General features: G+C 63.7%; 51 protein-coding genes, 1 tRNA gene and 1 pseudogene (2 of these 53 running past the window's edge). 28 read left to right on the top strand and 25 right to left on the bottom strand.

All coding sequences use genetic code 11. The features are described from left to right. A protein-coding gene (gene ppsR / locus HU760_RS17360; RefSeq protein WP_016714844.1) for a posphoenolpyruvate synthetase regulatory kinase/phosphorylase PpsR crosses the window boundary here: on the bottom strand, positions 1 to 313 show its start. It extends 506 nt beyond the left edge of the window; only the first 313 of its 819 coding nucleotides appear in the window; it begins with the start codon at positions 311 to 313; the stop codon falls past the left edge of the window. A 177-nt stretch (positions 314 to 490) separates the two neighbouring features. Here ppsR and ppsA point away from each other — a divergent pair, with 177 nt between their 5' ends. The 8 genes from ppsA (at position 491) to HU760_RS17320 (ending at position 8,736) form a co-directional block, all read left to right on the top strand. Continuing rightward, a complete protein-coding gene (gene ppsA, locus HU760_RS17355; RefSeq protein WP_186679372.1) occupies positions 491 to 2,866 on the top strand; it encodes a phosphoenolpyruvate synthase in 2,376 nt (791 codons plus the stop codon). A 101-nt stretch (positions 2,867 to 2,967) separates the two neighbouring features. Continuing rightward, positions 2,968 to 3,960: an alpha/beta fold hydrolase gene (locus HU760_RS17350; RefSeq protein WP_225932822.1), complete on the top strand. Its 993-nt coding sequence runs from the start codon at positions 2,968 to 2,970 to the stop codon at positions 3,958 to 3,960. A 131-nt stretch (positions 3,961 to 4,091) separates the two neighbouring features. Beyond that, entirely contained in the window at positions 4,092 to 4,583 is a 492-nt protein-coding gene (gene rraA / locus HU760_RS17345; RefSeq protein ID WP_186679367.1) for a ribonuclease E activity regulator RraA, read from the top strand. A 27-nt stretch (positions 4,584 to 4,610) separates the two neighbouring features. Then, on the top strand, positions 4,611 to 5,606 hold the full coding sequence (gene cmaX / locus HU760_RS17340) for a divalent cation transporter CmaX (protein WP_186679363.1): 996 nt from the start codon (positions 4,611 to 4,613) through the stop codon (positions 5,604 to 5,606). A 205-nt stretch (positions 5,607 to 5,811) separates the two neighbouring features. Next, a complete protein-coding gene (locus HU760_RS17335) occupies positions 5,812 to 6,084 on the top strand; it encodes a hypothetical protein (RefSeq protein WP_004376140.1) in 273 nt (90 codons plus the stop codon). Between the two features lie 2 nt (positions 6,085 to 6,086). Then, on the top strand, positions 6,087 to 6,911 hold the full coding sequence (locus HU760_RS17330) for a mechanosensitive ion channel family protein (RefSeq protein ID WP_170029048.1): 825 nt from the start codon (positions 6,087 to 6,089) through the stop codon (positions 6,909 to 6,911). A 112-nt stretch (positions 6,912 to 7,023) separates the two neighbouring features. After that, the gene (sigX, locus tag HU760_RS17325) at positions 7,024 to 7,590 is read left to right on the top strand and encodes an RNA polymerase sigma factor SigX (RefSeq protein WP_033696348.1); all 567 of its coding nucleotides are present in this window, start codon (positions 7,024 to 7,026) and stop codon (positions 7,588 to 7,590) included. Positions 7,591 to 7,701: 111 nt separating this feature from the next. Continuing rightward, positions 7,702 to 8,736: an OmpA family protein gene (locus tag HU760_RS17320; protein ID WP_170029049.1), complete on the top strand. Its 1,035-nt coding sequence runs from the start codon at positions 7,702 to 7,704 to the stop codon at positions 8,734 to 8,736. Positions 8,737 to 8,787: 51 nt separating this feature from the next. On the opposite strand, the gene cobA is transcribed toward HU760_RS17320, so the two are convergent. From cobA to HU760_RS17295, 5 genes are all read right to left on the bottom strand, one after another. Next, complete coding sequence (cobA, locus tag HU760_RS17315; RefSeq protein WP_186679359.1) at positions 8,788 to 9,528, bottom strand: uroporphyrinogen-III C-methyltransferase; 741 nt, start codon at positions 9,526 to 9,528, stop codon at positions 8,788 to 8,790. A gap of 27 nt (positions 9,529 to 9,555) precedes the next feature. Continuing rightward, entirely contained in the window at positions 9,556 to 11,226 is a 1,671-nt protein-coding gene (locus tag HU760_RS17310) for a bifunctional protein-serine/threonine kinase/phosphatase (RefSeq protein WP_186679356.1), read from the bottom strand. Between the two features lie 9 nt (positions 11,227 to 11,235). Beyond that, on the bottom strand, positions 11,236 to 12,447 hold the full coding sequence (locus HU760_RS17305; protein WP_186679353.1) for a nitrate/nitrite transporter: 1,212 nt from the start codon (positions 12,445 to 12,447) through the stop codon (positions 11,236 to 11,238). 204 nt (positions 12,448 to 12,651) lie between these two features. After that, positions 12,652 to 13,227, bottom strand: coding sequence for an ANTAR domain-containing response regulator (locus HU760_RS17300; protein ID WP_186679349.1), 576 nt, complete (start codon positions 13,225 to 13,227; stop codon positions 12,652 to 12,654). 11 nt (positions 13,228 to 13,238) lie between these two features. Next, on the bottom strand, positions 13,239 to 14,453 hold the full coding sequence (locus HU760_RS17295) for a CmpA/NrtA family ABC transporter substrate-binding protein (protein WP_186679345.1): 1,215 nt from the start codon (positions 14,451 to 14,453) through the stop codon (positions 13,239 to 13,241). A gap of 216 nt (positions 14,454 to 14,669) precedes the next feature. On the opposite strand from HU760_RS17295, the gene HU760_RS17290 reads away from it, so the two are divergent. Beyond that, on the top strand, positions 14,670 to 15,692 hold the full coding sequence (locus HU760_RS17290; protein WP_186679343.1) for a quinone-dependent dihydroorotate dehydrogenase: 1,023 nt from the start codon (positions 14,670 to 14,672) through the stop codon (positions 15,690 to 15,692). A gap of 150 nt (positions 15,693 to 15,842) precedes the next feature. On the opposite strand, the gene rmf is transcribed toward HU760_RS17290, so the two are convergent. Further along, a complete protein-coding gene (rmf, locus tag HU760_RS17285; RefSeq protein WP_003248687.1) occupies positions 15,843 to 16,058 on the bottom strand; it encodes a ribosome modulation factor in 216 nt (71 codons plus the stop codon). A 561-nt stretch (positions 16,059 to 16,619) separates the two neighbouring features. On the opposite strand from rmf, the gene rlmKL reads away from it, so the two are divergent. Next, on the top strand, positions 16,620 to 18,812 hold the full coding sequence (gene rlmKL, locus HU760_RS17280; protein ID WP_186679340.1) for a bifunctional 23S rRNA (guanine(2069)-N(7))-methyltransferase RlmK/23S rRNA (guanine(2445)-N(2))-methyltransferase RlmL: 2,193 nt from the start codon (positions 16,620 to 16,622) through the stop codon (positions 18,810 to 18,812). Positions 18,813 to 18,906: 94 nt separating this feature from the next. Then, a complete protein-coding gene (locus HU760_RS17275; protein ID WP_186679334.1) occupies positions 18,907 to 21,297 on the top strand; it encodes a sensor domain-containing diguanylate cyclase in 2,391 nt (796 codons plus the stop codon). 72 nt (positions 21,298 to 21,369) lie between these two features. On the opposite strand, the gene dacB is transcribed toward HU760_RS17275, so the two are convergent. The 8 genes from dacB to HU760_RS17235 form a co-directional block, all read right to left on the bottom strand. Continuing rightward, positions 21,370 to 22,827, bottom strand: coding sequence for a D-alanyl-D-alanine carboxypeptidase/D-alanyl-D-alanine endopeptidase (dacB, locus tag HU760_RS17270; RefSeq protein WP_186679324.1), 1,458 nt, complete (start codon positions 22,825 to 22,827; stop codon positions 21,370 to 21,372). A 198-nt stretch (positions 22,828 to 23,025) separates the two neighbouring features. Next, complete coding sequence (locus HU760_RS17265; protein WP_004376110.1) at positions 23,026 to 23,370, bottom strand: YggL family protein; 345 nt, start codon at positions 23,368 to 23,370, stop codon at positions 23,026 to 23,028. 41 nt (positions 23,371 to 23,411) lie between these two features. Next, a complete protein-coding gene (locus HU760_RS17260) occupies positions 23,412 to 27,038 on the bottom strand; it encodes an ATP-binding protein (RefSeq protein WP_186679314.1) in 3,627 nt (1,208 codons plus the stop codon). An 8-nt stretch (positions 27,039 to 27,046) separates the two neighbouring features. Continuing rightward, the gene (locus tag HU760_RS17255; protein ID WP_186679313.1) at positions 27,047 to 27,664 is read right to left on the bottom strand and encodes a response regulator transcription factor; all 618 of its coding nucleotides are present in this window, start codon (positions 27,662 to 27,664) and stop codon (positions 27,047 to 27,049) included. Positions 27,665 to 27,945: 281 nt separating this feature from the next. Continuing rightward, entirely contained in the window at positions 27,946 to 29,277 is a 1,332-nt protein-coding gene (locus HU760_RS17250; RefSeq protein ID WP_186679311.1) for a deoxyguanosinetriphosphate triphosphohydrolase, read from the bottom strand. 94 nt (positions 29,278 to 29,371) lie between these two features. Next, positions 29,372 to 29,701 carry a hypothetical protein gene (locus HU760_RS17245; protein WP_186679309.1) on the bottom strand — a complete coding sequence of 110 codons (330 nt, stop codon included), beginning with the start codon at positions 29,699 to 29,701 and terminating at the stop codon, positions 29,372 to 29,374. Continuing rightward, positions 29,698 to 30,072 carry a phage holin family protein gene (locus tag HU760_RS17240; protein WP_051098817.1) on the bottom strand — a complete coding sequence of 125 codons (375 nt, stop codon included), beginning with the start codon at positions 30,070 to 30,072 and terminating at the stop codon, positions 29,698 to 29,700. The genes HU760_RS17245 and HU760_RS17240 overlap by 4 nt, the downstream gene beginning before the upstream one ends. Positions 30,073 to 30,081: 9 nt before the next feature. Beyond that, positions 30,082 to 30,396, bottom strand: a complete 315-nt coding sequence (locus HU760_RS17235; RefSeq protein ID WP_170029062.1) for an ElaB/YgaM/YqjD family protein — start codon at positions 30,394 to 30,396, stop codon at positions 30,082 to 30,084. 309 nt (positions 30,397 to 30,705) lie between these two features. Between HU760_RS17235 and HU760_RS17230 the strand changes: the two genes are divergently transcribed. The 5 genes from HU760_RS17230 to HU760_RS17210 all read left to right on the top strand — a co-directional run bounded on the left by HU760_RS17230 (position 30,706) and on the right by HU760_RS17210 (position 34,076). After that, a complete protein-coding gene (locus HU760_RS17230; RefSeq protein WP_186679307.1) occupies positions 30,706 to 31,914 on the top strand; it encodes an ammonium transporter in 1,209 nt (402 codons plus the stop codon). 72 nt (positions 31,915 to 31,986) lie between these two features. Continuing rightward, positions 31,987 to 32,226, top strand: a complete 240-nt coding sequence (locus HU760_RS17225) for a glutaredoxin family protein (protein ID WP_186679305.1) — start codon at positions 31,987 to 31,989, stop codon at positions 32,224 to 32,226. A 108-nt stretch (positions 32,227 to 32,334) separates the two neighbouring features. After that, complete coding sequence (locus HU760_RS17220) at positions 32,335 to 32,766, top strand: D-Ala-D-Ala carboxypeptidase family metallohydrolase (RefSeq protein WP_186679303.1); 432 nt, start codon at positions 32,335 to 32,337, stop codon at positions 32,764 to 32,766. Positions 32,767 to 32,831: 65 nt separating this feature from the next. Further along, positions 32,832 to 33,140, top strand: coding sequence for a transcriptional regulator (locus tag HU760_RS17215; RefSeq protein WP_186679301.1), 309 nt, complete (start codon positions 32,832 to 32,834; stop codon positions 33,138 to 33,140). 51 nt (positions 33,141 to 33,191) lie between these two features. Then, complete coding sequence (locus HU760_RS17210; protein WP_186679546.1) at positions 33,192 to 34,076, top strand: pseudouridine synthase; 885 nt, start codon at positions 33,192 to 33,194, stop codon at positions 34,074 to 34,076. A gap of 162 nt (positions 34,077 to 34,238) precedes the next feature. Here HU760_RS17210 and HU760_RS17205 read toward each other — a convergent pair whose 3' ends face one another. From HU760_RS17205 to acnA, 3 genes are all read right to left on the bottom strand, one after another. Next, positions 34,239 to 35,804, bottom strand: a complete 1,566-nt coding sequence (locus HU760_RS17205; protein ID WP_186679299.1) for a methyl-accepting chemotaxis protein — start codon at positions 35,802 to 35,804, stop codon at positions 34,239 to 34,241. A gap of 198 nt (positions 35,805 to 36,002) precedes the next feature. Next, entirely contained in the window at positions 36,003 to 36,818 is an 816-nt protein-coding gene (locus HU760_RS17200; RefSeq protein ID WP_186679297.1) for a CPBP family intramembrane glutamic endopeptidase, read from the bottom strand. A gap of 23 nt (positions 36,819 to 36,841) precedes the next feature. Beyond that, a complete protein-coding gene (gene acnA / locus HU760_RS17195) occupies positions 36,842 to 39,583 on the bottom strand; it encodes an aconitate hydratase AcnA (protein ID WP_186679295.1) in 2,742 nt (913 codons plus the stop codon). A 218-nt stretch (positions 39,584 to 39,801) separates the two neighbouring features. On the opposite strand from acnA, the gene rlmM reads away from it, so the two are divergent. The 4 genes from rlmM to pdxB all read left to right on the top strand — a co-directional run bounded on the left by rlmM (position 39,802) and on the right by pdxB (position 43,348). Next, positions 39,802 to 40,866 (top strand): 23S rRNA (cytidine(2498)-2'-O)-methyltransferase RlmM, encoded by a 1,065-nt coding sequence (gene rlmM, locus HU760_RS17190; RefSeq protein ID WP_186679293.1) that lies wholly within the window; start codon positions 39,802 to 39,804, stop codon positions 40,864 to 40,866. Positions 40,867 to 41,484: 618 nt separating this feature from the next. Beyond that, positions 41,485 to 41,880 (top strand): hypothetical protein, encoded by a 396-nt coding sequence (locus tag HU760_RS17185; RefSeq protein ID WP_217858979.1) that lies wholly within the window; start codon positions 41,485 to 41,487, stop codon positions 41,878 to 41,880. Between the two features lie 22 nt (positions 41,881 to 41,902). Beyond that, a complete protein-coding gene (gene tusA, locus HU760_RS17180) occupies positions 41,903 to 42,145 on the top strand; it encodes a sulfurtransferase TusA (protein WP_186678788.1) in 243 nt (80 codons plus the stop codon). 60 nt (positions 42,146 to 42,205) lie between these two features. Beyond that, positions 42,206 to 43,348 carry a 4-phosphoerythronate dehydrogenase PdxB gene (gene pdxB / locus HU760_RS17175; protein ID WP_186678787.1) on the top strand — a complete coding sequence of 381 codons (1,143 nt, stop codon included), beginning with the start codon at positions 42,206 to 42,208 and terminating at the stop codon, positions 43,346 to 43,348. 103 nt (positions 43,349 to 43,451) lie between these two features. Here pdxB and HU760_RS17170 read toward each other — a convergent pair whose 3' ends face one another. After that, positions 43,452 to 43,625 (bottom strand): PA1571 family protein, encoded by a 174-nt coding sequence (locus tag HU760_RS17170; protein ID WP_186678786.1) that lies wholly within the window; start codon positions 43,623 to 43,625, stop codon positions 43,452 to 43,454. Between the two features lie 212 nt (positions 43,626 to 43,837). Here HU760_RS17170 and HU760_RS17165 point away from each other — a divergent pair, with 212 nt between their 5' ends. The 3 genes and pseudogenes from HU760_RS17165 (at position 43,838) to HU760_RS24765 (ending at position 47,387) form a co-directional block, all read left to right on the top strand. Beyond that, on the top strand, positions 43,838 to 45,601 hold the full coding sequence (locus tag HU760_RS17165; protein ID WP_186678785.1) for an ABC transporter transmembrane domain-containing protein: 1,764 nt from the start codon (positions 43,838 to 43,840) through the stop codon (positions 45,599 to 45,601). A gap of 169 nt (positions 45,602 to 45,770) precedes the next feature. Continuing rightward, positions 45,771 to 46,454: pseudogene (locus HU760_RS24770) on the top strand (methyl-accepting chemotaxis protein); the annotation flags it as partial. Positions 46,455 to 46,619: 165 nt separating this feature from the next. Continuing rightward, complete coding sequence (locus tag HU760_RS24765) at positions 46,620 to 47,387, top strand: methyl-accepting chemotaxis protein (RefSeq protein ID WP_437179860.1); 768 nt, start codon at positions 46,620 to 46,622, stop codon at positions 47,385 to 47,387. A 108-nt stretch (positions 47,388 to 47,495) separates the two neighbouring features. Here HU760_RS24765 and HU760_RS17155 read toward each other — a convergent pair. Both HU760_RS17155 and HU760_RS17150 read right to left on the bottom strand, forming a co-directional pair. Continuing rightward, a tRNA-Pro gene (locus tag HU760_RS17155) sits at positions 47,496 to 47,572 on the bottom strand. A gap of 81 nt (positions 47,573 to 47,653) precedes the next feature. Next, the gene (locus HU760_RS17150) at positions 47,654 to 47,875 is read right to left on the bottom strand and encodes a YgdI/YgdR family lipoprotein (RefSeq protein ID WP_013971697.1); all 222 of its coding nucleotides are present in this window, start codon (positions 47,873 to 47,875) and stop codon (positions 47,654 to 47,656) included. A 188-nt stretch (positions 47,876 to 48,063) separates the two neighbouring features. Here HU760_RS17150 and moaB point away from each other — a divergent pair, with 188 nt between their 5' ends. Further along, positions 48,064 to 48,603 carry a molybdenum cofactor biosynthesis protein B gene (gene moaB, locus HU760_RS17145; protein ID WP_170029077.1) on the top strand — a complete coding sequence of 180 codons (540 nt, stop codon included), beginning with the start codon at positions 48,064 to 48,066 and terminating at the stop codon, positions 48,601 to 48,603. Further along, positions 48,587 to 49,813: a molybdopterin molybdotransferase MoeA gene (locus tag HU760_RS17140; protein ID WP_186678772.1), complete on the top strand. Its 1,227-nt coding sequence runs from the start codon at positions 48,587 to 48,589 to the stop codon at positions 49,811 to 49,813. The genes moaB and HU760_RS17140 overlap by 17 nt, the downstream gene beginning before the upstream one ends. On the opposite strand, the gene HU760_RS17135 is transcribed toward HU760_RS17140, so the two are convergent. Next, positions 49,802 to 51,049 (bottom strand): glycosyltransferase family 4 protein, encoded by a 1,248-nt coding sequence (locus tag HU760_RS17135; protein WP_186678770.1) that lies wholly within the window; start codon positions 51,047 to 51,049, stop codon positions 49,802 to 49,804. The genes HU760_RS17140 and HU760_RS17135 overlap by 12 nt on opposite strands. Positions 51,050 to 51,361: 312 nt before the next feature. On the opposite strand from HU760_RS17135, the gene yegS reads away from it, so the two are divergent. Continuing rightward, positions 51,362 to 52,249, top strand: a complete 888-nt coding sequence (yegS, locus tag HU760_RS17130) for a lipid kinase YegS (protein WP_186678768.1) — start codon at positions 51,362 to 51,364, stop codon at positions 52,247 to 52,249. Here yegS and HU760_RS17125 read toward each other — a convergent pair. The 3 genes from HU760_RS17125 to HU760_RS17115 all read right to left on the bottom strand — a co-directional run bounded on the left by HU760_RS17125 (position 52,233) and on the right by HU760_RS17115 (position 54,637). Then, entirely contained in the window at positions 52,233 to 52,892 is a 660-nt protein-coding gene (locus HU760_RS17125) for a response regulator (protein WP_186678757.1), read from the bottom strand. The two genes, yegS and HU760_RS17125, sit on opposite strands and share 17 nt — an antisense overlap. Then, complete coding sequence (locus HU760_RS17120) at positions 52,882 to 53,778, bottom strand: sensor histidine kinase (protein ID WP_186678756.1); 897 nt, start codon at positions 53,776 to 53,778, stop codon at positions 52,882 to 52,884. The genes HU760_RS17125 and HU760_RS17120 overlap by 11 nt, the downstream gene beginning before the upstream one ends. A gap of 346 nt (positions 53,779 to 54,124) precedes the next feature. Beyond that, positions 54,125 to 54,637: a histidine kinase gene (locus HU760_RS17115; RefSeq protein ID WP_186678754.1), complete on the bottom strand. Its 513-nt coding sequence runs from the start codon at positions 54,635 to 54,637 to the stop codon at positions 54,125 to 54,127. 348 nt (positions 54,638 to 54,985) lie between these two features. Here HU760_RS17115 and HU760_RS17110 point away from each other — a divergent pair, with 348 nt between their 5' ends. Both HU760_RS17110 and HU760_RS17105 read left to right on the top strand, forming a co-directional pair. Beyond that, positions 54,986 to 55,921: a chemotaxis protein CheV gene (locus tag HU760_RS17110; protein WP_186678750.1), complete on the top strand. Its 936-nt coding sequence runs from the start codon at positions 54,986 to 54,988 to the stop codon at positions 55,919 to 55,921. 56 nt (positions 55,922 to 55,977) lie between these two features. Continuing rightward, positions 55,978 to 56,468 carry the 5' portion of an MOSC domain-containing protein gene (locus HU760_RS17105; protein ID WP_186678747.1) on the top strand. The gene runs 313 nt beyond the window's last position, so the window shows 491 of its 804 coding nt (coding positions 1-491); the start codon lies at positions 55,978 to 55,980; its stop codon lies beyond the right edge, outside the window.

The following is a 56,468-nucleotide window of genomic DNA, read 5'->3' as shown; positions in this document are numbered from 1 at the left end:
AATGGGCCGTCAATTCCTGTTCAAGCGGGGACAAAAATGAAGAAAAGATGTCGATCATGAAGCCGTTCGAGGTCGCCAGGATTTCACGGATGTCCTGATTGACGATGGTGTCGAAGATGATCGGGCGGACACCGTCGCGCTCGGCCGCGGCATTGATCTGCTGGACCATGGTCCGTGCCTTGTCCGGCGAATCGATGTAGGGACGAGTGAATTTATTGAAAGGAATGCTCTCGAATTGAGCGAGCAGACTCTGGCCCAGGGTTTCCGCAGTGATGCCGGTGCCGTCGGAGATGAAGAACGCGGTTCGTTTCATTTGCGATCTGGGCCTTAAGCTGATGACGTTTCTTGGATATGATAAGTTCGGTTTGCCGAATGCGGCTGTCGGCATTCTCACTTATTTTCCATGTACAGGCCACAAGCGTCCGGCCAAGTCAATGAAGGCAGGCGGGCGCCCTTGAGCTTTTCCAACACAGTTAGTGGAGAGATCACCTTGGTAGAGTACGTAGTTTCCCTCGATAAGCTCGGCGTCCATGATGTGGAGCATGTGGGGGGCAAGAACGCATCCCTGGGCGAGATGATCAGCAACCTCGCAGGTGCTGGTGTATCGGTGCCGGGCGGCTTTGCCACTACGGCGCAGGCGTACCGCGATTTTCTCGAACAGAGTGGTCTCAACGACCGTATCCATGCGGCGCTCGACGCACTGGACGTGGATGACATCAACGCCCTGACCAAGACCGGCGCGCAGATTCGCCAGTGGGTCATGGAAGCCGACTTCCCGCCGCGCCTGGATGCGGAAATCCGCAGCGCATTCGCCGCCATGGCTGCCGGCAACGACAACATGGCCGTGGCCGTGCGTTCCTCGGCCACCGCCGAAGACCTGCCGGACGCCTCGTTCGCCGGCCAGCAGGAAACCTTCCTCAACATCCGTGGCGTCGACAACGTGATCCGCGCCGCCAAGGAAGTGTTCGCCTCGCTGTTCAACGACCGTGCCATCGCCTACCGCGTGCACCAGGGCTTCGACCACAAGCTGGTCGCCCTGTCGGCTGGCGTGCAGCGCATGGTCCGCTCGGAAACCGGCACCGCCGGCGTCATGTTCACCCTCGACACCGAGTCGGGCTTCCGCGACGTGGTGTTCATCACCGGCGCCTACGGCCTGGGTGAAACCGTGGTGCAGGGTGCGGTCAACCCCGACGAATTCTACGTGCACAAGAGCACCTTGCAGGCAGGGCGCCCGGCCATCCTGCGCCGCAACCTGGGCAGCAAGGCGATCAAGATGGTCTACGGCGAAGAAGCCAAGGCCGGCCGTTCGGTCAAGACCGTGGAAGTGGACCGCGCCGAGCGCGCGCGCTTCTGCCTGACCGATGCCGAGGTCAGCGAGCTGGCCAAGCAGGCCATGATCATCGAGCAGCACTACCAGCGCCCGATGGACATCGAGTGGGCCAAGGACGGTGATGACGGCAAGCTGTACATCGTCCAGGCCCGCCCTGAAACGGTGAAGAGCCGCTCCAGCGCCAATGTCATGGAACGCTACCTGCTGAAGGAAAAGGGCACCGTCCTGGTCGAGGGCCGCGCGATCGGCCAGCGCATCGGCGCCGGCAAGGTCCGCGTGATCCACGATGTCTCGGAAATGGACAAGGTCCAGCCGGGCGACGTGCTGGTTTCCGACATGACCGACCCGGACTGGGAACCGGTCATGAAGCGCGCCAGCGCCATTGTCACCAACCGTGGCGGGCGCACCTGCCACGCGGCGATCATCGCCCGTGAACTGGGTATCCCGGCCGTGGTCGGTTGCGGCAACGCCACCCAAGTGCTGAAGGATGGCCAGGGCGTGACCGTATCCTGCGCCGAAGGCGACACCGGTTTCATCTTCGAGGGCGAGCTGGGCTTCGACGTCAAGCAGAACTCGGTCGATGCCATGCCCGACCTGCCGTTCAAGATCATGATGAACGTCGGCAACCCGGACCGTGCCTTCGACTTCGCCCAGCTGCCCAACGCCGGTGTCGGCCTGGCGCGCCTGGAATTCATCATCAACCGCATGATCGGCGTGCACCCCAAGGCACTGCTGAACTACGCCGGCCTGCCAGCCGACCTGAAGGACAGCGTCGACAAGCGCATCGCCGGCTACAACGACCCGGTCGGCTTCTACGTCGAGAAACTGGTCGAGGGCATCAGCACCCTGGCGGCGGCCTTCTACCCGAAAAAGGTCATCGTGCGCCTGTCGGACTTCAAGTCCAACGAGTACGCCAACCTGATCGGCGGCAAGCTATACGAGCCGGAAGAAGAGAACCCGATGCTGGGCTTCCGCGGTGCCTCGCGCTACATCAGCGAGTCGTTCCGCGACTGCTTCGAGCTCGAGTGCCGCGCGCTGAAGCGCGTGCGCAACGAGATGGGCCTGACCAACGTCGAGATCATGGTGCCGTTCGTGCGTACCCTGGGCGAAGCCAACCAGGTCGTCGACCTGCTCGCTGAAAACGGCCTGGCCCGCGGCGACAACGGCTTGCGCGTGATCATGATGTGCGAACTGCCGTCCAACGCCATCCTTGCCGAAGAGTTCCTCGAATACTTCGACGGCTTCTCGATCGGCTCCAACGACCTGACCCAGCTGACCCTGGGCCTGGACCGCGACTCGGGCATCATCGCTCACCTGTTCGACGAGCGTAACCCTGCGGTGAAGAAGCTGCTGGCCAATGCCATTGCCGCGTGCAACAAGGCCGGCAAGTACATCGGCATTTGCGGCCAGGGCCCGTCGGACCACCCGGACCTGGCCAAGTGGCTGATGGAACAGGGTATCGACAGCGTGTCGCTGAACCCGGATTCGGTACTCGAAACCTGGTTCTACCTGGCCGAAGGCCAGGGCGAAGCCTGACGCAGCAGAACGCGGGGGTACGTCTGGCGTACCCCCGCCTGGTTTTTCCAGGGCGAGCTCCAGCAATGGATCCCGCCCTTTTTTATGCACCAAGCAACCTTATGCAAAGCAGCAGCACTTTATTCCCCGTGGCCCTGCTCAGTGCCGAACGCCGCGGCGACCTCAGCGAAGACGTGTACCGGATCAAGGCCGGCAACGGCCCTGACCCTAGCGTCGAACTGGCGGTGACCCGCCTGGGTTTGGCCGACCAGGGGCAGGCCCAGGGTGCGCCGGTCATCCTTTTGCACGGCAGCTTTTCCAACCGCCGCTTCTGGTATTCGCCAAAAGGGGTCGGCCTGGGTGCCTTTCTCGCCCGTGCTGGCTTCGATGTGTGGATCCCGGAAATGCGCGGCCACGGGCTGTCGCCGCGCAACCGCGACTGGAAGCACAACAACGTTGCTGCCTATGCCCGTGATGACCTGCCGTTGATTGCCGCGTTCGTGCGTGAGCAGTCGGGCCAGGCGCCACACTGGGTCGGTCATTCGCTGGGCGGCACGACCCTGGCGGCAGCTCTGGGTGGTGGCTTTCTGGAGGCTGGGCAGGTAGCCAGCGTGGCGTTGTTCGGCACCCAGATCAGCCGCGTCTACTGGCCGTTGAAGGTGCCGCCGCTGGCCTGGGGAGCGAAGCTGCTGCTCAAGCGCTGGGGGCAGATCTCCGGGCCGCGCTTCAAGCGTGGGCCGGAGGACGAGCCGATTGGCCTGGCCTTGGAGAGTATGTGCTGGCATGGCCTGTTCGGGCGCTTTGGCGACAAGCACAACGACTGGTGGGCCGGGCTTGCCGGGGTGGATGTGCCGTTGCTGGCAGTGGCCGGCGCGGGCGACTTCCAGGACCCGGTATGGGCTTGCCACAAGCTGTTCGAGCAGATCGGCGGGGAGCGCAAGCAGTTTCTGCGGCTGGGCCGCGAAGAAGGCTTCGAAGCTTTCGGGCATGTCGACATGCTGGTGAGCAAGGCCGCGCAGCTGCAGGTGTGGCCATTGGTGGAGCGCTGGTTGCGTGACCCGTTGCTGCCGGTGCATGCGTCCACGGTGGCGGCGCAGCCTGTGCCCGCCAGCTGATTCTGCTGCGCCTGTACCGGCAATAGGACCGTACGGGCAAACATGACTGCTCAGTCCTGGATGACTGCAACAGCCTCCAGGGTGTAGCCTTGGCCGATAACCGCTTTCGTTGTGACTGACAGGAGTTTCCCATGCAGCATTACGTAACGCCCGACCTGTGTGACGCCTACCCGGACCTGGTGCAGGTGCTGGAACCGATGTTCAGCAATTTCGGTGGCCGCGATTCCTTCGGCGGCCAGATCGTCACCATCAAGTGCTTCGAGGACAACTCGCTGGTCAAGGAACAGGTCGAGCTCGATGGCAGGGGCAAGGTCCTGGTGGTCGATGGCGGTGGCTCGCTACGCCGTGCATTGCTTGGTGACATGCTCGCCGAGAAGGCCGCCAGGAACGGCTGGGAAGGCCTGGTGATCTATGGCTGCGTGCGTGACGTCGATGTGCTGATCCAGACCGATGTCGGCATACAGGCCCTGGCCAGTCACCCGATGAAGACCGACAAGCGTGGCATCGGCGACCTCAATGTGCCGGTGACCTTCGCCGGGGTGACTTTCCGCCCGGGTGAATATGTGTATGCCGACAACAATGGCGTGCTGGTCTCGCCAAGCCCGCTGGAAATGCCGGCGTAATGCGCCAGCCGCGCTGATGGAGCTTTGATGTTCGAGGAAGACAACGCGCAGTGGGGGCTGGTCCATGCCCTGGTGCTCGATGGCAAAGGCGGCGCGCGCTCGATTGCCCGTACCGAACTGGACGACCTGCAGCTGCAACCCGAGCAGAGCCTGTGGCTGCACTGGGACCGCAGCCATCCGCAAACCCGTACCTGGCTGCTGCACGACAGCGGGCTGAGCGAGTTCGCCTGTGAGCTGCTGCTGGAAGAAAACACCCGCCCGCGTTTGCTGCCCATGGCGCCGGAGCAACTGTTGCTGTTCCTGCGTGGGGTCAACCTCAACCCGGGTGCCGAGCCTGAAGACATGGTCTCGGTGCGCATCTTCGCCGAGGCGCAGCGGGTCATCTCGCTACGCCTGCGGCCATTGCGTGCCAGTGACGAGATTCTCCAGCAGCTCGAAGAGGGCCGGGGGCCAAAATCGGCCTCCGAACTGTTGCTGCTGATGGGCGAACTGCTGACGGAGAAGGTCCAGGGCCTGGTCAGCGACCTGTCCGAACAGGTCGACCTGGAGGAAGAAAAGGTCGAATCCGACGAACGGTACACACCTGAAAACGGTTGCCTGCAGCAGATCCGCCGGCGCGCTGCCAGCCTGCGCCGTTTTCTCGCCCCGCAGCGGGAAATCTACGCCCAGCTGTCACGCAGCAAATGGAGCTGGTTTGCCAATGCCGATGCCGATTACTGGAACGAACTGAACAACAGCCTGATCCGCTACCTCGAAGAGCTGGAACTGGCCCGTGAACGTGCCGCGCTGGTACTGGAAAGCCAGGACCGCCGGCGCAGCGAGCGGATGAACCGCACCATGTACCGTTTCGGCATCATCACCTGCATCTTCCTGCCCATGAGCTTCATCACCGGGCTGCTGGGCATCAATGTCGGTGGGATACCGGGCGCGGAAAACCCCTACGGCTTCCTGTTTGCCTGCATCGTGGTGCTGGGCCTGGCGGTGGGGCAGTGGTGGCTGTTCCGCCGGTTGCGGTGGGTGTAGATGTTGATTGACCTGCACCGGCCTCTTCGCGGGCATGCCCGCTCCCACAGGAACAGCACAGGTTTGAGGGCGAGTGGCACTCCGGTGGGAACGGGCCTGTCCGCTAATAAGCCAGCGCGCATGCATTTTGAAACATCCGTCCCAGTGCGATGTGTGACCCATCGCCCGGCCATCTCGTCTCTGACTGACACTGCGCGAGGTGCCCATGCACGATCCGTTTGAAGAATCCCTGCGTGACCTGCTCAAGGCGTCACCCTCCGGCAATGACCGGGACGACCGGGATGACGCCGCCTGCCTGGGTCGCGTGCTGAAAACCGCCAACCGCCAGGTTGGCGCCGGTGACCTGTTCAGCCTGCTTGGCCGCTGGAGCCAGGCGCTGCTGATCGCCGTGAACAATGGCGCGGCGCATGTTGCGCCGGTGCGCCGACATTCTTCCCGCAACGCTGCCAATGGCAGCAAAGCAGATAAGGCCGATTGAATATGGAACTCGATCTCTGGACCCAGAGCCTGGTCACTGCCATGACTGCCCTTTGGACCAAGGTAGCGAACTTCATCCCCAACCTGTTCGGCGCGCTGGTCGTGGTGCTGCTCGGTTTCGTGGTGGCCAAGCTGCTCGACACGCTGCTGTCCAAACTGCTCGCCAAGTTCGGCCTGGACCGCCTGATGGCCGGCACCGGGCTGACCAAGATGCTCGGCCGGGTCGGCATCCAGGTGCCGATTTCGACCTTGATCGGCAAGGTCGTCTACTGGTTCGTGCTGCTCATCTTCCTGGTCTCGGCGGCGGAGTCGCTGGGCCTGGAACGGGTCTCGGCGACCCTCGACATGCTCGCCCTGTACCTGCCGAAGGTATTCGGCGCGGCCCTGGTGCTGCTCGCCGGCGTGCTCCTGGCCCAGGTCGCCAACGGCCTGGTGCGTGGCGCTGCCGAAGGCATTGGCCTGGAATACTCGGCCGGCCTGGGGCGTATCACCCAGGGCCTGGTGATCATCATCAGCATCTCGGTGGCCATCAGTCAGCTGGAGGTGAAAACCGACCTGCTGAACCACGTGATCGTGATCGGGCTGATTACCGTTGGTCTGGCCGTTGCGCTGGCGATGGGCCTCGGTAGCCGCGAAATTGCCGGGCAGATCCTGGCTGGCATCTACGTGCGCGAGCTGTACCAGGTAGGCCAGCAGGTGCGGATTGGCGAGGTCGAAGGGCAGATCGAGGAGATCGGTACGGTGAAGACTACACTGCTGACCGATGATGGCGAACTGGTGTCGCTGTCCAACCGCGAGCTGCTGGAACAGCGAGTCAATAGCCGCTAACCGCACAAAGCTGTTAATGTATGCCGCCGCGAAAATCGACCCACGGGGTCACGCGGCGACATTGACCTGACTGTCGGCCAGATCCGTTTTGAATAAAGTTCATTCGCCGCCCATGCGCTATGACCCCCGCGAGCTCACCGACGAAGAGTTGGTGGCGCGTTCGCATGAGGAGCTGTACCACGTTACCCGCGCCTATGAGGAGCTCATGCGGCGCTATCAACGGACCCTGTTCAACGTCTGTGCGCGTTACCTGGGGAACGACCGTGACGCGGACGATGTCTGTCAGGAGGTCATGCTGAAAGTGCTCTACGGGTTGAAGAACTTCGAAGGCAAGTCCAAGTTCAAGACCTGGCTCTACAGCATCACCTACAACGAATGCATTACCCAGTACCGCAAGGAGCGCCGCAAGCGCCGTTTGATGGATGCCTTGAGCCTGGACCCGGTGGAAGAGGCGTCCGAGGAAAAGGCGCCGAAACCGGAAGAAAAAGGCGGGCTGGACAAGTGGCTGGTGCATGTGAACCCGATTGACCGGGAAATTCTGGTGCTACGTTTTGTCGCAGAGCTGGAATTTCAGGAAATTGCCGACATCATGCACATGGGCCTGAGCGCGACGAAAATGCGCTACAAGCGCGCGCTAGACAAGCTTCGGGAGAAATTTGCCGGCCTTGATGAAACTTAGGGGCGTGCAAATATCTCTAACGAACCGGCGAGTTCTGCTAGACTTGCCGTCGAGTTGTCCCCCTTGTTTGTGGTGGGACTGCTTAACTATCACCAGATGGGGATTTAACGGATGAAATTGAAAAACACCTTGGGCTTGGCCATTGGTTCGCTTGTAGCCGCCACTTCGATTGGCGCTATGGCGCAAGGCCAAGGCGCCGTCGAAACTGAAGTCTTCTACAAGAAAGAGTTCTTCGACAGCCAGCGCGACTTCAAGAACGACGGCAACCTGTTCGGCGGTTCGATCGGTTACTTCCTGACCGACGACGTTGAGCTGCGTCTGGGCTACGACGAAGTTCACAACGCTCGTGGCGAAGACGGCAAGAACATCAAGGGCTCGAACACCGCCCTGGACGCCGTTTACCACTTCAACAACCCGTACGACGCTATCCGTCCGTACGTTTCCGCTGGTTTCTCGCACCAGTCGCTGGGCCAGACCGGCCGTGGCGGTCGTGACCACTCCACCTTCGCCAACGTTGGCGCTGGCGCCAAGTGGTACATCACCGACATGTTCTACGCCCGTGCCGGCGTAGAAGCTCAATACAACATCGACCAGGGCGACACCGAGTGGGCCCCGAGCGTTGGCGTTGGCCTGAACTTCGGCGGTAGCCCGAAGCAAGCTGAAGCTGCTCCGGCTCCTGTTGCTGAAGTCTGCTCCGACTCCGACAACGACGGCGTTTGCGACAACGTTGACAAGTGCCCGGACACCCCGGCCAACGTCACCGTTGACGCTGATGGCTGCCCGGCTGTTGCCGAAGTCGTTCGCGTTGAGCTGGACGTCAAGTTCGACTTCGACAAGTCGGTCGTCAAGCCAAACAGCTACGGCGACATCAAGAACCTGGCTGACTTCATGAAGCAGTACCCACAGACCACCACCACCGTGGAAGGTCACACTGACTCCGTCGGCCCAGACGCTTACAACCAGAAGCTGTCCGAGCGTCGTGCCAACGCTGTCAAGCAGGTCCTGACCCAGCAGTACGGCGTAGAAGCTAGCCGTGTTGACTCGGTTGGCTACGGCGAAACCCGTCCGGTTGCCGACAACGCCACCGAAGAAGGCCGCGCTATCAACCGTCGCGTTGAAGCTCAGGTAGAAGCCCAGGCCAAGTAATTGGTTTGAAGCTTCACGAAAAACCCGGCCTCGGCCGGGTTTTTCTTTGCCTCATCCGCCTACCGCCACCAGTGCCTGAACCGCCTGGCCCCCAGCCACCTCGCCGATTACCAGTATCGCCGGGCTACGCAAGCCGAACCCCCGCGCAGCCTCCACCATCCTCCGCACATCGCTCCAGCATGCCCGCTGCTGCGGTAACGAGGCATTTTCGATCATCGCCACCGGCATCCCCGGAGCCATGCCACCGTCCAGCAGCCCTTGGCGCACCTGCTCCAGCCGGGCTACCCCCATATACACCACCAGCGTCGTTCCACCCTGGGCCAAGGCCGTCCAGTTCAGTTCGCTGTCGTCCTGGGTATGCGCCGTTACCAGCGTCACGCCCCGGCTCACACCCCGTGAGGTCAGGGAAATGCCGCATTGCGTGGCCCCGGCCAGGCCGGCAGTGATGCCGTTGACCACTTCCACCTCGATGCCATGTTCCTGCAGCCACAGCGCCTCTTCGCCACCACGGCCAAAAATGCACGGGTCGCCGCCTTTGAGCCGCACCACGCAACGCCCTTGCCGGGCATGGCGCAACATCAGGCGCTGGATGAACGCTTGCGGCGTGGAGCGGCAGCCACCGCGCTTGCCCACGGCAATCACCCGCGCCTGGGGGCAATGCTCCAGCACTGCCGGGTTAACCAGATCGTCGATCATCACCACGGCGGCCTGCTGCAGGGCGCGCACGGCCTTGAGGGTGAGCAGCTCGGGGTCACCAGGGCCGGCACCGACCAGCCAGACTTTTGCATTCATCAGCATTTCCTCATCGGCAGAGTGCGTTCAGCCCTTGAGCAGGGTGAGCAGCAAGATCAGGTTGAACAGCAGGGACAGCAGGGCCAGGCTGCGCCACACTTTCAGTGGCTCGCGTTCCAGCAATGGCCGTGGCCGATCGGGCAGTTCCTGGCGGTCGCCACGCTCGAGCAGCAGCAACCAGTGTTCGGCGGTTTCGAAACGCTGCGCCGGGTCGGCCGCCAGCGCCTGCTGCAGGTTGTGCTGCAGCCATTCCGGCAGGTCGGGGCGATAGCGCGCAGCGCTGACCGGCTGGCCGAAGCGCGGGCGCTGGAAAGCCTCGACCTCGCCGTACGGGTAATGCCCGGTCAGCAGGTGGTACAGCGTAACGCCGACGGCATACAGGTCCTGACGCGGGCTGGGCGGGTAACCATCGAAGGCTTCCGGGGCAATGTACGAAGGCGTGCCCGGCAGCTCGTGCAGCATGCCTTCGGACAGGCCCGGGCAGTAGGCCAGGCCGAAGTCCAGAAGGCGCAACTGGCCGTCGCTGCCCAGGTGCAGGTTCTCCGGCTTGATGTCGCGGTGCAGCAGGTTGCGCCGGTGCAGCACGCCGACCGCCTGCAGCAGTTGCCGGGCCAGCTCCAGCCACTGTGGCAGGGGTAGTGGGCCGTGTTCGGCCAGCAGCGCCGCCAGGCTCTGGCCGGGGTATTCGCGCATCACGTAGTACAGGTGCTGGCGCTGGCTGGCCGCGTGCAGCTCGGGGAAGTGGCGACCGGCGACCCGGCGCAGGAACCATTCCTCCAGCAACAGGCCTTGCGCCGCGCCGGGCTCCTGCTCGCGCGCGGCGGGCAGGGTCTTGAGCAGCCAGGGTTGGCCGTGGCCATCGCGTACCCGGTACAGCAGTGACTGGCGGCTGTGTGCGAGCAGCTTTTCGGCTTGCCAGCCATCGATTACCTGGCCCTCGCGCAGCGGGCCAGGTAACGGCCATTGCTGCAATTGCGCCAGGGTATCGCCGAGGTTGGCCGTACCCAGCTGCTCGACCTGCACCAGCAGGGCGCTGGCGTTGTCCTGGCTGCCGTTGAGATGTGCGCTGGCGACCAGGGTATCGACGGCCAGTTGCAGGTCGGGTTGCTCGCGCAGCACGGCCTGGATGTGCTGGTCGCCCAGGCTGGCCCAGACCCCGTCGCTGAGCAGAAGGAAGCATTCACCCGCCTGCAGTTCGCCTTCCAGATAATCCACCAGCAGATGCTGGTCCAGGCCCAGCGCGCGCTTCAGTACATGCTGCATGCCGGGCTGGTCCCACACGTGGTCTTCGCTCAGGCATTGCAGGCGCCCGGCATGCCAGCGGTATATCCGGCAGTCGCCGACATGGGCCAGGGTAAAGCGCCGGCCACGCAGCACCAGTGCGCTGAGGGTGGTCAGCAACGGCTGGCCGCTGCCTTGGGCGCGCAGCCAGCGGTTCTGCGCCAGCAGCAGGCGGTCGAGGGCCTGGGCCACGCTCCAGGTCGCGGGCGTGGCGTAGTAGTCCAGGGCCAGCGCCTGCAGGCTGGCACGTGCCGCCAGGCCACCATCGGCGCATTGGCTGACGCCGTCGGCGAGGGCGAACAGGTAGCCCTTGCTGGCGGCCAGCTCCGGCGCCGGGGTGACCAGGCGCACGGCGTCCTGGTTTTCCTCGCGCGGTCCGGTGGCGCTGGCTTGGGCAAAACTCAGTTGCAGGCTCATCGGCGTGCCTCAGACCCGCGCCGCGGTAACGGCTGCCGAGCCCCAGGTGGTACGCCAGCGCTGTTTCACGCCATGCAGGCCGAACCAGGCCAGCAGGCCCAGGCTGGCGAACAGCCACAACCCCAGCTGGTAGTCACCGGTGTGCTGCTTGATGGTGCCGAGGCCGGCCGCCAGCAGGAAACCACCGATGCCGCCGGCCATGCCGATCAGCCCGGTCATTACGCCGATCTCCTGGCGGAAGCGTTGCGGTACCAACTGGAACACTGCGCCATTGCCGGCGCCAAGGCCCAGCATGGCACTGACGAACAGCGCCAGGGCGGCGGCTGCGCTGGGCAGATTGAAACCGACCGCAGCGATGCAGATGGCCGCCACGCTGTACATGCCCAGCAGGGTGCGGATGCCGCCGAAGCGGTCGGCAAGCGCGCCGCCGAGCGGACGCATCAGGCTGCCGGCGAATACGCAGGCGGCGGTGTAGTAGCCGGCGATGACCGGGCTCAGGCCGTACTGGTCGCTGAAGTAGCCGGGCAGGGCGCTGGCCAGGCCGATGAAGCCACCGAAGGTGACGCTGTAGAAGAACATGAACCACCAGCTATCACGGTCGCCCAGGGCCTTGAGGTAGTCGGCCATGGCTTTCGGCTTGGGCCGCTGCGGGGCATTGCGTGCCAGCAGGGCGAACACCAGCAGTGCCAGCGACAGCGGTATCAGCGCGAAGCCGAACACGTTGTTCCAGCCAAAGCCTGCGGCCAGCGCCGGTGCCAACAGGGCGGCGAACACCGTGCCGGAGTTGCCGGCACCGGCAATGCCCATGGCCTTGCCCTGATGCTGCGGTGGGTACCACTGCGAGGCCAGCGGCAGCGACACGGCGAACGAGGCACCGGCAAAGCCGAGGAACACCCCCAGCAGCAGAGCCTGTTCATAGCTGCGCACGCCCAGGTGCCAGGCTGCCGCAAGCGCGACGATGACTACCACCTGGCCGATCAAGCCAGCGGTTTTGGGCGACAGGCGGTCGACCAGCACGCCCATGGCAAAGCGCAGGATCGCCCCGGCCAGGATCGGTGTCGCCACCATCAGGCCCCGTTGTTGTGCGCTCAGTTGCAGGTCGGCGGCAATCTGCACTGCCAGCGGGCCGAGCAGGTACCAGACCATGAAGCTGAGGTCGAAGTACAGGAACGCGGCGAACAGGGTGGGCACATGCCCGGATTTCCAGAAGCTGGTACTCATCGAACACCTCACTTGGCAACGCAGCGGAACGAAAAAGACGCCGCTTCCCGCCCCACGGGTGTGGAGGGGAGAGCGACGTCTTTGTCGGGATCAAGTGGGCAACCGCCGTTGGTTACCGGTGCAATTCGTTTAGCAAGAGATGGGCCAACTGCTGGTGGGGCGACGCTCGATCGCACAGGCACCAAAAACCTCAAACCAACCCCATCACCCGAGCATCTCGTGCATGGCAATGATCTGCTCGGCCACCTGGATCAGCTTCTGCTGGCGGCTCATGGCTTGCCGGCGCATCAGGGTGTAGGCCTGTTCCTCGTTGCAGTCCTTCATCTTCATCAGCAAGCCCTTGGCCTGCTCGACCCGCTTGCGTTCTGCCAGTTGCTGGTCGCGCGCCAGCAGTTGCGCCTTCAGCGCCTGGTCACTTTCGAAGCGGGCCATGGCCACATCCAGGATCGGCTGCAGCCGCGCAGCATGGATGCCTTCGACGATGTAGGCGCTGACGCCCGCCTGGATCGCCTGGCGCATCACCGCGGGATCGTGTTCGTCGGTAAACAGTACGATGGGCCGCGGCTGGTCGCGGCTGACCAGCACCACCTGCTCCATCACATCACGGTCGGGTGAATCGGTATCGATCAGCACCACGTCCGGGCGCACTGTTTCGACGCAGGCAGGCAGGTCGATGGTCAGGCCTGGGGCTTCGGTGACCTCGAAACCGGCCTCGCTCAGTGCCGCCTTGAGACGGCCGAGTTTGTTCTGGGTATCGTCGATCAGCAGGATACGCAACATGGTCGTCCCCCTTACGCGCCGACACGGGTATCGGGCAGCTCGCCCAGGGCATGCAGGCTGAAACTGCGGGCGTAGGCGTAGGGGTCGCTGCCATCCCAGCGGGTGCCGTCGATCAGCAGGCTGCTGCGCATTGCCTGTTCGGGGCAGGCCACGCCCAGGCTTTGCGCGGCTTCACGGTACAGCGCCAGTTGCTGGACCTGGGTGGCCACGCCGAGGTAGTCGGGGTCTTCGCGCAGCAGGCCCCAGCGGCGAAACTGGGTCATGAACCACATGCCATCTGACAGGTAAGGCAGGTTGGCCCTGCCATGATCGTGCAGACGCAAGGCGTGCGGGTCTTGCCAGTGGTTGCCCAGGCCGTCCTGGTAATGGCCGAGCAGGCGCGGTTCGATGCGCTCCAGCGGGGTGTCCAGGTAGGCGCTGCCACTGAGCAGCTGTGCGGTGCTGCGGCGGTTCTCCGGGCTTTGCTCGATGAAGCGGCTGGCGGCGAGGATCGCCTTGATCAGTGCGCGGGCGCTGTTGGGGTATTGTTCGGCGAAGGCGCGGGCACAGGCCAGGACCTTTTCCGGGTGGTCCGGCCAGATCGACTGGCTGGTGGCCAGGGTGAAGCCCTGGCCCCTGGCCACGGCATCGGCAGCCCAGGGTTCGCCTACGCAGAAGCCGTCGATGCGCCCGGCCTGGATGTGCGCGGCCATCTGCGCTGGCGGCACCACCACGCTGTCGACGTCGCGCAACGGGTGGATGCCCTGGCTGGCCAGCCAGTAATACAACCACATGGCATGGGTGCCGGTGGGGAAGGTCTGGGCGAAGGTCAGGCGTGCGCCATGCTGGTGCACCAGGCGTGCCAGTGCTTCGGGGTTGGTCACGCCCTTGCGCTGCAGGGCTGGGGACAAGTTGATTGCCTGGGCATTCTGGTTCAGCCCCATGAGCACGGCCATGGCGCTGGCCGGTACGCCGCCGATGCCCAGGTGCACGGCGTAGGCCAGGCCATACAGGCAATGCGCCGCATCCAGTTCGCCGCTGACCAGTTTGTCGCGCAGCCCGGCCCAGGAACCCTGGCGCTTGAGGTTCAGGGTAAGGCCATGTTGCTGGGCGAAGCCCTGGGTGGCGGCGACCACCACCGAGGCGCAGTCGGTCAGGGCCATGTAACCGATATTCAGGCTGGGCTTTTCCGGCGCGTCGCTGCCGTTGACCCAGGCCAGGGGCGTTGCTCGGGGTACAGTGTTCACAAGGTTCCTCGCCCGTACTGATAAGGCTGTAGGTTTACTGGTGCAACGCATGTGCCACCTGGCAGGGCCCTGCGCCAGCAATTGTCTTGTGCTGCCTGTTCCGGCCTCATCGCCGGCAAGCCGGCGATGGGCTGCACAGCGGCCCCATGATTTGCTGTCATGCCAGCCCCACGCTGGCTATAATCGCCCGCTCATTCACCCCGAGCCTTGCCGCCCATGTATACCCTGGCCCGCCAGCTGCTGTTCAAGCTTTCTCCGGAAACCTCCCACGACCTTTCCCTGGACCTGATCGGTGCCGGTGGCCGGCTCGGCCTCAACGGCATGCTGTGCAAGCAGCCGGCGGCATTGCCGGTTACGGTCATGGGCTTGAACTTCGCCAACCCGGTAGGGCTGGCGGCCGGCCTGGACAAGAACGGCGCGGCCATCGACGGTTTCGCCCAGCTGGGCTTCGGCTTTGTCGAGATCGGTACGGTCACCCCACGTCCGCAACCGGGCAACCCCAAGCCACGCCTGTTCCGCCTGCCGGAGGCCACGGCGATCATCAACCGCATGGGCTTCAACAACCTGGGCGTCGATCACCTGCTCGGTCGAGTGCGCGCGGCACGTTACAAAGGCGTGCTGGGCATCAACATCGGCAAGAACTTCGACACCCCGGTCGAGCGCGCCGTCGATGACTACCTGATCTGCCTGGACAAGGTCTACACCGACGCCAGCTACATCACCGTCAATGTCAGTTCACCGAACACTCCGGGCCTGCGCAGCCTGCAGTTCGGCGATTCGCTCAAGCAACTGCTCGATGCCCTGGCCGAGCGCCGCGAGCAACTGGCAGGCGCGCACGGCAAGCGCGTGCCGCTGGCGATCAAGATTGCCCCGGACATGAGCGACGAAGAAACCGCACTGGTGGCCGCCGCGCTGATGGAGTCGGGCATGGATGCGGTGATCGCCACCAACACCACGCTGGGCCGTGAAGGTGTCGAAGGGCTGCCGTACGGTGGCGAGGCCGGCGGCCTGTCGGGCGCGCCGGTGCTGGAGAAGAGCACCCACATCGTCAAGGTGCTGGCGGGCGAGCTGGGCGGCAAATTGCCGATCATTGCGGCCGGGGGCATTACCGAAGGCCGCCATGCTGCAGAAAAGATCGCTGCCGGTGCGAGCCTGGTGCAGATCTACTCGGGCTTCATCTACAAGGGGCCGGCGCTGATTCGCGAGGCGGTGGACGCGATCGCTGCGATGCCGCGTTGACCTGACGGGCCCATTTGCCGGGGAACCTGCGAAAAAGCCAGCGTGGATGCCGAATCGAAGCCATAAAAAAGGGCCCCATCAAGGGGCCCCTGGGCCTTCGCCCGCCGCCCGGATAGGGCGTGCATGGTAAATCGAATTCAGTGTCCTCGTTCAGCCAACGGCGTGATTTTCGTTGAGTCTATGGATGCCAGCGGTGCCAGTCATTCCGTCCCAGTTATCACCGCGACCTTCACGCCAGCCGTTGATCCAGGCTTGGCGAACAGAAGGAAGATTGAAGGGGCAAAGTTCGCGGGATTTGCCGGTGACCCCGTATTGGTAGCCACGTGAATATGCTCTTTCCAACGGATCACGCTTAAGTCTTCTCATAGGGTGTTGCCCTCACTTGTTGACTGTAATGTCCCGTCGGCCTCTCCGAGGCCGGGCAGAGTCTTTCTGCCGGTGTGCGCTCGCTGCCGGCGTGGCGAGCTGAAAGTGCCGCCTCGTTGCGAAGCGGCCTGAGACCAGTTCTATCGAATGCAGGTCACGGTGTGAATGATCGATTTGTCATAAGGACGTAACCTTTCCAAGGGTGAGGGGATAAGTAAATAAATGCGACTCAACCTTGTTTACCGTTGAGCCCGCTATGATCAGGGTTTGCTGAACATTGACGCCATTTCGCCAGCGCGGCTTGCGGATGACGGAAATAATTTGAAATGCGACGAAGGGTCACATTGGCCCCGCTGTCGCCAGAATTTTACGTACTGCCTGATGATCTAAGCTGTCCTTGCCACTGGGCCAGGCGCAGATTGGTCAGGCGGCCCGGCCGTTCACCGCACGCTCGCGTGCCGGGGAAGGCCACCCGCATGCCTGCTGGAAAGGGGTGCGGGCAAACATCGCGGGGCGATGCGTCGCTCCGTCAGTCAAATAGCCCAAGGCGCTGGATTACTCATGTCGGACCGTTTCGAACTCTACCTCACCTGCCCCAAAGGCCTGGAAGGCCTGCTTGCCGAAGAAGCCCGGGGCCTCGGCCTGGATGACGTGCGCGAGCACACCTCGGCCATCCGCGGCGCCGCCGACATGGAAACCGCCTACCGCCTGTGCCTGTGGTCACGTCTGGCCAACCGGGTACTGCTGGTGCTCAAGCGCTTCTCCATGAAGAACGCCGACGACCTTTATCACGGCGTGCATGCTGTCGACTGGGCCGACCACCTGGCTGCCGACGGCACCCTGGCGGTGGAATTCAGTGGCCACGGTTCCGGCATCGACAACACCCACTTCGGTGCGCTGAAGGTCAAGGATGCGATCGTCGACAAGCTGCGCAACCGCGAAGGCCAGCGCCCGTCAGTGGAAAAGATCGACCCTGACGTACGTGTGCACCTGCGCCTGGACCGTGGTGAAGCCATCCTCTCCCTCGACCTGTCCGGGCACAGCCTGCACCAGCGTGGCTACCGCTTGCAGCAAGGCGCTGCACCGCTGAAGGAAAACCTGGCGGCGGCGGTGCTGATCCGTGCCGGTTGGCCGCGCATTGCCGCCGAAGGTGGCGCGCTGGCCGACCCGATGTGCGGTGTCGGTACCTTCCTGGTCGAAGCTGCGATGATCGCCGCCGACATCGCCCCCAACCTCAAGCGTGAACGTTGGGGCTTCAGTGCCTGGCTCGGCCACGTGCCGGCGTTGTGGCGCAAGGTGCATGAAGAGGCGCAGGCGCGGGCCGAAGCCGGCCTGGCCAGGCCGCCGCTGTGGATTCGTGGCTACGAGGCCGACCCACGGTTGATCCAGCCAGGGCGCAATAACGTCGAGCGTGCCGGCCTGGGCGACTGGGTGAAGATCTACCAGGGCGAGGTCAGCACCTTCGAGCCGCGTCCGGACCAGAACCAGAAAGGCCTGGTCATCAGTAACCCGCCCTATGGCGAGCGCCTGGGCGACGAAGCCAGCCTGCTGTACCTCTACCAGAACCTCGGCGAACGCCTGCGCCAGGCCTGCATGGGCTGGGAGGCCGCGGTATTTACCGGCGCGCCGCAGCTGGGCAAGCGCATGGGCATTCGCAGCCACAAGCAGTATGCGTTCTGGAACGGCGCCTTGCCGTGCAAGCTGTTGCTGTTCAAGGTGCAGCCTGACCAGTTCGTGACCGGGGAGCGCCGTGAGCTGCCCGCGCAAGGCGCAGACATCGACGCGCAGGCGCCGGTGGCCAGCGAGCCGGCGCGCCTGTCGGAAGGCGCGCAGATGTTTGCCAACCGCCTGCAGAAAAACCTCCGGCAACTGGGCAAGTGGGCTCGCCGCGAGCAGGTCGATTGCTACCGCCTGTACGATGCCGACATGCCCGAGTATGCCCTGGCAGTCGACCTGTACCAGGACTGGGTACACGTGCAGGAATATGCCGCGCCACGTTCGGTCGACCCGGACAAGGCCCAGGCACGCCTGCTCGACGCGCTGGCGGCCATCCCGCAGGCCTTGGGCATTTCGCCGCAGCGGGTGGTGCTCAAGCGTCGCGAGCGGCAGAGCGGTACGCGCCAGTACGAGCGTCAAGCCACCGAGGGCCGTTTCCAGGAAGTGAACGAAGGCGGCGTCAAGCTGCTGGTCAACCTCACCGACTACCTCGACACCGGCCTGTTCCTCGACCACCGCCCGATGCGCATGCGCATCCAGCGCGAGGCCGCCGGCAAGCGCTTCCTCAATCTGTTCTGCTACACCGCCACGGCCACCGTGCACGCAGCCAAGGGCGGGGCGCGCAGTACAACCAGCGTCGACCTGTCGAAAACCTACCTGGACTGGGCGCGGCGCAACCTGGCGCTCAACGGTTTCTCCGAACGTAACCGCCTGGAGCAGGGTGACGTGATGGCCTGGCTGGAAGGCAACCGCGACAGCTACGACCTGATTTTCATCGACCCGCCGACCTTCTCCAACTCCAAGCGCATGGAGGGCGTGTTCGATGTGCAGCGGGACCACGTGCAACTGCTGGACCTGGCCATGGCCCGCCTGGCTCCGGGCGGTGTGTTGTACTTCTCCAACAACTTCCGCAAGTTCCAGCTGGACGAACACCTGATGACGCGATACGCCGTGGAGGAAATCACCGCCCAGACGCTGGATCCGGATTTCGCCCGCAACAACCGCATTCATCGTGCCTGGCGTTTGCAGCTGCGGTGAGGCGACGAGGTACATTGCGCGGCTGATGGCCAATAGCTATAAATGACAGAAGGGCAAGATAATCCGCAGGACGCTGACATGACGAGATGGGTGTATGTCGAAGGGTGGCGTACGTGCGCGGTTGCTTGGCCTGTGCACAGAGGGGGTGCCCGCCTGGGCTGTGGCGCTGGTCGCCCTGCTGGTGGGTGGCCTGCTGACGGCCGTTCTGGCACTTGCCGCGCAAGCCTTCTACAAGCAGCAGTTGCGCCAGCGCTTCGAGCTGCTGGCCAACGAGCGTTACAACCGTATCGCCGGGCGCTTTGACGAACAGCAGCAGCGCCTGGACGGGCTGCGGCGGTTCTTCAGCTTGTCCGAGGCAATCACCCCGCAGGCATTCAACGCCTACGCCCGGCCATTGTTGCAGCGGACCTTGGCCTATGCCTGGGCACCGCGTGTCGAAGCTGCACAACGTGGCGAATTCGAGCGCCAGGCCAGCGTGTATCTTGGCCCGGGTTATGTAGTCCGTGACCAGGACGAACGTGGCCAATGGCACCCCGCCGCCCTGCGTGACCATTACTTCCCGGTGCTGTATGCCCAGTCGGGCGAATTGCCTGGGTTGCCCTATGGGCTGGACCTCGCCGGCCAGGCCACGTCCGGGGCGGCACTGGCGCGGGCGCTCGGGCCAGGCAGCATGGCGGTTTCCGGATCGCTGGCCATGTTCGATACAACCTCGGATGCACGCGGCTTGCTGATGGTGGCGCCGGTATTTGCCTATTCCAGGTCCGGCGGCGCGGCAGTCGGCTACGTGGTGGCCTTGCTGAGCATGCGTGCGCTGGTCAGTGATGGGCAATTGGTGGCAGCAGACGACAACCTGGTCATGCGTATCGTCGACCCCTCAGGCTTGCATGGCCCGGAAGTGTTGTTCGATTCGCAGAACCCGGTTGCCCCCTTGGCGCTGGCGAGCAATCAACTGCTGCATCTGGCCGACCGCCACTACCAACTGAGTATCAGGCCGAGCCTGGCGTTCATGCAGGCCAACCGTTCCTCCGCAGTGCTGGCGGTGAGCTTGCTGGGCGGGTTGTTGAGCCTGCTGCTCAGCGTTCTGTTCTACAGCCTGTTCAGCCAGCGCCAGCGCGCCTTGGCTCTGGTCGAGCAGCGCACCGCCGAGCTGCGGGTCAGCGAGCAATCCCTGCGCGGCACCCATAATCAGCTGCGCAGCGTGCTGGATGCGGCGACCCAGGTGGCGATCATCGCCACCAACCTCAAGGGTGTCATCAGCACCTTCAACGCGGGTGCCGAGCGTATGCTCGGTTACTTGGCCAGCGAGGCGATTGGCCAACTGCACCTCGAGGACCTGGTGCTGCCCGAGGAGCTGAGCCAGCGCGCCCACGCCTTGAGCCTGCGTTACGGCCGGCCGATCACTGGCGGCCAGGCCATGTTCGCCGAAACGGTGCAGGCGCATGGCGCCGAGCCGGGAGAGTGGACCCTGTTGCGTGCCGATGGCAGTCAACTGGTGGCCAACATGCTGGTCACTGCCATGCTCGATGAACAAGGCTTGTGGACGGGCTACCTGGCGATCTGCATCGATGTCACCGAACGGCGTCGGGTACATGAGGCGCTGGCGGCGCGTGATCGCCTGCTGGAAAAGCTCAGTGCCGAAGTGCCAGGTGGTATCTACCAGTACCGCCTGGATAGCGATGGCCATTCGTGCTTCCCCTACGCCAGCATGGGCCTGTACGACATCTACGAAGTCGACCTGCAGCAGTTGCGCGAGGATGCCACGGCGGTGTTCGAGCGCATCCACCCCGATGACCTGGAGCGGGTACGCCGTTCAGTGCGCTACTCGGCCGAGCACCTGTCGCCCTGGCGCGAAGAATACCGGGTCTGCCTGCCACGTGCCGGATTGCGCTGGGTTCGTGGCGAGGCGACGCCGGAGGTGGGCGAGCAAGGGTGCACCCTGTGGCATGGCTACCTGACCGATATCTCCGACCTCAAGAGCGTGGAGGAGGAGTTGCGGACGCTGTCGGTGACCGATTCGCTGACCGGCATTCATAACCGCCGCTATTTCCAGGAACGGCTGAAGTCCGAGCTGGAACGGGCCCAGCGCGATGGCCAGGCGCTGGCGGTGATCATGCTCGACATCGATCACTTCAAACGCATCAACGACCGCTTCGGCCACGCCGTCGGCGACCGTGTGCTGCGCAGTTTGTGCCTGCGCATCGGCCAGCGTTTGCGGCGTACCGACGTATTCTGCCGGCTGGGTGGCGAGGAATTCATGGTGTTGTGCCCAGGTAGCGATGCCGAGCAGGCGCGGCAACTGGCGCTGGAGCTGTGGCAAGGGGTGCGCAACGTGCCGGTGGAGGGTGTGGGCAGGGTGACTGCCAGCTTTGGAGTAGCGGGTTGGCGACGGGGAGAGGGGGCCGATGCCTTGCTGCTGCGCGCCGATGCCGGAGTGTACGCGGCCAAACAGGCTGGGCGCGACCGGGTGGAGGGGGAGTCGGCCTGACTGGTCATGGTGGGCGTGATCGGGGTAGGGGCGGCCACGTCAGCCGCCCCCTGTGTTGCAGGGCCGCTGAAATCAGTTGGCTGCAGTGCTGCCGGCCAGCTTCGGCTGGCGGTACAGGTCCAGCAGCACCTGATCGAGCACCTGCGATGCGCCCCACGGTTTCGGGTCGTTGAGGATTGCCGCCACCGCCCAGGTATGGCCATTGCTGTCACGGCTGAAGCCAGCGATCGCCCGCACGGTGTTCAGGGTGCCGGTCTTGATGTGCCCTTCACCCGACATTGCCGTGCGTTTCAGGCGCTTGCGCATGGTGCCGTCCATGCCCACCAGCGGCATCGAGCTGATGAACTCGGCGGCGTAAGGGCTTTTCCAGGCGGCCTGCAGCATTGCAGCCATTTCCCGGGTGCTGACCCGCTCGGCGCGCGACAGGCCGGAGCCGTTTTCCATGACCAGGTGCGGTGCGGTAATGCCTTTCTTCGCCAGCCATTGACGCACCACGCGCTGGGCGGCGCGGGCATCGTCGCCATCGGCATCGGTGCGGAACTGCGCGCCAAGGCTCAGGAACAGCTGCTGGGCCATGGTGTTGTTGCTGTACTTGTTGATGTCACGGATCACTTCCACCAGGTCTGGCGAGAAGGCGCGGGCCAGCAGGCGTGCACCCTTGGGCACGTTCTCGAAGCGGTCGCCACCCTGGATGCTGCCACCCAGCTCGTTCCAGATCGCGCGCACGGCACCGGCGGCGTAGGTCGGGTGGTCAAGCAGCGACAGGTAGGTCTGCGAGTTGCAGCCCTCACCCAGCTGGCCGCTGACCGTTACGCTGATGCCATCGGCCTGCGGCACCGGGTTGTAGCGCACATCACCCGAGCACTGCCTGGAGGCCACCGCCTTGACCTGGTTGTCGATGCGGATACTGGCAATCGGCGGCTCGACCGCAATGGTGACCTTGCCGCCATCATTGCGGGCCACGAAGCGCAGGGCCTTGAGGTTGATCATCAGCGAGTCCGGCTTGACCAGGAACGGCTTGTTCTCATCGCCGCCGTCATCGTTGAACTGCGGCAGGTTGGGCTGCACGAAGTGGCTGCGGTCCAGCACCAGGTCGCCGGTGATGGTGCGCACGCCATTGGCGCGCAGGTCACGCATCAGCAGCCACAGCTTTTCCATGTTCAGTTTCGGGTCGCCACCCCCTTTGAGGTACAGGTTGCCGTTGAGCACCCCGTTGCTGAGCGTGCCATCGGTGTAGAACTCGGTCTTCCACTGGAAGGTCGGGCCAAGCAGTTCGAGGGCTGCATAGGTGGTGACCAGTTTCATGGTCGAGGCCGGGTTCACCGACACATCGGCATTGAATACGGTCGGCGTGCCAGGGCCGTCCAGCGGCAGCATCACCAGCGACAGCGCCGAGTCCTGCAGCTTGCTGGCCTTGAGGGCCTGCTGCACTTTGACGGGCAGGGTGGTATTGACGGCGGCGGCCTGGCTGGACAGGGCGAATGGCAGCAGCAGGCCGGCAAGCATCAGGGGACGAAGCGTTTTGATCATAGTGAGTAAATACCCTACGGCGAGGGGAAAGGGCATTGGGGCTGTAAAGGATGATGGCCCCAGGATGAAAGAATGCGCATTATGCCCCAAGCGCAGCGACGATGCGCCACGTTCGACAGAAAAGCACCAACCATGGAAAAACCACTGCCCATGAAAAAGGCCACCGTCAAGGTGGCCTTTTCAGCGATCGGGCCAATATTACTCGGCCTTGTTGATCGGCTTTTCCGGGTACCAGGCGTCCAGCAGCGGGCTGACCTCGATCTTGGTCAGTTCGCTGCGGCCCTTGAGCCAGGCTTCAACGGCTGCACGCTGTTCTTCGCTGACCGAGCCGCGTTTGACCGAGCACACCAGGCCGAAATCGTCACCGCCTACATAGTCCAGGCCGTTGGCGTCCATGGCTTCTGCCAGGAACGCGTCGAGGAAAGCATCGATTGCCTGGTCATCCAGATCTTCCTTGAATTCCAGGTTCAGCTCGAAGCCCAATTCCTGAAACTCGTCGACACACAGCTTCTTGCGCAGACGACGGGAGCGGTTTGTGGCCATGAAACAATCCTCTTAGGTAATAACGCCGCGCAGTCTACCAGTTAACACGCCTGGCTGCCTGCCTCTGTGCAGGTACCGCTAGCCAGTTCTCTGGCCAGGGCACGTTCCACCCGGCACATGTGCCGCGCCAGTGCCTGGCGCCGCAGGCGCAGCTGGGCGGTGGACAAGCCGCTGGCCTCCAGGGCTTCGCAGGCCGCCATCAGCTCGGGCGCTTCCAGCATGCGTGCGGCGCTGAGCACCTTGTGCGCCTGTTCACCGATGGCGCCGCTGTCGTGCTCGGGGTGCAGTGCCATCAACGTGACCAGGTCGGCCTGCAGGCTCTGCTGCAGGGCATCCAGGAAGCGTTGGCGGTCGTTGGGGTCATGCCCGACCACCGCGGCCAGCCCGTCCAGGTTATACCGCTTGCGCCGGCGTTTCTGCTGGCGCCGCGGGCGTATACCGGCCAGGCGCTGGCTGAGCGTGCTCAGGCTGATGGGCTTGAGCAGGCAGTCATCCATGCCGGCGCTCAGGCATTTGCGCCGTACCTCCGGTTGTGCGTTGGCGGTGTAGCCGAGAATGGTGCAGCGCGAGCGCTTGCCATGGCGTTCTTCGCTACGTACCGCGGACGCCAGTTGATAGCCGTTCATGTGTGGCATGTTGCAGTCGAGCACCAGCACATCGAAGTCGCCCGCCCGCCAGGTTGCCAGGCCTTCACGGCCGTCGCGGGCACTGGCATGGTCCAGGCCCAGGTAGCCAAGTTGCTGGGCCATCAGCTGCAGGTTGGCCGGATGGTCGTCGATCACCAGCACGCTCAGCCGTGGGTCGGGCACGTCGAGCTCTTCAGGCAACGGGGCTTGCTGCGCTGGGGCGTCCACCTGCTGCAGCGGCATCTTCAGGCGTACCTGGGTACCGACATCTTCAAGGCTCTTGATGCTGAGGTCCCCGCCCATCATCTCGCACAGGTTGCGGCAGATGGCCAGGCCCAGCCCGGTTCCCGCGCGGGCACCCTGGCTGTGCGGATTGGCCTGGATGAACGGGTTGAACAGGCGTTGCAGGTCATCAGCAGGTATGCCGATGCCACTGTCGCGCACTTCCAGCTCCAGCATTGCGGGGGTGCAGGCCACATCCAGGCTGACATTGATGCGCACCTGGCCATGTTCGGTGAATTTGATGGCGTTGCTCACCAGGTTGGACAACACCTGCTTGAAACGCAGTGGGTCGAGCAGTGCATGGCAGCGTGCTGCCGGGGCGATCATCACTTCCAGGGCGAGGCCTTTCTGCCGTGCCTGGCCCTCGAAAATGCGCCCCACCGATTCGACCAGGCCCGCCAGGTCGACGGTCTCCGGGGCGAGGGTCAAGTGCCCGGACTCGATGCGCACGATATCGAGGATGTCGCCGATCAGGCCCAGCAGGTCCTTTGCCGAGTGGTGGGCCAGTTCCAGTGCGCTGCGGTCCACCCGGCCCTGGTCGGCACGCTTGGCTGCCAGTTCCAGCATGCCGATGACCGCGTTCATCGGGGTGCGGATCTCGTGGCTGATGGTCGCCAGGAACGTGCTCTTGGCGCGGTTGGCATCGTCGGCCTGTTGCTTGGCCTGGCGCAGTTCCGTGACCAGCTGGCGGCGGTCGCTGATATCGATCCAGCCGCCGATGATGCCCTGGACCTCGCCCAGCGAGTCGCGATACGGAAGAATCCAGTGATAGATAGTCATCTCGCGGCCCTTGATCTGTAGTGGCCGGTCCATGATCAGCGGGGTGCCGGCTGCCATCACCTTCAGATAGTCTGCCTCGATCTGGCGGATATGCTCGTACTCGGCGAACAGGCTGTCTTTCAGGCGTTTGCCAATGACCTCATCGGAGCGGGCCTGCACGGCCTCCAGGTAACTGAAATTGCAACTCTGCAGGCAGCCCTCGCGGTCACGCACGTACATGGGGTGGGGCGTGCCGTTGAGCAGGGCGCGCATGAACGCCAGTTGGTCGTTCAGCGCGCGTTCGGCGCGTTGGCGCTGGCGGATCTGCAAGCGCAGGCGGGCATTCCAGAGCAGGGCCAGCAGCAATAGCACGGCAGCGCCGAGTATCAGCTGCACCGCGAGCCGACGGTAGTCTCGGCCGTTGCCGTCATCGTGCAGGTCGTAGCCACGCCAGCGGTTGTTGATCACCCCCAGTTCCTCCGGCGAGATGCTCAGCAGGGCCTTGTCGAGGATCGATACCAGCAGCTGGGACGAGGCGCTGGTCGCCATGGCGAAATTGGCCGGTTCGCTACCGACGGTGGTGCGGATGACCAGTTCGGGATTGCTGGCCAGGGCATGGTTGGCGTCGACCAGGGTGGTAATCACCGCATCGACTGCGCCGCTGTTGAGCAACGCCATGGAGTAGAACGTGCTTTCCGTCTCGATCCAGCCAATTTGTGGATAGTGCAGCGACAGCATGGCATCCATGGCGCTATAGCGGGTAATCGCAATACGACGCCCGTGCAACTGCTCCAGCGAGGCAGGTGCCTCGTTGTCCTTGCGACTGACCAGCACATAGGCGCTTTCCAGATAAGGACGGCTGATTTGCAGGTTGTCCTCGGCCTCCCCGCCAGCGGCCAGCGCAGCGATGACATCGGCGCGGCCATCCTTGAGGCGGGCAATCATGTCGGCAATGCCACTGGCGCGCTGCACTTCGAAGCGCAAGCCGGTACGCAGGCGAATGAGTTCCAGCAGGTCGGCGGTAATTCCGCGAAAATACCCCGCACCGTCGAAATAGGACACCGGTGCGGCTGTATCATCTATCGCCACACGCATCACCGGGTGATCCCGCAGCCATTGCTCCTCGGCTTCGGTCAGTTGCAGCTTGCGGTCGCTCAGCAGCAAGTCGCTACCGGCGCTCCAGCGTTTGAAGATGCTGGTGCGTATGGCGGAGGGCTGGCTGTCCAGCACGGCATTCACCAGTTCCATCAGCAGCCTGTCCTGCTGGCGCAGGGCAAAGCCGAAGCCGATGGCCTCGTGCTTGCCGAAGTTGGCCATGCGCAGGCGTGGCAAGTGGCCACGGTTGAGCTGATAGTGGGTGGAAATGGTATCCCCGATGAACACGTCCGCCTGGCCAAACGCCACGGCATTCAAGGCCTGGCTGGAAGACCCAAAGGCCAGCAGCTCGGCCTTGGGGTAGGCACCCAGAACTTCCTGCCTGGGCAAGTAGTGGTAGAGCATGCCCAGGCGCATGCCGGGCAATCCCATGTCCAATGCCCGGCTTTCGTCTTCACGCGTTACCAGCACCGGTTGATCGATGGCGTAGGGGTGCGAAAGCGCCAGGCCGTCGCTGGCTGCCTCGTAGCCATTGGCACTGCCAAGCAGGTCGATGTCGCCGTGGCGGAGCGCCTCCACCGCCGCCTGCCGGCTGGAAAAGCGCAGTACCCTCACCGGTAACCGCAGGGCCTTGCCGATCAGGCTGGCATACTCGGCTGTCAGGCCCTGATAGTCGCGGCCGCCACTGGTAATGTCAAAGGGTGGGTAGTCCGGTGCCGAGGTACCCAGCACCAGTTCCTGACGGCTGTCGAGCCATTGTCGTTGTTCGGCCGTGAGCGCTGGCTGTGCGGGCCAGGCCGATGACCGGGCCAGCAACGCGTAGGAAGAGGCCTCTTGATGTGTAGCCTGTGCCACGCTGCTGAGCAGGAGCAGAGCGGGCAGCAGGCGAGCGATTGGGCACGCCATGACCATCCTCAGACCAGTGCGTTGCGCTTGGCCATTTCGATCAGGTCGACCAACGTGTCGACCTGAAGTTTGTGCATGAGGCGCTTCTTGTATGTGCTGACGGTCTTGCTGCTGAGGAACATGCCCTTGGCAATTTCCTTGTTGCTGCGGCCTTGAGCAAACAGCTGCAGTACCATCAGCTCACGGTCATTCACCTGGCGGAAAAGTTGCAGGTCGGCATCCACTGCCTGGTTGTGCTTTATCGCCTGGCTGGGGAAATAGTTATAACCGGCCAGCACCGCCTTGATTGCACTGAGCAGTTCGCTCAAGTCTTCCTGCTTGCACACATAGCCTGCGGCACCCGAATGCATGCAGCGTACGGCAAACAATGCCGGTGATTGTGCGGTCAATACCAGAACCTTCAATGGCAACGCCATGGCCTGGAAGCGGGAGAGCACCTCCAGCCCGTCCAGCTTGGGAATGCTGATGTCGAGAATGACCAGGTCGGGGTTGGTTTCGCGAATCATCTGCATGGCGTCCACGCCGTTGTCCGACTCGCCGACGACTTTGTAGTTCTGGTTCTCCAGCAACATACGCACAGCCAGGCGGATGACAGGATGGTCGTCGACAATAAATATGGATTGCATGTTCAACTTCCTGCGGGCGATTGAGGTGACAGGCGGCACCTTAACGCAGTTGGAAGTCATCGGGCATGCGAGGATGGGCTATTAACCCTATATGGGAAATGGCTTACAAGATAAAACAAATCTGGCTACGAAATAGGCAGGGTCAGTACGATGTCAAAACAAGTTTGGTAACCAAACATTTATCTTTAATCATATTGTTTGGTCTGTCGGGTGTATATGTAGGAAGTTTCCTTCAGGCGGGGACGGCAGCACCGGGCGTGCCCGGGCTGCACCGGTACGGTTCAGACCGGGCTGGAGCGCCCGGTCATTTCGCGAGCCATTTCGCTGGCATAGCTGTCGGTCATCCCGGCGATGAAGTCGATCATGCGTAGGAAGGCACTGTGCAGGGAGCCGTGCGGGTCAGGGGCATTGTTGCCGATCAGGTCCAGCACCCGGCGGCTCTTGAACGAGGGCGTGCGCCCGCCATGCTGTTCGAGGGCCGCGCCACAGAAGGTGTTCAGCAGGATTTCCAGGGTGGTATAGGCGCCGATCTCGTGCAGAGTCTTGCGCTTGTCCTGGAAGATCTTGTTGCGCGCCATGGCCTTGGCCTGCAGCACGCAGCGTTTGGCCGGGCCATGCATGTGTTCGACCAGGTCGCCCGCCAGCTGGCCGGCCAGCAAGGCCCGCTGTTGCTCGACGAAGGCACGGGCGGCGGCGTTGGTCAGGTGTTCGATGGCCTTGCCGCGCAGGATGGCCAACTTGCGCCGCCGGGAATCGCCCGGGCCGAGCTGGCGGTAGGTTTCCGGCAGGTCTTCGCCGACCAGGTCGAGCAGCAGCGCTTCGACTTCGGCGTATTGCAGCAGCTCCATTTCCAGGCCGTCTTCCAGGTCGATCAGCGCATAGCAGATGTCATCGGCGGCCTCCATCAGGTAGACCAGCGGGTGGCGTGCCCAGCGTTGGTGTTCCAGTTGCGGCAGGCCTAGCTTGCGGGCGATCTGCTCGAGCAGGGGCAGTTCGCTCTGGTAACTGCCGAACTTGTGCTTCTTGTAGCCCAGGGCGTCGGCGTGGCGCGCGCTCCATGGGTATTTCAGGTAGGTGCCGAGGGTGGCATAGGTCAGCCGGGTACCGCCGTCGAACTGGTGATATTCCAGCTGGGTGAGTACACGAAACCCTTGGGCATTGCCTTCGAAGTTGAGGAAGTCGGCGCGCTCGTCGTCGTTCATGTCATCCAGCCAGCCGCGCCCGGCGGCCTGCTGGAACCAGTGGCGGATGGCATCTTCGCCGGAGTGGCCGAACGGAGGGTTGCCGATGTCATGGGCCAGGCAGGCTGACTGCACGATCATGCCAAGGTCGCTGGGGGCGCACCAGTCCGGCAGGCTGTCGCGCAGGGTTTCGCCGACACGCATGCCCAGCGAGCGACCGACGCAGCTGACTTCCAGCGAGTGGGTCAGGCGCGTGTGGATGTGGTCGTTGCTGGAAACCGGGTGCACCTGGGTCTTGCGCCCAAGGCGGCGGAAGGCACCGGAGAAGATGATGCGGTCGTGGTCTTTGTGAAAAGGGCTGCGCCCAAGTTCATCGGCGCTGTACAGCGCTTTGCCCAGGCGTTCGCGGGTGAGCAGGGTGTGCCAGTCCAAGGCGCGGTCTCCTGTGCATCGAGGGGTATAGCTTCGACTGTCCGAAAGGTCAGCGCAAGCCTGCGATGAGGCCATCGCAGGCGGCATAAAACGCTCAAGGACGGCGGTTGGCTTGCAGATACAGGCGCAGCAGCGGTAGCACGGTGGTGCCCAGGCGCAGCAGCCGCGCGAGGTTACCGCTGCGCACGCCCTTGCCGGTGAGGAAACCCAGCGCCACCACGGCGCCGATCCCCCACAGCGGTGCATGCTTGATGCCCAGCCCGTCCTGTAGCGAGTTGCCCATGCCACGCACGCGCCGCAGCGGTTCCAGCAGCTGCGCGGATTCGTGGCGGATTTCCTGGCGGTGCATTTCCATGCGCAGGCGCAACAGCGCCTTGCGCAATTCACGCGGGTTACGCGTGTCTGGCAGTTCTGGCAGGCTCATGGCAACAGGCGCTCCCGGTCCTTGGCGAGTTCCTCGAGGGTGGCACCGAACGGTGACGACTCATCGAACACCGCTGCCTTGAGGCGCAGCCCGCAGTACAGTGCGGCGATGCCGTAGAACACACAGAGGCCGATGATGCCGGCCAGGCGATAACTGTCCCACAGCAGCACCAACAACAGCCCGGACAAGGCCGTCAGCAGCAGCAAGGCGAACACCAGGGCAAGGCCGGCGAACAACAGCAGGCTCAGGGTGCGGCCCTTCTGTTCTTGCAACTCGATGCCGAACAGTTCGATATGGCTGTGCAGCAGCCCCAGCGCAGCCGCGCCCAGGCGCTTGCCTGAAGCGCTTGCGCCGTTGGCGTCGTTATCCATGGTATCCCCTCAGTGGCGGTTGGCCAGCAGGCCGATCAACAGCCCGACGCCCGCCGCGATGCCGATCGCCTGCCACGGGTTTTCCTGCACGTACTGCTCGGCGCTGCCCAACGCGGCCTGGCCGCGTTCGCGCACCGAGTCCTGGGTCAATTGCAGGGTTTCGCGGGCCTGGGCCAGGCGTTCGTGAATCTGTCCGCGCAATTCGTCCGCCTGGTCGCCGGCCAGGTTGGCGGTGTCGGCCAGCAGCTTTTCGGTGTCGCGCACCAGCGCCTGGAAGTCAGCCATCAATATCTCTTGTGCAGTCTTTGCCGATTTGCTGGCCATGGGTGTCTCCCTGTCGATGAATGTTGGTAGTTCGAGTGATAGCACACGCGGAAGGTTCAAGTGCCCGGCGCTGGTATGGGCCTTGCTAAGGCTTTGCCACGTTGCGGGGCGTTCCGGGCTGGTATTGCGCCGATTCAGGGCGCCGACGCAGCGGCTACCGATAAACCTTAACCCAATCCACGACAAACCCAAGAAAAAACCGCGCAGGCCCCAGGCTCACCGAAACAGGGCAGGGGGTTGGCACCGATTAGGTGCATGGATGCAGGTTCTTGAACTGTTCTGGTGCCTTTTTGCAGGTCTGCCTATTTCATGGAAAACATGCACAGCGCAATGGACTCTCTGGTCCACGGTTCCAATACCCTGTTCATTCTCATGGGCGCCATCCTGGTGCTGGCCATGCATGCCGGCTTCGCGTTTCTCGAAGTGGGTACGGTGCGCCACAAGAACCAGGTCAATGCCTTGTCGAAGATTCTCAGCGATTTTGCCATCTCGGCGCTGGTGTACTTCTTCATCGGCTACTGGATCGCCTACGGGGTCAACTTCCTGCAGCCGGCAGCCGCCCTGGCGGCCGACCAAGGTTATGCGCTGGTCAAGTGCTTCTTTCTGCTGACCTTCGCCGCAGCGATCCCGGCGATCATCTCCGGGGGCATCGCCGAGCGGGCGCGCTTCGTGCCGCAGCTGTGCGCCACGGCGTTGATCGTGGCGTTCGTCTACCCGTTCTTCGAGGGGGTGGTGTGGAACGGCAACCTCGGTCTGCAAGCCTGGTTGCAGGCACGCTTTGGTGCGCCATTCCATGACTTTGCCGGCTCGGTGGTGGTGCACGCCATGGGCGGCTGGCTGGCATTGGCCGCGGTGCTGCTGCTGGGCGCGCGTCGAGGGCGCTATCGCGATGGCCGGTTGGTGGCGTTTGCGCCGTCGAGCATCCCGTTCCTGGCGCTGGGGTCGTGGATCCTGATCATTGGCTGGTTCGGCTTCAACGTCATGAGTGCGCAAACCCTGCAGGGGGTCAGCGGCCTGGTGGCGATCAATTCGTTGATGGCCATGGTCGGTGGCACCCTGTCGGCCTTGCTGGCCGGCCGAAACGACCCGGGTTTCCTGCATAACGGGCCGTTGGCCGGGCTGGTGGCGGTTTGCGCGGGCTCCGACCTGATGCACCCGGTTGGCGCACTGGTCACCGGCCTGGTCGCCGGTGCGCTGTTCGTCTGGACCTTCACGGCGGCGCAGAACCGCTGGAAGATCGATGATGTGCTGGGCGTGTGGCCATTGCATGGCCTGTGCGGCGTGTGGGGCGGCCTGGCCTGTGGTGTGTTCGGCCAGGCGGCCCTGGGCGGTATTGGCGGTGTCAGCCTGGTCAGCCAATTGCTGGGCAGCCTGCTGGGCGTGCTGGTGGCGCTGGCCGGTGGCTTTGCCGTATACGGCGCGATCCGCGCGCTGCATGGCCTGCGCTTGAGCCATGAGCAGGAGTTCCAGGGCGCCGACCTGTCGTTGCACCGTATCGGCGCTACCAGCCAGGATTGAGCCAGGTCAGGTGCGCGCTGGGCAGGAGCGGCCTAGAATAGGCTTCTGTGCATGCCAAACCGGAACCTGCCCATGCTGCCTGAATGCCAACTGTTCGGCACCCTCGGCTGCCACCTGTGCGAAGTGGCCGAGGCTGTGCTGATGCCCTTCGTCGACCACGGCTTGTTGGTGGAACTGGTCGATATCAGCGAAAGCGAGGCGATGGTCGAGCGCTACGGCCTGATCATTCCGGTGCTGCGGCGCTGCGACAATGGCGCCGAGCTGCATTGGCCGTTCGATGCGGAGCAGGTCGTGGCGTTTCTCGCGCAATAACGGCACCAGGGGAGGTGCCTCCCTGCTCCATGCGGCGCGCTGCGTCGTGATGATCAACTGCCGGCAAACTGAGGCCGGCCTTTGCCACCGATCATCAGGACTCCAGCCATGCTTATTTCCCCCCATTTCACCCTCGAAGAAATGACCGTTTCGCAGATCGCCGCCAGGGAAGGGCTCGACAATGACCCGCCAGCCGAGGCGCGTGCCAACCTGCAACTGTTGTGCAATGTCCTGGAGCAGGTACGCGCACTTTTCGGCGCGCCGGTCATCGTCAGCAGCGGCTATCGTAGCCCCGCAGTCAACAGCCGCATTGGCGGGGCACCGACAAGCAAGCATTCGCAAGGGCTGGCCGCCGACTTCACAGTGATCGAAGTAAGCCCGCGCGAAGCCGTGCGCCGCATCAGCGAAAGCGCCATTCCCTTCGACCAGCTGATCCTCGAGTTCGACCAATGGGTACACCTGTCGGTGACCCCAGGCACGCCCCGCCGACAGGTACTGACCATCCGCAAAGACAGCGGCTGTCAAGTGGGGCTGCAATGAAGCGCATTGACGGCGGCAAGAGGATGTTCGTATGCTGTATATAAATACAGTGTCGAGGTGAAGCCATGCTCAACGTCGAGCAACTCAAGTACAGCGTCAACCGCATGCCCGTCGAACGGGTAGCCGACGCCGTTCTGGAACTGCGCCTCGAAGGCCTGGTAATTGACGAGCGCACACCGTTCGGCAAGGTCCACTTCAATACCTGCTTTGCCGAGATAGAGGCCTTGTTTCAGCGTGCCGGCTATCACCGCGGGCTGGATGTGGTGGGTTACCAGGGGTTGCTGTATGCCCTTTATGACCCTGGCCGCTGGGAGCCGGTGCAGGTATTGCGTTGGCTGAAGGAGCGCAGCGAGGCGATGGCCAAGGCTGGTTGAGGGCGCGGGCTTGGGGGATAATGCGCGGCCATGAACGTTTCGAGCCCTGCCATGACCACGCCGTTCGACCCCGCCCGCCAGCAAGCCAGCACGGTGTGCCTGCCACCCGGTAACTGGGCGACGGTACTCGACTGCCTGTGTGACCATTTCAAGGCCATCGACCGGGCCCAATGGCTCGATCGCTTTGCCCGCGGCCGGGTGCTGGATGCCGAGGGGCGAGCAGTAGCGGCTGAGCTGCCGTACAAACGGGGCATGCGTCTGCACTACTTTCGCGAAGTGCCGAACGAGCGGCCGATCCCGGTGCAGGAAGAGGTGCTTCATGTGGATGAGCACCTTGTGGTGGCGGACAAGCCGCATTTCCTGCCAGTGACGCCGAGCGGAGAATACGTCGAGCAGACGTTGCTGCGCCGCCTGATTCGCCGCCTGGGTAACCCGCACCTGGTGCCATTGCACCGAATCGACCGGCATACCGCCGGGCTGGTGCTGTTTTCCGCCAATCCGCAGAGCCGCAGTGCCTACCAGCGGCTGTTTCCCGAGCGGCGCATCGACAAACGCTACCAGGCCATTGCTGCAGCGATGCCGCAACACGATTTTCCGCTGGTGCATAAAAGCCGCCTGGTGCATGGCGAGCCGTTTTTCCGCATGCATGAAATCGAGGGTGAGGCCAACAGCGAAACGTGGGCCGAAGTGTTGGAGAAGCATGGCGACCTGTGGCGCTACGGGTTGTCGCCGGTGACCGGCAAGACCCACCAGTTGCGCGTGCACATGGCGGCATTGGGCGCCGGGATCAGCAATGACCCGTTCTATCCGCAGTTGCTCAAGGAAGAGGATGACTACCAGCAGCCGCTGAAACTGCTGGCGCAGAGCTTGCGTTTCGAGGACCCATTGAGTGGGGAAGAGCGCTATTTCGAGAGCCGCTTGCGCCTGGATTGGTAATCTGCTGGATGGCACCGGCTGTGCCGGGGGGCGCGGCTGAAACCGCTCCTACAGGAATAGCGTCCACTGTAGGAGCGGATTTATCCGCGAAGCAGGCGGCGCGGTGGATGGCACCGGCTATGCCGGTGATTACGGCTGAAGCCGCTCCCAGCGGAAACGGCCTTAGCGGTTGAAGCGCTCCACCAGTGAGTACTGGGTACCCGCTGTGCTGGTCAACTCCTCGCTGAGCAGTGCCGAGTGCTGGGCCTGTTCGGCAGTCTGGTCGGCCAGCTCGGCAATGGTGCTGATGTTGCGGCTGATCTCGTCCGCCACCGCCGTCTGCTCCTCTGTCGCTGCCGCAATCTGGGTCGCCATGTCGGTGATGTTGGCCACTGCTTCGCTGATGCCCACCAGCGCCTCGTCGGCCTGCATCACACGGTCTACACCTTCCTGCGCCTGGCGGTGGCCGGTTTCCATGGTCAGCACGGCGTTGCTGGCGGTCTGTTGCAGCTTGGCGATCAGCCCATGAATCTGCCCGGTGGATTCGGCGGTGCGCTGCGCCAGCTGGCGCACTTCGTCGGCAACCACGGCAAAGCCACGGCCCATTTCGCCTGCACGTGCCGCTTCGATGGCCGCGTTCAATGCCAGCAGGTTGGTTTGATCGGCGATCCCCTTGATCACGTCGACCACGCCACCAATCTCGTCGCTGTCTTTGGCCAATTGGGTCACCGTCTGGCCAGTCTCGCCCACTGCCGCCGACAGGCGCTCGATGGCTTCGCGGGTTTCCCCGGCAATCTGCCGACCCTGGCTGGTCAGGCGGTTGGCTTCCTGGGTGGCGTCGGCGGTGCGCTGCACGTGGTTGGCCACTTCCTGGGTGGTGGCGGCCATCTGATTGACTGCGGCGGCGACTTGCTCGGTTTCCACTCGCTGGCGTTCCAGCCCGGAAGAGCTCTTGTGAGCCAAGGCGTCGGACTGGCGCGCCTGTTCGCTGAGGTGTTCGGCGCTGTCCTGCAGGCGGGTCAGGCAGGTTTTCATGCGTGCGTCCTGGCTCAGCATGGCCATTTCCAGGCGTGCCTGTACCCCGCGGCTGTCGGTGTACATTTGTGCAATCAGCGGGTCGGAAGTGGTCTGTTCGGCCAGGCGTAGCAGGCGCTTGAGGCCGCGCTGCTGCCAGCCCAGGCCGAGCAGGCCCAGGGGTACGGAAAGCCCGGCGGCCAGGGCGAAGCCCCAGGAATGGCCGAGCCAGTTGCCGATCAGGAAGCCCACCTGGCTGATCAGGATGAACGGCAGCCAGTCCTGCAGCACCGGTAGCCACTTGTCGCGGCGCGGTACTGGCGGCTTGCCCTGGTTGATGCGCTGGTACAGCGCCTCGGCGCGACGAATCTGTTCGGCAGTGGGTTTGACCCGCACCGATTCGAAGCCGACCACCTGGTTATTGTCGAAGATCGGCGTGACATAGGCGTTGACCCAGTAATGGTCGCCGGACTTGCAGCGGTTCTTGACGATGCCCATCCACGGCTGGCCCTGCTTGAGGGTTTGCCACATGTGGGCGAACACGGCAGGTGGCACGTCCGGGTGGCGCACCAGGTTGTGCGGCGCGCCGGTCAGTTCCTCGCGGGTGAAACCACTGATCTCGATGAAAGCATCGTTGCAGTAAGTGATCACACCTTTGGCATTGGTGGTGGAGATCAACCGCTGCTGGGCAGGGAAAGTCCTTTCTCTCTGGGTAATCGGCTGGTTGTTACGCATGGGTTGATAGTCCGCAGGGCTTTCCAAAGCTATCGGCAAGGCCCTGGTTTTATTGAATGAATATTTGCAAGGCTTGATCTATGGCAATAAGCCATTATTTGATCTGGGGTAACCGAAGAGCACGTTCAAGCCTGTTGGCGCCATTATTGCGTTTTTATTATGGATTAATGACGGAGAAGTCAGATGATGACCGATTTGCTAGCCAAGAGCCAGCATCGGATAGCTGAACAGCGCGAAATGCACCAGGTTCAGGCCGAAATGGCAAAGCACGGCCGCCGCCACGCCGCCCCAGCGGTATGCCAGGCCATAACCGACACCGGCGAGGGTGGCCAGGTATACCCACTGCCAGCCAGCCCCCAGATGGGCCAGGCCGAATAGCATGGCGGCGGCGAACAACGCCAGCCCCTGGTGGCGCAGCAGGCGCTGCAGGCTGCCTTGCAGATAACCGCGAAACAGCAGCTCTTCGGTCAGGCTGACCAACAACAGGTTGTTCAGTAGCCAGAGCCAGGCTTGCTCCGGCCATTTCGGCGCCCATGCAACCATGCCCAGGGCCCAGGCGCCGCCCAGGCAGGCGGCCAGGGTTAGCGGCAAGATGCACAGTAGCGTTGTCGTCAGGCCTCGGCTACGCCAAAGGACCAACCACGGGCAGGCCAGCAGCAGCCAGGCGCCGATCAGTGGCTTGTCCAGGTTCAGGTACAGCGTGAAGGGCTGGCTACCGGGGCTGAACGTGGCGTTGTCGATCACCTTGGCAGCGTTGAAGCCTGGTAGCCAATGCAGCGCCAGGGCGATGGCCAGCAGGATGAACAACGTGTGGCCCAACGCCTGTTGCCAAGGCTGGGGGCGGCGTGCCAGCAGGCCGCTGGCAAGCAGGGCGAGAACGGTGGGCAGGGTGGCGCTGCCGAGGTTGCCGTGGGCCAGGGCCAGGGCGTAGCCGAGTGCCAGCAGGAACAGGGCGAGCAGGTGAGGGTGGGGCACGAAGAGTCCTTTTCGGGTGAATGGAAACGGGGGCTGCATAACAGCCCCCCAAGCATACCCGCTCAGCCCGCGATCAGCTGACGCAGCACGTAATGCAGTATCCCCCCGGCCTTGAAGTATTCGACTTCGTTCAAGGTATCGATCCGGCACAGCACCTCGATCTGTTCCTGCTGCCCATCCTCGCGGGTGATGCGCAGCTGCAGGTTCATGCCCGGGTGCAACTGCGCGCCGCTCAGGCCCAGTACATCGATCTGTTCCTTGCCGGTCAGCCCCAGTTGCTTGCGGTTGTGCCCGGCCGTGAATTGCAGCGGCAGTACGCCCATGCCGACCAGGTTGGAGCGGTGAATGCGTTCGAAGCTTTCCGCCAGTACGGCCTTGACCCCCAGTAGGTTGGTGCCCTTGGCTGCCCAGTCGCGGCTCGAGCCGGTGCCGTATTCCTGCCCGGCAATCACCACCAGCGGCGTGCCCGCCTGCTGATAACGCATGGCGGCATCGTAGATCGACAGTTTCTCGCCGCTGGGTACATGCAAGGTGTTGCCGCCTTCCTCGCCTGCGAGCATTTCGTTGCGGATACGGATGTTGGCAAAGGTACCGCGCATCATTACTTCGTGGTTGCCGCGTCGCGAGCCATAGGAGTTGAAGTCGCGTGGCTCCACGCCCTGGGCACGCAGGTAGCGCCCGGCCGGGCTGTCGGCCTTGATGTTGCCTGCCGGGGAAATGTGGTCGGTAGTCACCGAGTCGCCGAGCAACGCCAGTATTTGCGCACCCCGGATGTCGGTGACCTGCGGGGGTGGCCCGCCAATATCATCGAAGAATGGCGGGTGCTGGATGTAGGTCGAGTCGGCCTGCCACACATAGGTGGCCGCCTGCGGTACTTCGATTGCCTGCCACTGCGCATCGCCGGCAAACACTTCGGCATATTCCTTGTGGAACATCGCCGTGTCGACCTTGGCCACGGCAGCGGCAATTTCCTGCTGGTTGGGCCAGATGTCGCGCAGGTACACCGGCTGGCCGTCCTTGCCGATACCCAGCGGGTCGCAGGTCAGGTCCAGGCGTACCGTGCCGGCCAGGGCATAGGCCACTACCAGCGGTGGCGAGGCCAGCCAGTTGGTCTTCACCAGCGGGTGCACGCGGCCTTCGAAGTTGCGGTTGCCCGATAGCACCGAGGCTACGGTGAGGTCGGCGCTGCCGATGGCCTTTTCGATCGCGTCATCCAGCGGGCCGGAGTTGCCGATACAGGTGGTGCAGCCATAGCCGACCAGGTCGAACCCCAATTGGTCGAGGTAAGTGCTGAGCCCGGCGGCCTTGAAGTAGTCGGTGACGACCTTGGAGCCCGGTGCCAGTGAACTCTTGACCCAGGGTTTGCGTTGCAGGCCTTTTTCCAGGGCCTTTTTCGCCACCAGCCCGGCGGCCATCATCACACTGGGGTTTGAGGTGTTGGTGCATGAGGTGATCGCAGCGATCACCACCGCGCCATCGCGCAGAGTATGGGTCTGGCCTTGATGGCTGTAGTCGATTTCCCCGGCCTGGTCGGCGTTGCCCACCGCTACGCCGCCGCCACCTTCGCTTTCCAGGCGGCCGACTTCTTTGGCCAGCGGTTTGGGTTGCAGTTCGATGAAGTGGTCAAAGGCCTGGCGGACCTGGCCCAGGGCCACGCGGTCCTGCGGCCGCTTGGGCCCGGCCAGGCTGGCCTCGACCTCGTGCATGTCCAGCGCCAGGCTGTCACTGAACAGCGGCTCCTGCCCTGGCATTCGCCACAAACCCTGGGTTTTGCAGTACTGCTCGACCAGTTGCACGGTCGCCTCGGGGCGGCCGGACAGGCGCAGGTAGTCCAGGGTCACCTGGTCGACCGGGAAGAAACCGCAGGTGGCGCCGTATTCCGGGGCCATGTTGGCGATGGTCGCGCGGTCGGCCAAGGGCAGTTCGGCCAGGCCATCGCCATAGAACTCGACGAACTTCCCTACTACGCCTTTCTTGCGCAGCATCTGCGTCACGGTCAGCACCAGGTCGGTGGCGGTGATGCCTTCGCGCAACTTGCCGGTCAGCTTGAAGCCGATCACTTCCGGAATCAGCATCGACACCGGTTGGCCGAGCATGGCCGCCTCTGCTTCGATGCCGCCCACGCCCCAGCCGAGCACGCCCAGGCCATTGATCATGGTGGTGTGCGAATCGGTACCGACCAGGGTATCCGGGAAAGCGTAGGTGCGGCCATCAGCCTCACGGGTCCAGACGGTGCGGCCCAGGTATTCCAGGTTGACCTGGTGGCAGATCCCGGTACCTGGCGGTACCACGCGGAAGTTGTCGAAGGCACTCTGACCCCAGCGCAGGAACGCGTAGCGTTCGCCGTTGCGCTGCATTTCGATGTCGACGTTCTCGCTGAAGGCCTGCGGTGTGCCGTAGCGGTCAACCATTACCGAATGGTCGATCACCAGATCCACCGGTGACAGTGGGTTGATTCGCTGCGGGTCACCACCGGCCTTGGCCATGGCGGCGCGCATGGCGGCCAGGTCGACCACGGCCGGTACGCCGGTGAAGTCCTGCATCAGAACTCGCGCTGGGCGGTACTGGATCTCGCGGTCGGAGCGCCGCTCGCCCAGCCATTGGGCGAGGGCGCGCAGGTCCTCGCCGGTAACGGTTTTGCCGTCCTCCCAGCGCAGCAGGTTTTCCAGCAGCACTTTCAGCGACATGGGCAGGCGCTGCAGGTCGCCCAGCTGTCTGGCGGCTTCGGTGAGGCTGAAGTAGTGGTAGGTCTGGTCGCCGACCTTGAGGGGCTTGAGTGTGTTCAGGCTATCGAGCGAGGGCATTGCCAACTCCTTCTGCCGGTGCCCGGCACGATTCAGGGTTGCCGGGGGCACCGCTCTGTATCGGTCCGCACGCTACGGACCTGGCTGAAAAGTCAGGTTAGACCGCTTTGCGCTACCTGACCCTTTTCTGGACCGGCGGGGCGTGTCGCAGGTTCCGATCTTCCTTTATCATCGCCGCCCTGCCGGCGCCTGTGGCGCCCGCCGTAGTGGAGTGAGAGATGAATACCCTGTTCATGCATTGCCGGCCCGGTTTCGAGGGCGAGGTTTGCGCCGAAATCAGCGAACATGCCGCCCGCCTGGGCATTGCCGGCTATGCCAAAGGCAAGCCGCACAGTGCCAGCGCCGAGTTCGTCTGCAGCGAGGACGGCGGTGCCGAGCGCCTGATGGGGGAAATGCGCTTCAACCAGCTGATTTTCCCGCGGCAATGGGCCCGTGGCGGTTATATCGAGCTGCCGGAGAACGACCGCATCAGTGTGCTGCTGGCGCACCTGGCGGGGCTACCGGTGTTCGGCAGCCTGTGGCTGGAAGTGCTGGACAGCAACGAAGGCAAGGAACTGTCCACCTTCTGCCGCAAATTCGAGGTGCCGCTGCGCAAGGCGCTGGAAAAGGCCGGTCGCCTGGTCGACGATGCCAGCCGCCCACGTCTGCTGCTTACGTTCATCAGTGGCCGACGAGTGTTCGCCGGCGTCGCCCCGGCGAACAACAGCGCGCTATGGCCCATGGGCATCCCGCGCCTGAAATTTCCCCGCGAAGCTCCCAGTCGCTCGACCCTCAAGCTGGAAGAGGCCTGGCACCAGTTCATCCCGCGCGAGCAATGGGCGCAGCGCCTGGGCGACGACATGACCGGTGTCGACCTGGGGGCCTCGCCGGGCGGCTGGACCTACCAGCTGGTGCGTCGGGGCATGCTGGTGACTGCCATCGATAACGGGCCGATGGCTGAAAGCCTGATGGATACCGGGTTGGTTCAGCACCTGATGGCTGATGGTTTTACCTGGCAGCCGAAGCAGCCGGTGGACTGGATGGTGTGTGACATTGTCGAGAAGCCAGCGCGCACCACCTCGCTGATCGAAACCTGGCTGGGCGAAGGGTTGTGCCGCGAAGCGGTGGTCAACCTGAAGTTGCCGATGAAGCAGCGCTATGCCGAGGTGCGGCGGCTGCTCGAGCGCATGGAGGCGACATTCAAGGCACGCAAGATCAAGGTGTCGATTGCCTGTAAGCAGCTGTACCACGACCGTGAGGAAGTGACTTGCCACCTGCGTCGGATGGACTTGAAACCGCGTTGAGCACGGCCCGGTAATTGCCGTTGCCGTTGCCGTTGCTGTTAAGCGCGCGGTAGTGCAGGCGCCGCCGATTGCGACTTCAGGAGGCCGAGCGGAGGGCTTGCGGAGGGAGGTGACGGGCATGGATGCCCGTCAAGCGCTGAGGCCCCATGGATGGGGCCTGCAGCGCGTCCTCCCGGGAGCGAGCCCGTAGCGAGGGGACCCCGGAGCGCAGCGTAGGGGCCGGATGATGGGAGCCAGCGTTTTTTGGTTACTTTTTGTCGCGTTTGACAAAAAGTGACCCGCCGTAAGGGCGGAAAGGTGACTAAGCGCCACCTTTGAAAATGAATGTTGACCTTGTTGTTGAAGCCTACGCCTGAAAGCGAAAAGCGAAAAGCTTGAAGCGGGATAGCGCTGGTTTTTATCGCGCGCAAAGTCCATTGGCGATGGCGACGCTGACTCACCTTTTCGCCCTTACGGCGAGTCACTTTTTGCCAAACGCGGCAAAAAGTAACCAAAAAACGCTGCGCTCCCATCATCCGGCCCCTGCGCTGCGCTCCGGGGTTCCCTCACTCCGGCCTCGCTCCCGGGAGGACGCGCTGCAGGCCCCATCCATGGGGCCTCAGCGCTTGACGGGCATCCATGCCCGTCACCTCCCTCCGCAAGGCCTGCGTTCGGCCTCCTGAAGTCGCGAAGATCAAGATCAAGATCAAGATCAAGATCAAGATCAAGATCAAGATCAAGATCAAGATCAAGATCAAGATCAAGATCAAGATCAAGATCAAGATCAAGATCAAGATCAAGATCAAGATCAAGATCAAGATCAAGATCAAGATCAAGATCAAGATCAAGATCAAGATCAAGATCAAGATCAAGATCAAGATCAAGATCAAGATCAAGATCAAGATCAAGATCAAGATCAAGATCAAGAGCAAGAGCAAGAGCAAGAGCAAGAGCAAGAGCAAGAGCAAGAGCAAGAGCAAGAAGAGCGAGTGGGCGTGTGGTGCTTGGAGCGCGTCGCGCTATGCGCGACAATAGCGCATCATTTGCGGAGCCCCCCATGACCGAATTCACCCCCGACGCCATCCTCGACGCCACCGGCCTGAACTGTCCGGAACCGGTGATGATGCTGCACCAGCACGTACGTGACCTGGCCGCTGGCGGCCTGCTCAAGGTCATCGCCACCGACCCCTCGACCCGTCGCGATATCCCCAAGTTCTGCAACTTCCTCGGCCACGAACTGCTGCAGCAGCAGGAGAGCGCCGGCACCTTCCTGTACTGGATTCGCAAGAAAGCCGACTGAAGCGCTCTGGAACACGGCCCGCGTTGCGCCTACACTGCGTTCCCCAGACAGGAGAGCGCCATGCTGATAGTTGCCGACGAGAACATCCCGCTGCTCGATGCCTTCTTCCAGGGCTTCGGCGAAATCCGCCGTTATCCGGGCCGAAGCCTCGATGCCGCCAGCGTCAGGGACGCCGACATCCTGCTGGTACGCTCGGTGACCAAGGTCGATCGCCAGTTACTCGAAGGCAGCCGCGTGCGCTTTGTCGGCACCTGCACCATCGGCACCGACCACCTGGACCTGGACTACTTTGCCGAGGCCGGTATCCGCTGGAGCAGCGCGCCGGGCTGCAATGCCCGTGGCGTGGTGGATTACGTGCTGGGGAGCCTGCTGACCCTGGCTGAACTGGATGGCGTGGCATTGCCCGAGCGGGTGTATGGCGTGGTGGGCGCGGGTGAGGTAGGGGGACGCCTGGTGCGGGTGCTGCACGGCCTGGGCTGGAAGGTGCTGGTGTGCGACCCGTTGCGCCAGGCCGCCGAAGGCGGCGCCTACGTCAGCCTCGATACCCTATTGCAACAATGCGACGTGATCAGCCTGCATACGCCGTTGCAGCGCGGCGGCGAGCACCCGACCTGGCACTTGCTGGGCCAGGCACAGCTGGCACGACTGCGCCCGGGCGCCTGGTTGATCAATGCCAGCCGTGGCCCGGTGGTGGACAACAGCGCTCTGCGCGAACTGCTGCTCGACCGTGAAGACGTGCATGCAGTGCTGGACGTGTGGGAGGGCGAGCCGCAAGTCGACCTGCAACTGGCCGACCTGTGCACATTGGCCTCACCGCACATTGCCGGCTATAGCCTCGACGGTCGCCAGCGTGGCACGGCGCAGATCTACCAGGCGCTGTGCCGCTTCCTGGGTGTGGACGAACAGGTGCAGCTGGCTGACCTGCTGCCACGCCCGCCGCTGGCACAGATCGAACTGGATGCCGCTGCTGACCCGGCCTGGGCCTTGGCCACCCTGTGTCGCGCCGTGTACGACCCGCGCCGTGACGATGCCGACTTCCGCCGCAGCCTCAGCGACGACCCGCAGCAACAGCGTGCGGCATTCGACCAGTTGCGCAAACAATACCCGCCTCGGCGCGAGATCGAAGGGCTGGCGGTGCGCTTGCGCGGTGAGTCGCTGCAGTTGGCGCAACTGGTGAGTGCCTTGGGTGGGGTGCTGGTCTGACAGCACTCCCCATAATTAATCCGCTCCTGCCGGGGGCCGCATCCGCCGACTGCAAGGCAAATAAAAACCCGGCGCAAGCGCCGGGTTACAAGGGATTCGCCGATCAACCTTTGCGTACGCGCTCGACCCGGCTTTCTTCCAGGGCCTTGCAGGCCTGCTGGATCATCTGCTCGGTAATCGGTACCTCGCGCCCCTGGGCGTCGATGATCGAACCGCACACCTGCGCGGGTGGGATGGGCCGGGGCTTCTGGTTGTCGCTGCCATGCTGCAAGCTCATGTAGTGCCTCCTTTTCAGGTTCAAGCTCAGGATAGCCCTGCGCCGTGACTGGCCTGTGACAGCTACCACCGCGTCACGGCAGAAACAGTCCAACAGAAACGGCGGCAAAGCTCCAGCGCCGGGTTAGACCGATAGGCTATAGCAACCTGCAAGGGTTCCCTCGGTACCGATGAGTGGTAGGCTGCGGTTTCCCCACTGTTGTGGTCACTGCCATGCCTGAATCGGTTTCCCCACGTCAACGCCGCGCCTTGCGCCTGGGTTGGCAGTTCCTCCGTCCATACCGTCGCCAGATGCTGCTGGCCTTGCTGGCCCTGGTGGTCACGGCTGCCATTACCTTGTCCATGGGGCAGGGCATCCGCCTGCTGGTGGACCAAGGGTTCATGACCCGCTCCGCGCACCAGCTCAACCAGACCATCGGCCTGTTCCTGTTGCTGGTGCTGGCCTTGGCAGTGGGTACCTTCAGCCGCTTCTACCTGGTGTCATGGATCGGCGAACGCTGCGTGGCCGACATCCGGCGGGCTGTGTTCGACCACCTGATCGGCTTGCATCCCGGGTTCTTCGAAGACAATCGCAGCTCCGAGATCCAGTCGCGGCTGACCGCCGACACCACCTTGCTGCAGTCGGTAATCGGTTCGTCGCTGTCGATGTTCCTGCGCAACGCGCTGATGGTCATCGGCGGTGTGGTATTGCTGTTCATCACCAACCCCAAGCTCACCAGCATCGTGGTGGTGGCGCTGCCGCTGGTGCTGGCGCCGATCCTGCTGTTCGGCCGCCGGGTACGCCGCCTGTCGCGGCAGAGCCAGGATCGTGTGGCCGACGTGGGCAGTTATGTGGCCGAGACCCTCGGCCAGATCAAGACCGTGCAGGCCTACAACCACCAGGCGCAGGACCGCAAGCTGTTCGCCGATGCGGTCGAGGCGGCGTTCACTGTGGCCCGGCAACGCATCGCCCAGCGTGCCTGGCTGATCACCCTGGTGATCGTGCTGGTGCTCGGGGCAGTGGGGGTGATGTTGTGGGTGGGCGGCATGGATGTGATCGCCGGGCGGATCTCGGCGGGCGAACTGGCTGCCTTCGTGTTCTACAGCCTGCTGGTCGGCAGTGCCTTCGGCACCCTCAGTGAAGTGATCGGCGAGCTGCAGCGTGCGGCGGGCGCAGCCGAGCGCATTGCCGAACTGCTGGCGGCACGCACGGCGATCCTGGCGCCGGGTGTGGCGCGGGTGCTGCCGCAGCAACGGGCGAGTGGGCGTATCGAACTGCAGGAACTGGTGTTCGCCTATCCGTCACGGCCGTCGGTCGCGGCTGTCGATGGCCTCAGCCTGGCCATCGAGCCGGGGCAGACCGTAGCGTTGGTAGGCCCCTCGGGGGCGGGCAAGTCGACCTTGTTCGACCTGTTGCTACGCTTCTACGACCCGCAGCGAGGACGCATCCTGCTCGATGGTGAGGCGATTACCGAACTGGACCCCGACCAACTGCGCCGGCAGTTCGCCTTGGTGGCGCAATCCCCCGCGCTGTTCCGTGGCACGGTGGAGGCCAATATCCGCTATGGGCGGCCCGAGGCAACCTTGGCCGAGGTCGAGGCAGCGGCCCGTGGTGCGCATGCCGACGCTTTCATCAGGCAACTGCCGCAGGGTTACCAGACCCTGCTGGGCGAGGGGGGCATCGGCCTGTCTGGCGGCCAGCGGCAACGCCTGGCCATCGCCCGGGCGTTGCTGGTCGATGCGCCGATCCTGTTGCTGGACGAAGCCACCAGCGCCCTCGACGCGCAAAGTGAACACCTGATCCAGCAGGCACTGCCCAGCCTGATGGCCGGGCGCACCACCGTGGTGATCGCTCATCGCCTGGCCACAGTTCAGCATGCCGACCGTATCGCCGTCATCGACAAGGGCCGGCTGGTGGCGGTAGGCACGCATCGCCAGTTGATCGAAACCAGCCCGCTTTATGCGCGCCTGGCAGCCTTGCAGTTCACCACGGGGTAGCTTGTCGTGGCTTTGTAACATTTCTGTAGTATTTGCCTGAGAGTATCTGCCCCAACTGTTGCGTGCTTGACCTGGCTGCCATTGCTTGATGGCAGCCATTTTTTTGGCCTGCCAGTAACCTGGGCTGCGTCGTCGGCCCCAGCCTTCCCCCTGCTTTCCGAGATCCAAGATGTGGCGTAAATCACTCAGAGTGCAAATTCTCTCGCTGTTCGGTGGCAGCCTGTTGGCCATGCTGCTGATCGCCCTGGTGTGCTTCCAGTTCCTCTCGTCCAGCGTGCGCGGCTATGCCGAGCTGGTCGATGGACCGCTGCGGGCATCGCAATTGCTCGACGAAGCCAACCTGCAGTTCAAGATCCAGGTGCAGGAGTGGAAGAACGTGCTGTTGCGCGGGCGCCAGCCTGCAGACATGGACAAGTACTGGCAGCAGTTCCAGGCCCGTGAGCAGCAGGTGCAGCAACTGCTCGGGCAATTGATCGAGAGCAGCGACGCCCAGCTCAGGGCTCCGCTGCAGCAACTGCGCGACAGCCACCGACAGCTTGGCCAGGCCTATGCGCAGGGCCGCCAGGCATTCCTGGCGGCGGGTGGCGACCCGGTTGCCGGCGACCAGGCGGTCAAGGGCGTGGACCGAGCCGCCAGCGAGCAGATGAGCGCGCTGGTCGAGCAACTGCGGACCGATGCCCGCCAACGCGCCGCCAGCCTCAGTGCAGGCGCCGAACGCACGGTGTGGCTGGGCCTGTCGGTGATGCTCGCCTCGGCGGTACTGGTGGGGCTGTTCAGCCTGTGGCTGGTCAACCGCAGCCTGATCGAGCCGATTCGCCAATTGATCGACTATGTCGCACAGCTCAGCCAGGGCCGCTTTGCGGCGCGGGTTGACAGCCGCCGCGAGGATGAACTGGGGCGCCTGGCGCGGGCGGCCAACACCTTGCGCGATTTCCTCGCCGATACCGTCGGCCGCCTGAAGGACAACGCGCAGGAGCTGGAGGGTGCCAGCGGCCAGCTGCGCAACATCGCTGGCGACATGGCCCGTGGCACCCACGACCAGTTCCAGCGCACTGACCAGGTGGCCACGGCCATGCACGAGATGTCTGCCACTGCCCAGGAAGTCGCACGCCACGCCGCTGAGGCGGCCCGCGCCGCGGACGATGCCGACCACAGTGCCCAGGCGGGCGAGCAGGTGATGCAGCAGACCATCGACATCATCGGCGTGGTCAACCGCGAGATTGCCGGCACGGCGGCAGTGATTCGCGACCTGGAGCATGACAGCACGCGCATTGGCAAAGTCCTCGAAGTAATCCGTGGCATAGCCGAACAGACCAACCTGCTGGCGCTCAACGCGGCCATCGAGGCGGCCCGAGCCGGTGAGGCTGGCCGCGGCTTTGCCGTGGTCGCCGATGAGGTGCGCAGCCTCGCCCAGCGCACAGCGGCGTCGATAGCCGAGATTAACCAGATAATCGAAGCGGTGCAGTCCGGGGCAGTGGAAGCGGTCAAGGCCATCGAAAGCGGCCAGCAGCGCAGCGAGGAGGGTGCCGAACAGGTGCAGCAGGCAGGGCAGATGCTGCAGCGCATCACCCTGGCAGTGGAGGCCATCCGCGACATGAACCGGCAGATCGCCACGGCGGCCGAGGAGCAGACCAGCGTGGCCGAAGACATCTCGCGCAACCTGATCGAGATCACCCGCATTGCCACGGCCAACCAGGAAGCGGTGCAGCACACCGAACAGGCCGGGCAGCGCCTGCATGGGTTGTCGGGGCAACTGGGCGAAGTCACCTCACGCCTCACTGCCTGAGGCGCTCCAGCCTTGATGCGGTCCCTGCAGAAGCGGGGACCACTTCTCGGACGCAACAATCGGACGCAACAAAAAGCCCGCACAATGGCGGGCTTTTTGATCAGGATTTGGTCGGAGAGACAGGATTCGAACCTGCGGCCTTCTCGTCCCGAACGAGACGCGCTACCTGGCTGCGCTACACTCCGATGAAGGAAATCCTACTGCATCCTGTTTTTGCACGCAACCCCTTGTTGTTAAAAGGGCGTTTGCAAAAAAGTGCGGTGCAATCAGAGCTCTTTCACGGTGCGAATCTGGTCCTTGTTCAGGCGCGTGCGCTTGCCGTCCAGTTGCTCGAATTCGTAGAAGCCTGAGTCTTCATCGTATTTTGGTGTGTCGGTGGCCTGGATTTCGCGGCCGTCGTTCAGGGTAATGACGGTTGGCGATGCGCAGCCTGCCAGGGCGCCCAGGCCCAGGGCGAGCAGGAAGGCGGGTAGGGTCCGTTGAATCATCGTGTTTCTCCAGTGCGATGGTGCTAGATGAAATTAAGACGCAGGGCGTCCACGCAAGTTCCGTCTACAGTGCAGCATAGCGGCTCAGCCAAGGCATTGACCAACAGCAACAGCCACGGGCGTCACGCTGTGGTGGGCGTGCGCTGTGTTATAACTGCGGCCATCCCATCTTCTTGTGACGGACCTCCATGAAAGCCAAGGCAGATACCCCCTTCGTGCCGCTGAACATCGCCGTGCTCACGGTCAGCGACACCCGTACCTTCGACACCGATACATCCGGCCAGCTGTTCGTTGACCGGCTGAATGCCGCCGGCCACCGCTTGGCCGAGCGTGTGCTGTTGAAAGACGACCTGTACAAGATCCGCGCGCAGGTCGCCACCTGGATTGCCGATGACAACGTGCAAGTGGTGCTGATTACCGGCGGTACCGGCTTCACCGGGCGTGACAGCACGCCAGAGGCCGTGGCCTGCCTGCTGGACAAACAGGTGGAAGGCTTTGGCGAGCTGTTCCGGCAGATTTCCGTGGCCGACATCGGCACCTCCACCGTGCAGTCGCGTGCCCTCGCCGGGCTGGCCAACGGTACCCTGGTCTGTTGCCTGCCGGGGTCGACCAATGCTGTGCGCACCGGCTGGGACGGTATCCTCGCGGAGCAGCTGGATGCCCGCCATCGCCCGTGCAACTTCGTCGCGCACCTGAAGCAGGCTGCAGCCTGTGACAGCCGTGGCTGAGGTTCGCCAGGCCCGGCCGCTGATGCCGGTGGAGCAGGCCCTGGCACAACTGCTGGCATTGGCCGAAGCGGCCCCGATCGGCGACGCCGAGAGCTTGCCGCTGGCGGAGGCCGAGGGCCGTGTGCTGGCCAGCGATCTGGTGGCCTCGCTCGACCTGCCGCCCTGGCCGAACAGCGCCATGGACGGTTATGCCCTGCGCCTGGCCGACTGGCAGGGCGAGCCGCTGCCGGTCAGCCAGCGGATCTTCGCTGGCCATGCGCCGCAGCCGCTGCAACCCGGCACCTGTGCACGTATCTTCACCGGCGCGCCGCTGCCTGCAGGTGCCGACTGCGTCGAGATGCAGGAAAACACCGCAGAGGCTGAAGACGGCCGGGTCCGCTTCCTCGAACCGTTGACATCCGGCCAGAACATTCGCCCCCAAGGCCAGGAAACCCGCAAGGGCGAGCAGGTGATGAGCGCCGGTACCCGGCTGGGGCCGATCGAGCTGGGCCTGGCTGCCAGCCTGGGCTACGACCGCCTGCAGGTGGTACGCAAGGTACGGGTGGCGGTGCTGTCCACGGGTGACGAACTGGTCGAGCCCGGCCTGGCGCTGGGGCCGGGGCAGATCTACAACAGCAACCGCCGGCTACTGGTCAGCTGGCTGCAGCGGCTGGGCTGCGACGTGGTCGATGCAGGCATCTTGCCGGATGACCTGGCGCGAACCCGCGCCTGCCTGGCCGAGTTGGTCGATGTCGACCTGATCCTGTCCACGGGGGGCGTTTCGGTGGGCGAAGCCGACTACCTCGGCGCCGCCCTGCGCGAAGCGGGCGAGCTGGCCTTGTGGAAGCTGGCAATCAAACCGGGCAAACCCTTGACCTTCGGCCACTTCCAGGGTGTGCCGGTGATCGGACTGCCAGGCAACCCGGCGTCGACCCTGGTCACGTTTGGCCTGCTGACCCGACCCTATCTGTTGCGGCGCCAGGGTGTGACCGACGTCACGCCGTTACGTTTCGACATGCCAGCAGGCTTTGACTGGCCCAAGCCCGGCACCCGTCGCGAATACCTGCGCGCCCGCATCGAGCAGGGCCAGGTGCGCATCTACAAGAACCAGAGCTCCGGCGTGCTGCGCAGTGCGGCCTGGGCCGAAGGGTTGGTGGAGGTGCGCGAAGGCAGCACGCCGAAGCAGGGTGACCGCGTGCCGTTCATCCCGTTCAGCGAGCTACTTGGCTGATCGCCCCAGCCAGGCGCTGGCCAGCGGCGCGGCCTCGGCCGCTGTCGCCTGGGCCAGGCGCATGTGCACATTCTCCAACTGCTGGGCGGCCACGCGCCAGTCGTGGCGCTGGCGGGCGAACTGGCGCCCGGCATCGCCCAGCTGGCTCATGCGCCAGGGCTGGTTGAGCAACTGTGTGATCAACAGGGCCAGCTGGTCGCCTTCGTCACTGCCCAGGTAATGCTCGCCGTTGTTCGCGGCCAGGCCGGAAACGCCTTTGCCAGTGGTGATGACCGGCAAGCCGGCGGCCATCGCTTCGAGGATCTTCACTTTGGAGCCACCGGCATAACGTAGCGGCGCAAAGAACAGTGCCGAGCGCCGCTGCAGCTCACGCAGGTCAGGGCAATAGCCGAGCCATTCGATGCGCGGGTCGTTCCAGTGCAGCTTCCAGCTGGCCGGCATCGCATGCCCGGCGATGGCCAGGCGCACCGCCGGATTGCTCATCCACACTTGCGGCAAGATGTCTTCCAGCGCCCATTCGATCGCCTCCAGGTTGGCGCCGTACTCGAAGTTGCCAACGAACAGCAGGCGTTGGCTATGCAGCGCCGGTTCCACGTACTGGTAGAAGTCGCAATCCACACCATTTACCACCACGTTTACCGGGCGCCCGCTGATCTGCGCAATCAGCTCGGCATCGTGGTTGCTGACCGCCACCAGTTCGGTGGGCTGGCGCAATACGCGTTGTTCCCAGCGCCGGTAGCGCCACCGGTCGAAGGCATTGAACGGGCGTAGCCACAGCGGTAGCCGGTCGTGGTTGGCGCCGCCCGTCAGCGACTCCAGGGAGTGTTCGCTGAGCATGTAGGGCAGTCCGCGTGTCTGCAGGGCCTTTTCGAACGGCTGGAAGCTGTAGCTGTGCTCGATCTGGATCACGTCCCAGGGCTCGTCCAGCAGTTGCTCGAAGCGGTGCCGCAGGCAGGGTGCCAGGCCATTGATGATTGCCCGCATGGGGTACTCGAGGATCGGCGAGGCCAGCAGGTTGAGCGGGCTGTGCAAAGGCCGGCGGGGCAGTACGATCAGGCGTTCGAGCAACGGCTCCAGGGCCTGGCGGGCCGTATCGTCAAGGGGGATTTTCGATTGCACCAGCAGGGTGATCCGATGGCCGCGCTGGGCCAGTGCGCGCAGCAGATGGTATTGTCGGGTCTTGCTGCCGCTGGTGGTCGGCCAGGGCAGGTAAGGCAGAGTCCAGAGAATGCGCATGACCCGGAGTCCTCGCTGAAGGTCACGGATGGCAAGGCATGCACGTCGGCAGGCGTGCACACCATTGCCGGTGGGGCGCGTCCTTGGCCAAAGATGAGACAGGCCCCGGGTAAACAGGCGTCAATAGGCTGACAGGCCTGGAAACACTCCTTGCCTGGGTCAAAAACTTGTCAATGCATCAGCCAAGCATAGCCGGGCCTGTGCGATGCTGTGAAAAAACACCGGTTGAGCCGATCAATTGCGCGGCGGCATGCAACGATTAGGGGTTGCCGAGGGTCGAGATCTGGGTTGATCCATTCCTGGAGGGGGCACATGCAAGTGCGCAAGGCAATGCTGATCCTGCACGGCAAGCAGGCGATGAACGAAGAGGTGCGCAGCGCCGTGCGTGGCCTGCGCGACAGCGGCTGGGTGCTGGATGTGCGGGTTACCTGGGAGGCCGGTGACGCCCAGCGCCTGGTCACCGAGGCGCTGGCCGCCGGCTACAGCCATATCGTCGCAGGGGGCGGGGACGGCACGCTGCGCGATGTTGCCGAGGCCATGGGGTTGGCGGGTACCGAGGCCAGCCTGGCGTTGCTGCCGCTGGGCACGGCCAACGACTTTGCCAAGGCCGCCGGTATCCCCCTGGAGACTGCCACGGCGCTGGCCTTGCTGAATGTTCCTGCCCAGCCGATAGACCTGGGGCAGGCCGGCGAACAGTTGTTCCTCAACATGGCCACTGGCGGTTTTGGCAGCCAGGTGACGGCCAACACCTCCGAAGACCTGAAGAAAGTGCTGGGCGCTGCTGCCTACCTGTTCACCGGGTTATCGCGCTTCAGCGAGCTGCAAGCAGCTTCGGTGGCGTTGCAGGGGCCAGGCTTTCACTGGCAAGGGGACTTGCTGGCGCTGGGCATCGGCAATGGCCGCCAGGCCGGGGGCGGGCAGGTGCTGTGCCCCGAGGCGGTGGTCAACGACGGCTTGCTCGACATTGCCATCTTGCCGGCTCCCCAGGAAGTGGTCGGGACCTTGCGTGACCTGTTGGCCGGAGATGGCCTTTTTGTCCGGGCCAGGTTGCCCTGGGTCGAGATCAAGTGCTCGCAAGGGCTGGATATCAACCTCGATGGTGAGCCGTTGCAGGCCGACAAGCTGCGCTTCCAGGCCAGGGCCGCGGCACTGCGTCTGCATCTGCCAGTCGGGTCGCCGTTGCTCAGTCGTCCAGGCTGATGATTTTCTCGCGCACGGCGAACAGCACCAGGCCGGCCACGTCATGGATCTGCAGGCGTTTCATGATTTGCGAACGGTGGGTTTCCACCGTCTTGATCGACAGGCCCAGGCCGGTGGCGATCTCCCGGGTCGATTTGCCACGCACGATCAGACGCAGGATCTCCAGCTGCCGCGCGGTGAGGCTGTGCCGCTCGCCCGTGGCTTGCTTGCCCTGCCTGGTGTGCTGCAACGCCTGGTTGATGACCGTGTGGGCGATGGCCGGGCTGAGGTAGCGTTCGCCGTTGCGCAGCGCAGCCAGGGCCTGCTCCAGTTCGGTGGCGCTGGTGTCTTTGAGCAGGTAGCCGTGGGCGCCGCTTTCCAGGGCACGCATGATCAGGTCCGGGTCGGTGTGCATCGACAGGATCAGCACCTTGCAGTTGTTGCCGCTGGCGCGTAGTTGGGTAAGGGCATCCAGGCCACTGGTCGAACGCATGGAGATGTCCAGCAAGACGATATCCGGCGCCAGCATGCGCACCCGTTCCAGCAATTGGCTGCCATCGTCGGCTTCGCCAATCACGTCATAACCGGGAATGTCGCCGACCAGGGCGCGCACCCCGGCGCGGATCAGCGAATGGTCGTCTACCAACAGCAGTCTACAGGTCATGGGCGGCAGTATTCCTGGCGCGTTGCTGAGTACGCGGTGGCCATGGGAACACCGCTTCGATGTGCGTGCCCTGGCCGGGCTGGCTGGTGATGTCGAGGCTGCCTTGCAGTGCGGTGACCCGCTCCAGCATGCCGGCCAGGCCGCGCTGGCCAGCTTCGGCCGGGTTTCTCGCGGGCACGAAGCCACGGCCGTCATCGCGGATCGACAGGGCCAGCCCTTCGGGGGTGCGTTGCAGGCCGATGACCAGGTTGCGTGCCTGGGCATGGCGCAGCATGTTGGTCACGGCTTCCTGGGTAATACGGAACACCGCCATGGTCACCGCCTCGTCAATGCCGCCCAGGCGCTGGTTGCACGCCAGGCTCCAGTGCACGCCGCTGTTGGCCAGGGTGCGCACCAGGTGCGCACGCAGGCTGGCTTCCAGGCCAAGGCTGGCCAGTTGTCGCGGGTTGAGCAGGGCCGACACGTTGCGCACGTTGCCCAAGGTGTCATCCAGCGTACTGCGCAGGGCGTCGCAGTGGCCCTGCAACTCCTCAGGCATACGCTTTTGCAGCCACTGCAACTGCAGCTTGGCGGCAGTCAGCAACTGGCCGATGTCGTCGTGCAGTTCGCGGCCCAGGTGCTGGCGTTCGTCTTCCTGGACCTTGAGCATGCGCTCGGCCAGTTCCGCCGGGCGCAGGCTGATCGACCTTGCGCTCAGGCCCAGCTGCACGGCGGTGCCCAGCGTGGCGGCCAGCTGTAGCAGCAGCAGGCTGGCCGGGATCGCCTGGTTGCCCAGGTACAGCATCAGGTTGGCGACCAGCGAGGCCACGCACAGCCCGACCGTTGCCCAGCGCAGCAGGGCAGCGCGGGAGCGGCAGCGCAAAGAAGTCTTCAAGCGTGGGAGCATAGGTAGGGAAGCCACTGGAGTATTGCTGATGAAGGGCCTTGCACAATGCTGGTCAGAAGCTTTGGCGCAGTTGTTTCGATGATTTTTTGAACACGTGAGCTTTCAACCTTTCAGTCGGTTGCAAGCGTTTGTGGCTGCGCATGTTACCACTTCGTACTGCAGCGGTCGCGGCTGGGTAGCGCTTTGAAATGCCGGCCGGTTGGGCGCTGTCGGCCAGCAAGTGCCACCCGTTGAGGCGAGTAAAGTGCGCGGTAATGATTCGACCTTGTTCCGGTGACTTCTGGCACTTTCCAGTGCTCGACCAGGTGGACTTGAATCAGCGAGGCCAGTTGCACGTTGCGCCGGGTCAATACCTGGAAGGCGAGCGACCGGGTTGTGTGCCGTCTGCCGCTTCACCATGCGGGTGGATGCACACGCTGCCCCGTTCGTCACAGGACGTGCAGGTTCGCGCCAAAGGTTGCTGCACGACCTTGGCCAGTTCACCCAGCAGCACCAGCTGCTCGCCGATGTCCAGGTTAAGCCGGCCCGTCAGGGGATCGACCAGCTCCAGCTGCCAGGCAAGCAGGGTCAGGCATGCCTCCACGGCCGGCAACGCTTCGCGCTGCAGGGAGCCGTCGCGGCAGGCCGGGGCGAGCAACTGTTGCAGGGCAGTGGTGTAATGGGCGACTTCGCGCAGGCCCAGGTGCGTGGCCTGGCGGGCGAGGCTATCGAGCGCATTGTCCAGACAGCGGCAGGCATCCGGGTCGCTGTCGATCAGCTCCAGATGCTGCAGGCACTCCTGGGCCTGGGTCAGCAGCACCTGAGCGTCCAGCAGAAACCGCTGCAGCGCATCATCGAACGATAAGGCACTGTCCTTCATGATGCCCCCGCGCGTAAGGCAGGCGCAGAGGACGGGCACGCCGAAACGATAGCTAGCAAAAGCCTGACTCCATTCATGCAATGAGAATGGCGTCACATTAATGGCTAAAGGATATTGCGAACATCAGGTTGCACCCGATTGTCGCTAAGGGTTTCCCTGATCCTTGCCTCAGGTAGGGAACTTTTTGCCGTGCTGCTGATTCGCTCGGAGGCGCCCGCAGTAAAGCATGATGTTAAATTGATATCAATTGTTTCACTGCATTTTCCGGCAAGGGTCAAGCTGGGCGTGAAGCCGCCGATACAAGGTGGATGATTTCAATTTTTCCGACTCAAGCCTGGGGGTTTTCCAATGGCTGGCATTCTCGACACGGTAGACCAACGTACGCAACTGGTGGGTGAGAACCGCCTGGAAATCCTGATGTTTCGCCTGGCTGGTCGCCAGCTGTTCGCGATCAACGTGTTCAAGGTCCAGGAAGTGCTTCAGTTGCCCAAGCTGACCCTCATGCCCCAGCGCCACGCTTTCGTCTGCGGGGTGGTCAACCTGCGCGGCCAGACCTTGCCAGTGATCGACCTGTCCCAGGCGATCGGCATGCGCCCGCTGCAGCCGGGGCCCGACAGCACCATCATCGTGACGGAGTACAACCGCTCGGTGCAGGCCTTCCTGGTGGGTGGTGTGGACCGGATCGTCAACATGAACTGGGAGGCGATCATGCCGCCGCCGACCAGCGCCGGGCGCCAGCATTACCTGACTGCCATCACCAAGGTCGATGACAAGCTGGTCGAAGTGATCGACGTGGAGAAGGTGCTGGCCGAGATCGTGCCTTACAACGCCCGGGTGTCCGGCGACAAGCTCGCTGACCCAGTGCTGGCGCGGGCGCGCGGCCGTGAAGTGCTGCTGGTGGACGACTCCAGCGTGGCCCTGGCGCAGTTGCGCGACACCCTGTCCCAGTTGGGCGTGAAGCTGCACGTGGCCAGTGACGGGCTGAAGGCGTTGCGCCTGCTCAAGGGCTGGGCCGATGCTGGCGAGGACGTCTGCAAAAAGCTGTTGATGGTGTTTACCGACGCCGAGATGCCGGAAATGGACGGCTACCGGCTGACTACCGAGATCCGCGGCGATGCCCGTTTGCGCCAGCTTTACGTGGTGCTGCACACCTCGCTGTCGGGCAGCTTCAACGAGTCCATGGTGAAGAAAGTGGGCTGCGACAACTTCCTGTCCAAGTTCCAGCCTGATCGCCTTGTCGATGTGGTCAAGCAGCGCCTGTTGCTGGATGCCGCTAGCGCGTGATCCAGGCCCCCTGCCGGGTATAAGCTTGGCGTTTTGCATGACGCGAGGCGGCAGGGATGTTTCTCAGTGAGTTGTATCGGTATCCGGTTAAGTCGGCGCAGGCGCAACGCCTGCAGGCTTCACCGGTAGGGTTGTTGGGGTTGCAGGGTGATCGGCGCTGGATGGTGGTGGAGGAGGAGAATGGACGCTTCCTCACCCAGCGTGCCTGGCCACAGCTTGGCCAGCTCAGGGCCAGCGAAGACGACAGCGGCCAGTTGTTGCTGCAGGCGCCGGGGCAGGCCGCGTTGGGTGTTCCGGTGCCGTTTGCCGACCAAGCACTGCGTGGTGTAACCATCTGGCGCGATACCTTGCGCGTGCCAGATGCCGGTGATGCGGCGGCGGCCTGGCTGAGCGAGCTGCTGGGCAAGGCCGTACGCCTGGTGCATTGCCCCGAGCAGCGCGCGCGCTACCTGCCCAGTGGCTATGGCCTGAATAGTGACCGGGCGGCGTTCCCGGACGGTTTTCCCTTGTCGCTGATCGGCCAGGGCTCGCTGGACGAACTCAACCG

The sequence above is a fragment of the Pseudomonas oryzicola genome (assembly GCF_014269185.2).
Classification (GTDB): Bacteria; Pseudomonadota; Gammaproteobacteria; order Pseudomonadales; family Pseudomonadaceae; genus Aquipseudomonas; species Aquipseudomonas oryzicola.
This window is presented reverse-complemented; position numbering and strand designations above follow the sequence as displayed.

Coding starts and splice junctions, on each gene's coding strand:
- HU760_RS17350 (WP_225932822.1), top strand. CDS start 2,968: ATGCAAAGCAGCAGCACTTTATTCCCCGTGGCCCTGCTCAGTGCCGAA.
- rraA (WP_186679367.1), top strand. CDS start 4,092: ATGCAGCATTACGTAACGCCCGACCTGTGTGACGCCTACCCGGACCTG.
- cmaX (WP_186679363.1), top strand. CDS start 4,611: ATGTTCGAGGAAGACAACGCGCAGTGGGGGCTGGTCCATGCCCTGGTG.
- HU760_RS17335 (WP_004376140.1), top strand. CDS start 5,812: ATGCACGATCCGTTTGAAGAATCCCTGCGTGACCTGCTCAAGGCGTCA.
- HU760_RS17330 (WP_170029048.1), top strand. CDS start 6,087: ATGGAACTCGATCTCTGGACCCAGAGCCTGGTCACTGCCATGACTGCC.
- sigX (WP_033696348.1), top strand. CDS start 7,024: ATGCGCTATGACCCCCGCGAGCTCACCGACGAAGAGTTGGTGGCGCGT.
- HU760_RS17320 (WP_170029049.1), top strand. CDS start 7,702: ATGAAATTGAAAAACACCTTGGGCTTGGCCATTGGTTCGCTTGTAGCC.
- cobA (WP_186679359.1), bottom strand. CDS start 9,528: ATGAATGCAAAAGTCTGGCTGGTCGGTGCCGGCCCTGGTGACCCCGAG.
- HU760_RS17310 (WP_186679356.1), bottom strand. CDS start 11,226: ATGAGCCTGCAACTGAGTTTTGCCCAAGCCAGCGCCACCGGACCGCGC.
- HU760_RS17305 (WP_186679353.1), bottom strand. CDS start 12,447: ATGAGTACCAGCTTCTGGAAATCCGGGCATGTGCCCACCCTGTTCGCC.
- HU760_RS17300 (WP_186679349.1), bottom strand. CDS start 13,227: ATGTTGCGTATCCTGCTGATCGACGATACCCAGAACAAACTCGGCCGT.
- HU760_RS17290 (WP_186679343.1), top strand. CDS start 14,670: ATGTATACCCTGGCCCGCCAGCTGCTGTTCAAGCTTTCTCCGGAAACC.
- rmf (WP_003248687.1), bottom strand. CDS start 16,058: ATGAGAAGACTTAAGCGTGATCCGTTGGAAAGAGCATATTCACGTGGC.
- rlmKL (WP_186679340.1), top strand. CDS start 16,620: ATGTCGGACCGTTTCGAACTCTACCTCACCTGCCCCAAAGGCCTGGAA.
- HU760_RS17275 (WP_186679334.1), top strand. CDS start 18,907: ATGTCGAAGGGTGGCGTACGTGCGCGGTTGCTTGGCCTGTGCACAGAG.
- dacB (WP_186679324.1), bottom strand. CDS start 22,827: ATGATCAAAACGCTTCGTCCCCTGATGCTTGCCGGCCTGCTGCTGCCA.
- HU760_RS17265 (WP_004376110.1), bottom strand. CDS start 23,370: ATGGCCACAAACCGCTCCCGTCGTCTGCGCAAGAAGCTGTGTGTCGAC.
- HU760_RS17260 (WP_186679314.1), bottom strand. CDS start 27,038: ATGGCGTGCCCAATCGCTCGCCTGCTGCCCGCTCTGCTCCTGCTCAGC.
- HU760_RS17255 (WP_186679313.1), bottom strand. CDS start 27,664: ATGCAATCCATATTTATTGTCGACGACCATCCTGTCATCCGCCTGGCT.
- HU760_RS17245 (WP_186679309.1), bottom strand. CDS start 29,701: ATGAGCCTGCCAGAACTGCCAGACACGCGTAACCCGCGTGAATTGCGC.
- HU760_RS17240 (WP_051098817.1), bottom strand. CDS start 30,072: ATGGATAACGACGCCAACGGCGCAAGCGCTTCAGGCAAGCGCCTGGGC.
- HU760_RS17235 (WP_170029062.1), bottom strand. CDS start 30,396: ATGGCCAGCAAATCGGCAAAGACTGCACAAGAGATATTGATGGCTGAC.
- HU760_RS17230 (WP_186679307.1), top strand. CDS start 30,706: ATGGAAAACATGCACAGCGCAATGGACTCTCTGGTCCACGGTTCCAAT.
- HU760_RS17225 (WP_186679305.1), top strand. CDS start 31,987: ATGCTGCCTGAATGCCAACTGTTCGGCACCCTCGGCTGCCACCTGTGC.
- HU760_RS17220 (WP_186679303.1), top strand. CDS start 32,335: ATGCTTATTTCCCCCCATTTCACCCTCGAAGAAATGACCGTTTCGCAG.
- HU760_RS17215 (WP_186679301.1), top strand. CDS start 32,832: ATGCTCAACGTCGAGCAACTCAAGTACAGCGTCAACCGCATGCCCGTC.
- HU760_RS17210 (WP_186679546.1), top strand. CDS start 33,192: ATGACCACGCCGTTCGACCCCGCCCGCCAGCAAGCCAGCACGGTGTGC.
- HU760_RS17205 (WP_186679299.1), bottom strand. CDS start 35,804: ATGCGTAACAACCAGCCGATTACCCAGAGAGAAAGGACTTTCCCTGCC.
- HU760_RS17200 (WP_186679297.1), bottom strand. CDS start 36,818: ATGCAGCCCCCGTTTCCATTCACCCGAAAAGGACTCTTCGTGCCCCAC.
- acnA (WP_186679295.1), bottom strand. CDS start 39,583: ATGCCCTCGCTCGATAGCCTGAACACACTCAAGCCCCTCAAGGTCGGC.
- rlmM (WP_186679293.1), top strand. CDS start 39,802: ATGAATACCCTGTTCATGCATTGCCGGCCCGGTTTCGAGGGCGAGGTT.
- HU760_RS17185 (WP_217858979.1), top strand. CDS start 41,485: ATGCCCGTCACCTCCCTCCGCAAGGCCTGCGTTCGGCCTCCTGAAGTC.
- tusA (WP_186678788.1), top strand. CDS start 41,903: ATGACCGAATTCACCCCCGACGCCATCCTCGACGCCACCGGCCTGAAC.
- pdxB (WP_186678787.1), top strand. CDS start 42,206: ATGCTGATAGTTGCCGACGAGAACATCCCGCTGCTCGATGCCTTCTTC.
- HU760_RS17170 (WP_186678786.1), bottom strand. CDS start 43,625: ATGAGCTTGCAGCATGGCAGCGACAACCAGAAGCCCCGGCCCATCCCA.
- HU760_RS17165 (WP_186678785.1), top strand. CDS start 43,838: ATGCCTGAATCGGTTTCCCCACGTCAACGCCGCGCCTTGCGCCTGGGT.
- HU760_RS24765 (WP_437179860.1), top strand. CDS start 46,620: ATGGCCCGTGGCACCCACGACCAGTTCCAGCGCACTGACCAGGTGGCC.
- HU760_RS17150 (WP_013971697.1), bottom strand. CDS start 47,875: ATGATTCAACGGACCCTACCCGCCTTCCTGCTCGCCCTGGGCCTGGGC.
- moaB (WP_170029077.1), top strand. CDS start 48,064: ATGAAAGCCAAGGCAGATACCCCCTTCGTGCCGCTGAACATCGCCGTG.
- HU760_RS17135 (WP_186678770.1), bottom strand. CDS start 51,049: ATGCGCATTCTCTGGACTCTGCCTTACCTGCCCTGGCCGACCACCAGC.
- yegS (WP_186678768.1), top strand. CDS start 51,362: ATGCAAGTGCGCAAGGCAATGCTGATCCTGCACGGCAAGCAGGCGATG.
- HU760_RS17125 (WP_186678757.1), bottom strand. CDS start 52,892: ATGACCTGTAGACTGCTGTTGGTAGACGACCATTCGCTGATCCGCGCC.
- HU760_RS17120 (WP_186678756.1), bottom strand. CDS start 53,778: ATGCTCCCACGCTTGAAGACTTCTTTGCGCTGCCGCTCCCGCGCTGCC.
- HU760_RS17115 (WP_186678754.1), bottom strand. CDS start 54,637: ATGAAGGACAGTGCCTTATCGTTCGATGATGCGCTGCAGCGGTTTCTG.
- HU760_RS17110 (WP_186678750.1), top strand. CDS start 54,986: ATGGCTGGCATTCTCGACACGGTAGACCAACGTACGCAACTGGTGGGT.